The sequence below is a fragment of the Parapedobacter soli genome (genome assembly GCF_025460835.1).
Taxonomy (GTDB): domain Bacteria; phylum Bacteroidota; class Bacteroidia; order Sphingobacteriales; family Sphingobacteriaceae; genus Parapedobacter; species Parapedobacter soli.
Window position 1 is genome coordinate 1 of the sequence record NZ_JAMXAY010000041.1, and the last position, 43,614, is coordinate 43,614.

The 43,614-nt window shown below is 48.4% G+C and carries 30 protein-coding genes and 1 tRNA gene; 11 read left to right on the top strand and 20 right to left on the bottom strand.

The features are described 5' to 3' along the window. Nucleotides 1–129 precede the first annotated feature (129 nt). The 3 genes from rpsA to NGM62_RS15875 all read left to right on the top strand — a co-directional run bounded on the left by rpsA (nucleotide 130) and on the right by NGM62_RS15875 (nucleotide 3,202). Entirely contained in the window at nucleotides 130–2,073 is a 1,944-nt protein-coding gene (gene rpsA / locus NGM62_RS15865) for a 30S ribosomal protein S1 (RefSeq protein WP_262249241.1), read from the top strand. 119 nt (nucleotides 2,074–2,192) lie between these two features. Further along, the gene (locus tag NGM62_RS15870; protein WP_262249242.1) at nucleotides 2,193–2,606 is read left to right on the top strand and encodes an SRPBCC family protein; all 414 of its coding nucleotides are present in this window, start codon (nucleotides 2,193–2,195) and stop codon (nucleotides 2,604–2,606) included. A gap of 134 nt (nucleotides 2,607–2,740) precedes the next feature. Then, nucleotides 2,741–3,202 carry a YciI family protein gene (locus NGM62_RS15875; protein ID WP_262249243.1) on the top strand — a complete coding sequence of 154 codons (462 nt, stop codon included), beginning with the start codon at nucleotides 2,741–2,743 and terminating at the stop codon, nucleotides 3,200–3,202. Nucleotides 3,203–3,217: 15 nt separating this feature from the next. On the opposite strand, the gene NGM62_RS15880 is transcribed toward NGM62_RS15875, so the two are convergent. From NGM62_RS15880 to NGM62_RS15910, 7 genes are all read right to left on the bottom strand, one after another. After that, nucleotides 3,218–5,437 (bottom strand): NADP-dependent isocitrate dehydrogenase, encoded by a 2,220-nt coding sequence (locus tag NGM62_RS15880; protein WP_262249244.1) that lies wholly within the window; start codon nucleotides 5,435–5,437, stop codon nucleotides 3,218–3,220. A gap of 363 nt (nucleotides 5,438–5,800) precedes the next feature. Beyond that, nucleotides 5,801–7,687, bottom strand: a complete 1,887-nt coding sequence (locus NGM62_RS15885) for a RecQ family ATP-dependent DNA helicase (RefSeq protein WP_262249245.1) — start codon at nucleotides 7,685–7,687, stop codon at nucleotides 5,801–5,803. Beyond that, a complete protein-coding gene (locus NGM62_RS15890; protein ID WP_262249246.1) occupies nucleotides 7,684–9,792 on the bottom strand; it encodes a ComEC/Rec2 family competence protein in 2,109 nt (702 codons plus the stop codon). Before NGM62_RS15890 ends, NGM62_RS15885 begins: the two co-directional genes overlap by 4 nt. Further along, on the bottom strand, nucleotides 9,780–11,816 hold the full coding sequence (locus tag NGM62_RS15895; RefSeq protein ID WP_262249247.1) for a helix-hairpin-helix domain-containing protein: 2,037 nt from the start codon (nucleotides 11,814–11,816) through the stop codon (nucleotides 9,780–9,782). Before NGM62_RS15895 ends, NGM62_RS15890 begins: the two co-directional genes overlap by 13 nt. Nucleotide 11,817: 1 nt before the next feature. Continuing rightward, nucleotides 11,818–12,615, bottom strand: coding sequence for a hypothetical protein (locus NGM62_RS15900; protein ID WP_262249248.1), 798 nt, complete (start codon nucleotides 12,613–12,615; stop codon nucleotides 11,818–11,820). Nucleotides 12,616–12,698: 83 nt separating this feature from the next. Continuing rightward, complete coding sequence (locus NGM62_RS15905; RefSeq protein WP_262249249.1) at nucleotides 12,699–14,123, bottom strand: Gfo/Idh/MocA family oxidoreductase; 1,425 nt, start codon at nucleotides 14,121–14,123, stop codon at nucleotides 12,699–12,701. 45 nt (nucleotides 14,124–14,168) lie between these two features. Next, on the bottom strand, nucleotides 14,169–15,014 hold the full coding sequence (locus NGM62_RS15910; protein WP_262249250.1) for a sugar phosphate isomerase/epimerase family protein: 846 nt from the start codon (nucleotides 15,012–15,014) through the stop codon (nucleotides 14,169–14,171). Between the two features lie 85 nt (nucleotides 15,015–15,099). On the opposite strand from NGM62_RS15910, the gene NGM62_RS15915 reads away from it, so the two are divergent. Next, nucleotides 15,100–16,125, top strand: coding sequence for a LacI family DNA-binding transcriptional regulator (locus tag NGM62_RS15915; RefSeq protein WP_262249251.1), 1,026 nt, complete (start codon nucleotides 15,100–15,102; stop codon nucleotides 16,123–16,125). A gap of 126 nt (nucleotides 16,126–16,251) precedes the next feature. Here the strand turns inward: NGM62_RS15915 and NGM62_RS15920 are convergent, their stop codons facing one another. From NGM62_RS15920 to NGM62_RS15935, 4 genes are all read right to left on the bottom strand, one after another. After that, a complete protein-coding gene (locus NGM62_RS15920; RefSeq protein WP_262249252.1) occupies nucleotides 16,252–18,402 on the bottom strand; it encodes a c-type cytochrome domain-containing protein in 2,151 nt (716 codons plus the stop codon). Between the two features lie 9 nt (nucleotides 18,403–18,411). Further along, nucleotides 18,412–19,884 carry a DUF1501 domain-containing protein gene (locus NGM62_RS15925; RefSeq protein WP_262249253.1) on the bottom strand — a complete coding sequence of 491 codons (1,473 nt, stop codon included), beginning with the start codon at nucleotides 19,882–19,884 and terminating at the stop codon, nucleotides 18,412–18,414. A 36-nt stretch (nucleotides 19,885–19,920) separates the two neighbouring features. Further along, nucleotides 19,921–22,284 carry a PSD1 and planctomycete cytochrome C domain-containing protein gene (locus NGM62_RS15930; RefSeq protein WP_262249254.1) on the bottom strand — a complete coding sequence of 788 codons (2,364 nt, stop codon included), beginning with the start codon at nucleotides 22,282–22,284 and terminating at the stop codon, nucleotides 19,921–19,923. A 74-nt stretch (nucleotides 22,285–22,358) separates the two neighbouring features. Continuing rightward, on the bottom strand, nucleotides 22,359–24,623 hold the full coding sequence (locus tag NGM62_RS15935) for a DUF7133 domain-containing protein (protein ID WP_449301318.1): 2,265 nt from the start codon (nucleotides 24,621–24,623) through the stop codon (nucleotides 22,359–22,361). Between the two features lie 188 nt (nucleotides 24,624–24,811). On the opposite strand from NGM62_RS15935, the gene NGM62_RS15940 reads away from it, so the two are divergent. Continuing rightward, nucleotides 24,812–25,852 (top strand): LLM class flavin-dependent oxidoreductase, encoded by a 1,041-nt coding sequence (locus tag NGM62_RS15940; RefSeq protein ID WP_262249256.1) that lies wholly within the window; start codon nucleotides 24,812–24,814, stop codon nucleotides 25,850–25,852. Nucleotides 25,853–25,935: 83 nt separating this feature from the next. Here the strand turns inward: NGM62_RS15940 and NGM62_RS15945 are convergent, their stop codons facing one another. Next, the gene (locus tag NGM62_RS15945; RefSeq protein ID WP_262249257.1) at nucleotides 25,936–26,922 is read right to left on the bottom strand and encodes an ABC transporter substrate-binding protein; all 987 of its coding nucleotides are present in this window, start codon (nucleotides 26,920–26,922) and stop codon (nucleotides 25,936–25,938) included. A 170-nt stretch (nucleotides 26,923–27,092) separates the two neighbouring features. On the opposite strand from NGM62_RS15945, the gene NGM62_RS15950 reads away from it, so the two are divergent. The 6 genes from NGM62_RS15950 (at nucleotide 27,093) to NGM62_RS15975 (ending at nucleotide 33,412) form a co-directional block, all read left to right on the top strand. Then, nucleotides 27,093–27,875, top strand: a complete 783-nt coding sequence (locus NGM62_RS15950) for a patatin-like phospholipase family protein (protein ID WP_262249258.1) — start codon at nucleotides 27,093–27,095, stop codon at nucleotides 27,873–27,875. A 292-nt stretch (nucleotides 27,876–28,167) separates the two neighbouring features. Beyond that, nucleotides 28,168–28,992 (top strand): prephenate dehydratase, encoded by an 825-nt coding sequence (locus tag NGM62_RS15955; protein ID WP_262249259.1) that lies wholly within the window; start codon nucleotides 28,168–28,170, stop codon nucleotides 28,990–28,992. An 82-nt stretch (nucleotides 28,993–29,074) separates the two neighbouring features. After that, nucleotides 29,075–30,181 (top strand): chorismate mutase, encoded by a 1,107-nt coding sequence (locus NGM62_RS15960; RefSeq protein ID WP_262249260.1) that lies wholly within the window; start codon nucleotides 29,075–29,077, stop codon nucleotides 30,179–30,181. Further along, entirely contained in the window at nucleotides 30,181–31,437 is a 1,257-nt protein-coding gene (gene aroA / locus NGM62_RS15965) for a 3-phosphoshikimate 1-carboxyvinyltransferase (RefSeq protein WP_262249261.1), read from the top strand. Before NGM62_RS15960 ends, aroA begins: the two co-directional genes overlap by 1 nt. A gap of 24 nt (nucleotides 31,438–31,461) precedes the next feature. Then, nucleotides 31,462–32,562: a chorismate synthase gene (gene aroC, locus NGM62_RS15970; protein WP_262249262.1), complete on the top strand. Its 1,101-nt coding sequence runs from the start codon at nucleotides 31,462–31,464 to the stop codon at nucleotides 32,560–32,562. After that, on the top strand, nucleotides 32,549–33,412 hold the full coding sequence (locus tag NGM62_RS15975) for an ROK family protein (protein ID WP_262249263.1): 864 nt from the start codon (nucleotides 32,549–32,551) through the stop codon (nucleotides 33,410–33,412). The genes aroC and NGM62_RS15975 overlap by 14 nt, the downstream gene beginning before the upstream one ends. A gap of 22 nt (nucleotides 33,413–33,434) precedes the next feature. On the opposite strand, the gene NGM62_RS15980 is transcribed toward NGM62_RS15975, so the two are convergent. The 8 genes from NGM62_RS15980 to NGM62_RS16015 form a co-directional block, all read right to left on the bottom strand. Continuing rightward, a complete protein-coding gene (locus NGM62_RS15980; protein WP_262249264.1) occupies nucleotides 33,435–35,855 on the bottom strand; it encodes an alpha-ketoacid dehydrogenase subunit alpha/beta in 2,421 nt (806 codons plus the stop codon). Nucleotides 35,856–36,060: 205 nt separating this feature from the next. Beyond that, nucleotides 36,061–36,255, bottom strand: a complete 195-nt coding sequence (locus NGM62_RS15985) for a YwbE family protein (protein WP_262249265.1) — start codon at nucleotides 36,253–36,255, stop codon at nucleotides 36,061–36,063. Nucleotides 36,256–36,279: 24 nt separating this feature from the next. Then, complete coding sequence (locus tag NGM62_RS15990; protein ID WP_262249266.1) at nucleotides 36,280–36,750, bottom strand: Dabb family protein; 471 nt, start codon at nucleotides 36,748–36,750, stop codon at nucleotides 36,280–36,282. Nucleotides 36,751–36,819: 69 nt separating this feature from the next. Beyond that, nucleotides 36,820–38,148 (bottom strand): RIP metalloprotease RseP, encoded by a 1,329-nt coding sequence (rseP, locus tag NGM62_RS15995; RefSeq protein ID WP_262249267.1) that lies wholly within the window; start codon nucleotides 38,146–38,148, stop codon nucleotides 36,820–36,822. 5 nt (nucleotides 38,149–38,153) lie between these two features. Next, entirely contained in the window at nucleotides 38,154–39,338 is a 1,185-nt protein-coding gene (locus tag NGM62_RS16000; RefSeq protein WP_262249268.1) for a 1-deoxy-D-xylulose-5-phosphate reductoisomerase, read from the bottom strand. A 73-nt stretch (nucleotides 39,339–39,411) separates the two neighbouring features. Beyond that, a complete protein-coding gene (locus tag NGM62_RS16005) occupies nucleotides 39,412–40,197 on the bottom strand; it encodes a beta-carotene 15,15'-monooxygenase (RefSeq protein WP_262249269.1) in 786 nt (261 codons plus the stop codon). 63 nt (nucleotides 40,198–40,260) lie between these two features. Next, nucleotides 40,261–40,334 (bottom strand) — tRNA-Ala (locus NGM62_RS16010). An 80-nt stretch (nucleotides 40,335–40,414) separates the two neighbouring features. Further along, nucleotides 40,415–42,535 carry a S9 family peptidase gene (locus tag NGM62_RS16015; protein WP_262249270.1) on the bottom strand — a complete coding sequence of 707 codons (2,121 nt, stop codon included), beginning with the start codon at nucleotides 42,533–42,535 and terminating at the stop codon, nucleotides 40,415–40,417. Nucleotides 42,536–43,614 lie beyond the last annotated feature (1,079 nt).

Below are 43,614 nucleotides of genomic sequence, written 5' to 3' on the forward strand. Positions count from 1 at the left end.
AAGGAAATTAGATCGAGAACCGCCTATTTTTCGGGGTAAGTCCAGTAAAACAATAACTCCCTATAAATAAAAGTTTTTCATACCTTTGCAGTCCCGATAAAAATCGGGGAAAAGGAGAAAAATGAATTAATGGCAAAAAAACAAGAAGCAGAAAAGGAATTAGCAGCTAAAACAGCTGAACTCCAAGACACTGAGGAAACCTTGGTGAGAGAAAAAGAAGACATCGAGTCGGAAGCCGATTCGAAGTTCGTTGACGAAATCAAATCGATTGCTTGGGAAACACCCGACGACGATTTTGATTGGGACAAGGACGAAAAAGGTTTTGGCAACTACAGCGACGAAGAACGTGCGAAGTTGGAAGAACAATATGCAGGAACCTTCAATTCGATCAACCGGGGTGAAATCGTACCGGGCACCGTTGTATCCATTAACAACAAGGATGTAGTGCTCAATATCGGTTTCAAGTCCGACGGCTTGGTATCCCTTTCTGAATTCCGTGACACCCCTGAATTGAAAGTTGGTGACACGGTCGACGTTTTCGTTGAATCACAGGAAGACGCCAATGGCCAGTTGGTGCTTTCACGGAAACGTGCAAAAACACAGAAATCGTGGGAAGAAATCAACGAGGCGCTCGAAAACGACACCATTATCAATGGTTTTGTGAAAAGCCGCACCAAAGGTGGCCTCATCGTAGACATCAAAGGTGTTGAAGCATTCTTACCCGGTTCGCAAATCGATATCAAGCCTATACGCGACTACGACATCTATGTGGGCAAGACCATGGAATTCAAGGTAGTAAAAATCAACCACGAATTCAAGAATGTGGTCGTATCTCACAAGGTGCTTATCGAAGACGACTTGGAAAACCAAAAGACCGAGATTGTCTCCAAGCTCGAAAAAGGACAGGTATTGGAAGGTACGGTCAAAAACATCACGGATTTCGGTGTGTTCATCGACCTCGGTGGAGTCGATGGTTTGCTACACATTACCGACATCTCATGGGGCCGCATCGAGCACCCTCGGGAAGTATTGCAGCTTGACGAAACCGTCAACGTGGTAGTACTTGATTTTGACGACGAGAAAAAACGTATCGCACTCGGCTTGAAACAACTTACCGAGCATCCTTGGGAGTCGTTGGATACTTCACTGGAAGTAGGCTCGAAGGTGAAAGGCAAAATCGTAACCGTGGCAGACTACGGTGCGTTCCTCGAAATCACCCCTGGTGTGGAAGGACTGATCCACGTGTCGGAAATGTCGTGGTCGCAAAACTTGCGCAGCCCACAAGAATTCCTCAAAGTGGGCGACGAGGTAGAGGCACAGATTCTTACACTCGACCGCGAAGACCGAAAAATGAGTCTCGGCATCAAGCAATTGACTCCAGACCCCTGGAAAAATATTGCAGAGCGCTACCCCATCGGTTCGAAGCAAAAAGCAGTTGTGAAAAACATGACCAACTTCGGCGTGTTTGTGGAACTCGAAGAAGGTATCGATGGCTTGATCCACATCTCTGACCTCTCTTGGTCGAAAAAAATCAACCACCCCAACGAATTCACCAAGGTAGGTGAAGAATTGGAAGTTGTAGTACTCGAACTGGATGAAGAGAACCGCAAGCTGAGCCTTGGCCACAAGCAATTGGAAGAAAACCCCTGGGATACGTTTGAAACCATTTTCACCCTCGACTCCATCCACCAAGGAACGGTAATCAAAGTTGGTGAAAAAGGTAACATCGTTGCCTTGCCTTATGGTGTAGAAGGGTTCTCTCCAGCTAAGCACAGCATCAAAGAAGATGGCAACCCATTGAAGCTTGACGAAGTTGCTGATTTCAAAATCATTGAATTCAACAAAGACAACAAGCGTGTGGTTATTTCACATTCTCGCATCTGGGAAGACCAACGTGCAGAAGCTCGGATGGAAGACTTCAACAACCGTAAGAAGGAAGCTAAGGCTGCTTCAACCGCGGTTAAGAAAGTGAAGGAATCCGTAGAGAAATCCACATTGGGCGATCTCGATGTACTTGCACAGCTGAAACAACAGTTGGAAGGCGAAGAGAGTGCCAACCGCTCGAAAAAATAAGGGCATAAGCCATTGTGTTTAACACAATAGATGAACGCTTACCGAATATTCGGTAAGCGTTTTTTTATTGTATATAAAAAGTGTTTTCTTTAAGTTTGTGTTAGTAACTAACCACAAGTATGATGAAAACCTTAAAAAAAATCCTACTCATCTTAGTGATTATTATCGCTATCCCGCTCGTCGTAGCCCTTTTCGTAAAACGAGAATTCACCAGCGAACGACAAATCAGCATCGATAGGTCCAAGCAGGAAGTATTCGACTATATCAAGTACCTCGGTAATCAGAAAAACTATGACGTTTGGCATAAGATGGATCCTGACGCTAAAACAACGACCCGTGGCACCGATGGTACCGTAGGATTTGTTTATGCTTGGGATGGTGAGAAAATAGGCAAAGGAGAACAGGAAATAATCGGCATAGTAGATGGTGAACGAATGGATACTAAATTACGCTTCAAGGAACCATTTGAATCCGAAGCATCTTGTTACATGCTTACCGAGGCACAAGGAGAGCACCAGACCATCGTCAAATGAGGGATTTCGGGTAAGTCGCCATATCCCCTCAACCTGATGTCGCTCTTTCTCGATATGGGCGATGATTTCGACAAGGGGTTGTTGGAATTGAAAAGTATACTCGAAACCGATAACAGCGAGGAAACCCCAAAACTATGAAAGCAAGACTACTTTTCAGTACGATAGGAATATTTTGGTGTATGGGTACCATCGCCCAAACGGCCAACCCCAACTACGACAAGGCCCTCGCCGATTCCTTGGGGGCCGACGAGTACGGGATGAAATCCTACGTTTTTGTCATCCTGAAAACAGGACCGTCAAAGCTAGACGATAAACAGCAAATCAGCGCATTGTTCCGAGGGCACCTTGAAAACATCAATCGCTTGGTGGAGCAGAAAAAGCTAATCGTCGCCGGACCGCTTGGAAAAAACGAGCACAACTACCGTGGGCTATTCATCTTCGATTCTAAAAACAAAGCAGAAGTGAAAACCTTATTACAAACAGATCCTGCCATAAAAGAAAAGCTCCTTGAAGCGGAGCTCTTTGATTGGTATGGTTCAGCGGCACTCCGCACCTATTTGGAAACGAGTGACCGGGTTACGAAAACGAAACCCTAAGTCACTCACCACGGTCTACAGCGATGCAATAATCGCATTAAAGGTTTCGCTAGGCCGCATGGCTTGCTCAGCTTTCGATTTATCCGGCCAGTAGTAGCCACCGATATCCTGTGCCTTGCCCTGTGCACCGATTAACTCTGCATTGATTTTATCTTCATTGGCACGCAGCTTTCCTGCAATTGGCCTAAACAACGCCTTCAGCTCGCTGTCTTTGCTTTGGCCGGCCAACGCTTCAGCCCAATACAATGCCAAGTAAAAATGTGACCCCCTGTTATCGATTTGGCCGACCTTACGTGCCGGCGATTTGTTGGTTTCCAAAAACTTCTCGGTAGCGGTGTCCAACGTTTCTGCCAACACCGAGGCTTTGCCATTTCCCTCGGTTTGGGCCACATGCTCCAACGAAACTGCCAATGCCAGGAACTCACCTAGCGAATCCCAACGCAAGTATCCTTCGTTCAGGAATTGCTCAACGTGCTTCGGTGCGGATCCCCCTGCTCCCGTTTCGAAGAGGCCTCCACCATTCATCAAGGGTACAATGGAAAGCATTTTTGCCGATGTGCCCAATTCTAGAATAGGGAACAAATCGGTAAGGTAATCCCGGAGTACATTCCCAGTCACCGAAATCGTGTCCTCACCCTTGCGGATACGCTCCAGCGAGAATTCCGTCGCCGCCATGGGACTTAAAATCCTGATATCGAGCCCCGAAGTATTGTGTTCGGTCAAATAGGTATTTACCTTTTCGATCAGTTGCCTATCATGTGCCCGATGTTCATCCAACCAAAAAACCGCCGGTGTACCGGACAAACGTGCCCGGTTGACGGCCAATTTCACCCAATCGCGGATGGGGGCATCTTTGGTTTGACACATCCTAAAGATGTCGCCCGCTTCTACTTCCTGCGTCATCAACACATTTCCATCACCGTCCACCACTTCGAAAGTGCCTTTCGAATGTGCTTGGAATGTTTTGTCGTGCGAGCCATACTCTTCGGCCTTCTGTGCCATAAGTCCAACATTGGACACCGAACCCATTGTTGACGGATCAAAGGCACCATGTTTCTTGCAATCCGCAATCGTTGCCGCATAAATACCAGCGTATGAACGATCGGGTATCAACGCTAAGGTATCCCTCACATCACCCCTCTTGTCCCACATCTTGCCGGAATTGCGTATCATCGCCGGCATGGAAGCATCTACAATGACATCCGAAGGAACATGGAGATTGGTAATCCCTTTGTCTGAATTGACCATAGCCAAATCCGGTCCGGCCTCCATTGCTACTGCTAAATCAGCCTTGACCGCATCCTCTTGTGGGTGGCCTTTGATCTTGGCATACACTTCGCCAAGTCCGTTGCGTATATCTACGCCGAGTTCTTGAAACAAGGCAGCATATTTTTCAAATACATCTTGGAAATAAACCTCTACAATGGCACCGAAGATAATCGGATCGGAAACTTTCATCATGGTTGCCTTCAGGTGAGCAGAGAGTAGGACTCCCGATTCTTTGGCTACCTTGATTTGTGCTGCCACAAACCTTTTCAGCTCAGCGAGCCCCATGTGCGTTGAATCGATAACCTCACCCTCTTGTAATAGCGCTGGGGCTTTTAGCTCGGTTCTCGCACCGCTCTCATCCACAAATTCAATGGAAAATGTTGTTGCTCGCGACAATGTCAAGGATTTTTCATTCCCATAAAAATCGTCGGCCGACATAGAAGCCACCTCGGTCTTCGAATCCGGCACCCATGCTCCCATAGAATGAGGATGTTGCTTGGCATAATTCTTCACTGCCCGCGGCGCACGGCGATCGGAGTTACCTTCCCGCAACACCGGGTTCACTGCTGAGCCCAACACCTTGGCATAGCGAGACTTAATAGCTTTTTCCTCATCGCTCTTAGGCTCCTCAGGGTAATCAGGCACTGCATAGCCCTTGGCTTGCAATTCAGCGATAGCCGCTTTAAGTTGCGGAACGGAAGCCGATATATTGGGGAGCTTGATGATATTGGCCTCCGGGGTGGTAGCAAGATCGCCCAATTCAGCCAATGCATCACTAATCTTCTGATTGTCTGTAAGGCGGTCCGGGAAATTTGCGATGATACGCCCGGCCAGGGAGATGTCTTTCTCCTCTACCGATATATCGGCAGAACTCGTAAATGCTTTAACAATAGGTAAAAAAGAGAACGTGGCCAACGCTGGCGCTTCGTCCGTTCTGGTATAAGAAATTGTGGTACTTTTCGACATAATCTGAGTGAATTTTCAGTCGCGAAAGTAACGAAAAATACCCGATTTTGAAAGGTTGATCAGAATGAAAATGGCTTTTTGACACCTCTCAAACATATAGCTCTCGCCGCACTGTTCCGCCAATCACTACTTGCGCTCACCTAACACAACCGCCTATCAAACAGAAACCTATCCAACGATTTCACTGTTGTGCGAAAAAGTTTAGGCGCTTTTGGGATTTGTAGAAAAATCCATTAACCAGCAGCATCAAATTCCCAGAAAATATCCCCGATTTTCTGTTCTAATCGTTTATCGCATACCATCACAACCACTCCTTCTGTAAATTACACCCACTACTACAGGATAATTTTCCGGTTTATGGAGTCACCCCAAATAGTACTTATCACCGTTGATTTTCAACCTTCCCTCGTCCAACCGCTTACGTATAAACACCAGGCGAGTTGCCTCGTCGCCCGACTGCAGCCCTAGTACCAGCTGGTCAATAGTCAGTGGTCCATCCGCAAGCAATTCCACCAATTCTGCCATTAAGTGCTCCTCCACATTCCCAGCCTTATTCCGTACCAAGCAACGGTCGCATATACCGCATGGCTTTGACTTACCCTCATCAAAATAGGCTAATAATTGCTTACTTCGGCAATCGGTGCCATCCAAGTAAGCAAATACAGCGTCCAACTGCCCCTGTCTGACTGCTTTCCGCTCGCGGATGTAGCTACTATCGATATGCAGCCGCTTACTATCGATACGAGCCCGCAAAAACTGTAACTTCGGGCTGTCCGTTTGCGGCAGGTAAGATAGTACCTCCATTTTTTGGAGGTGCTCTAGCATGTCAACAACCGTTCGGTAAGGTTTCCCACTCCGTTTTGCAAGCTCATATTCCCGGACAGGTATGAAATCATCAAACGCACCACCATGGCTACGGAGGATGGTTTTAATCAGCCCGTCATAAGCTGCGTTCTCCACTTGGAATTTATACAAATCTTGCTGGTCCGTCTCGAATTTCACTCGCGACGGGATAAACACCGACTCGGTCATACCAATCCACCCATCCTGCTCCAGAAACTTCAGTGCACTGAGCGTCATCACGACGTCCAGCTTGTAACGACTACAAAAATCGGCCACATCAAAATCGAGTACCAATCCCTCGCCAGCGCCATACGCTAATTGGTAATAGTTAGCCAACTGCTGGTAAACCTGCTTGATATAATCGACCGATGGAAAACTCAATGCATGGTTTTTCGACAATTGGTTACGGTCGCTCTGATGGTAAAGTAATATGGCATACGCTTTCTTACCGTCGCGGCCGGCTCGCCCCGCTTCCTGATAGTAAGCCTCCAGGGAGTCGGGGATGTCGAGGTGGATAACGAATCGTACGTCTGGCTTATCGATACCCATACCGAATGCGTTGGTCGCGACAATTACCCTTATGTTGCCTTCCATCCAAGCATCCTGGCGACGTGTACGCTCAGGTGTGTCCAAACCGGCATGATAGAAGTCGGCCGATATACCCGCGTTAAGCAACACGCGCGTAGTTTCCTGCGTTTCACGCCGGTTGCGTACGTAGATAATGCCACTTCCCCCCAACCTACGGATAACGCGCAACATCCGACCTTGTTTATCTTCCTCATCAAGCGCCATATAAGCAAGATTCTCACGAAAAAAACTCTTCCGTAGTACATTTTTCTCGGAAAAGGCAAGTTGCGTTTGGATATCGGCTACAACGCGTGCAGTAGCCGTAGCCGTAAGCGCAAGGAAAGGCACATGGGGATGCAATTGCCGCAATATACTAATATAGCGGTATGACGGGCGGAAGTCGTATCCCCACTGGGAAATACAATGGGCCTCGTCAACCGTAAAGAGATTCACTTTCATATGCCGTATACGCTCCTGCACCAAATCGCTATTCAGACGCTCGGGTGAGAGGTAAAGAAATTTGACAGGGCCGTAAATACAGTTGTCCAAGGCAATATCCACCTCCCGTTTAGTCATGCCCGAAAAAATGGCGATGGCTCGGATACCCTTAGCCTGTAGGCTTCCAACCTGGTCCTTCATTAGCGCGATGAGTGGCGTAACAACGATGCATATACCATCCATCATCAAGGCCGGGATCTGGAAGCATACCGACTTCCCGCCCCCTGTGGGCATCAGGGCCAAGGTATCCCGTCCCGCCAATACCGACTGGATCACTTCTTCCTGCAACGGCCGGAAAGACTCGTGCTTCCAATATTTACGGAGTACTTCTACACTGTTCATGACATGGGTGATTCCAATGACCAAACATACGCAAAATTGTCTTTCAAGACATATACGGGGGTCCCCGTTGCCTCAGCTTCCGCCTTCAAGCGGGCAATCGTCGAATTGGAGTTGGAACCGTCCAAAATCAGTTTTCCACAATCGACAGCCTCCATAAGCGTCGGCAACGATTCCCTCGGGTTGTTGCGTAATATAAGGATATCAACGTCAATGTGTCCAGCATACATTTCCGTACCGTCATATACCATTAAACGAACATCCCCAAACTGCAATATACCACTTCTAGTATAAACCCTAGGGTCGCGATAAGTGCTATCATGCGCTAAGAAATGGATGGCTTTGAGCGGCACCTGGGCTTCCAACGCCGGCAATACCGAGTAACTGATCGTACGATCATCGATCGCCGGCAAATCGGTGTACAACCACGCACTTCCAGCATCCATCAAACCAATGGCCAAATTCCGCCGTACATTGAAGATTATTACCTTGCGCTCAGATTTTCTCAACACCGCAGAAAACGATGTACATACAAGCAGTGCTGTACACGCCAATACACTATAAACCCATTGTTTGCGGCGCACCAATACGGCCATTGCCACCGCTACGATAAATATATACATCAATACGGTCTCCCACCATGTTATCCAGATACCTCGAACACTAGCCATCGGCCACTGCTCAATATACCCAAGCAAGCCATTGGTTATTAAGATGAGTTTTTCCAACATCTTTCCCGCCCATGATGCTAGCATCCCCGGCGGCACGAGTAGCAAAACGAATCCAATATACATGATGACACTTGCGGGCAATACGATAAGCAAATTCGCCGGCAGGAAATACAGTGGGAACTGATGGAAGTAATAAGCCGCTAAGGGGCCCGCTCCGGCTTGGGCACCAATAGACATTCCAATATAATCCGTTACTGGTCTCAACAGCCGATTGTTATTTGAAATAAAGCGGCGCATAAGCGGATGTAAGAAAACGATACCTAAAACAGCTAGATATGAAAGCTGGAATCCAACATCCACAATAAACTTGGGTTGATATAACAAAAGGAAAAACGCAGAAGCGGCTATACTGTTATAAATTCTATTCTGTTGCCCGAAAATGGTAGCTGCCATCACGAAGCTCACCATAATAGACGCACGTAACGCAGGTGGCGAAAAGCCGGTCAGCAGCGCGTACCCCCACACGGCCAGCAGCAACAGGATAAACTTAACAACACGAAAAGTCTTGCCGTTATCCATCCACCACAACAAAAGCGACAGCAACCAGAAGACGATAACCACGTGCATTCCAGACACACTCAAAACGTGAATGGTTCCCGTATTGGCAAAGGTCTGAATAAGTGAATCGTCTATTTCTGCACGATACCCTAGGATCAATGCCGAAGCCACCGAGTAGGCATCCGGATCCGGAATATAAGACGAAAACTTAGCAACCATTCGCCGGCGCAGTGACAATGCATAGGCTATAATAAGGCTGCCGTCTCCCTCATCCAACTTCTCCAATTCCTCCACACCTAGATAATCTTGATGCCAGATATCCTTCCCCGCGAGGAAGCGACCGTAGTCCAACTCACCGGGATTATACGGTGGAGGCACCGCCTGATATCCTGTAGGAATAACCAGCCGATCACCATAGTTCAACGACATTGATGTGGCGCTGTCGTCCAACCGTACCGTAAGCATAAGTTTGCCCGTTGCCTCAAATAGCCCATCGTCTCCATACGCTTGGGTCACTACAAAGGGAAACCTGATATGGTCGCTGCGCTCGACGGGTTCGTCGGCAACCCATCCAACCAATGCTTTCGACTCGAAATGGCTGAAATGCGATCGGTCTATCGCGGGATCGGTTTTCCAAACCAACAGGAAGCCCACTAAGCCCCAAGCGAGAAGAATGTGTGCCCCCAACACTCCGTAATAACGATATTGGCGCAACCGCGTGATACATCGGATAGTGATAAAAGAAACAAGCACAAAGACAAACAGCCCACAAGCTGCAATATAGAGCGACCACGCTGGCGTCACAGCGTACCCCATACCAATACCCGCCACTAAGGCCACAAGGAAACGAACAAAGGGCGATACCGCTAAAACTGCCATCTCAATTGCAATTTTACATCCGACCGCCGATTACCAGCGATAACATCCAACCCGCTCCCCACCTCGTCAACACCTCGATAAATAAATGTGGCATAGCGTAACCAAATATCTACTTGCCTGCCGATGCGATAACGGGCATTAGCATAGGTTCGGATACCGTTATTGTGGTACATCGGGAAAGAGTATCCGTATAGAACATCGTTTTCATATGCATATATGCGTGAATTGTAACTCGGCGTGGCGAATACAGCCAATCGTATATTACCGCTTATCTTACCACTGAGGGGTTTGTAAATGACATCATGGTATCCCATTAGTCCCAATTCAGAACCTTCGCTCTCCTTTTGGTAATGTAAAAGTTCCACCCGGTTACGCATTGTCCAGCGGTCATCAAGTTTATACTGCCCGCTAATGCGCACTTGCTGGCGATACTTATCAGCAACGAAACGATGCGGTTGCGCCGTTTCCAAATTCTCCTGCTGCTTCCGGTAACGGTATCGTACGGAAATATGTGCCTTTTTATACCATGTATAAGTAAATTGGGTAAGGATATCTGTCCCTTGTGAAGGTACGTCCACGCGGTAACGCAACCATGGGAACTGAAAAAAATCAGTATAAACGATCCACTCTACCTGGCGGCTCGGGTGGTACACTAAACCACTATAAAACCCACGTTCGTTGGCAACCCCACTTCCGGCAGCAACTGCTTGGCTGAAAAAAGAATGATAGTTGCGTTGATAATTACGGTAATGCAATGCTACAGACAAATGGTTGTGCAAGGTGGCAATCAGTCCTTGGGTAAAGGCAACGCCACTCCCATGACTATGTGCTACCTCTCCGAAAAGGTAAACACCTCGCCAGGAATGGTTGTAATAGACACTACTGTTCCAAAGCGCATTCCCACGAAATACATATCGGTTTCGGAGTACATCTTGTGGTTCAATTGCCGTATCAAAATGGGTATAGTAGCTCAATACACCTACTTGCAGCCGCGCGTGCTGGTAGAGCAAATTCGCCCCCGATACCCATTGTTGTACCGCATGACGGTTGGCAACTTCAGTGGGCGTACGGTGCAGGCCCGTTTGGCCAATTGACCCTGTGACAAATTGGCCCTCGTCTTTCCGTGAAACGGACCCGTCGAGGTGACGCCACGAAAAAAATGGGGTAACAGCAAGTCTACCTAACGATAATGTGGCTGCGCCTCCACGTAAAAACGACACCTCGTTTGAAGAAGTATACGGCCGCAATCCCGTTGCCTGTTTCGCGACCCCCTGTACCAGGGCACCTTTACCGAACCCCAACCCACCCCACATCGACACCCCCTGGCCGAACTGCAATGCATAGTCGCCCACCACAATATTCTGGAACTTCCCCTGGTTACGTATATAAATACTGCCCGAGTAAAAATCAAAGCCATATCGTTGCGCACCACCGAAAAACGATTCGCCAGCATCTTTCTCCATGTTCAATGCGATTTGGAGATCTTGGCCGTAACGATACCGATACCGGATTAACACTTGGTCGGGGGTGCCGAGGTAACGCGAGCGGCTAGTGTCTGTAACAGTATATCCTTGTCGCTGCTGCAACGTCCGGCCGTATCTAACCATTACATCGTGCGTACCTACCTGTAGCAACTCGCCTACACCGACCTCCGAAAGCGATGATGAGCTGGAAACTGTAATATAAGGCAGCAATAGGCGAAGCAACTCGATATCCAACCCGTCGATAGCCTGCAATTCGTGGACATCGATAAACTGTCCAGAACGACGGCGGTGTTCCAGTAGATTATTAATAAACAGTTCGGGCACAAACTGGAGCTCCCTCAATTCGCTGCCGTCGGTCTGGTTTAGGTCGATTGGAAACTGCAAATAGAAGTACAAGCGCTCGGAAAGCGCTGAAAAATCAAAATCCTCACCTAGTTCCTCGGCAACGAACTCGGTCATACGCTCCACAACCGCGTCCACTTCTGTTTGCGCCTGAATATGGTGGCTAATAAACACAAATCCAACAACTAGCAAAAGCATGCTATTGAAACGCATAACCCAAGCCAATTTGTGGCGACATACCCAATCGCGGATGGAAAGTCGCCGCAGTGTCAAACAAAAAGCGATACCAACGGATACCAAAGCCAGCATGTTGTTGCATAGGGTTCACAGACAATCCCCCGCGTAGGCACAGGATATCACCAATCCAATAAGCAAGGCCCATGTGCCCACCCACCCTGTTCTCCCGTCGATAGGCCACGTCTACAGTAAATGTAGCGGTCGATAAGGGGTAACTGAAGCCCACTCTCACAAACGAGGGAATGGTGCTGTAGACCGTCGATCCGTAATCGGCACGGCTCACGTTAGTATATTGTAATCCAATTGTACCTCCCTGCCCTAAATGGCATTGGACTCCGACATCTACCGACAGTGAATAGGCACTTAGATAAGCTGGCACGTAAAGCTGGTGGTAACTCGCAGACATACCTATGGATAGCCGGGGGCCAAACTGCTTGGCGAAAGCAAAATTGGCTTTCGTGTCGTGGTATGCACCATCGATTCCGTAGCGACGTAACATCACCCCCCAGACACCCAAGCCGGTGGGACCACCCAACAAAGCCGCTTGTGTGGAAATATCCGCCGATAAAAAATGTTGTTGATATCCTAGGTTTACAGCAATATGGTCCAAACTCGCCAAACCTGCCGGATTAGCGGTTAAGCTGTAAATCCCCTGAAGGGCAGTGCCCGCTTGCCCCATAGCTTGATAGCTTGGGCCAACGTAGGTTTGGGCGATGCATTCATAGGAGATCAGGAGGAGTATTAAGCACCTTCCAATCATGGAGGTGAATATACTACGAAAAAATGATAATTGAAAGCCGATTACCAATAAGCAACCGGCTTCCAACTATCAACTGACAGCTATCAAATTTGATAATACTGTTCCCAGCCTTTGCGTGGCGGTGGCCCGATCAATAACTCGTTGGCCACATTATTATTCGTAATCCGCTTTTTCTTGCGGTCAAATTCCAATTTGGTGTTTAGTTTTTGGGCTAGCACCCCTAAGCAGAATACCTGGCTCAGGGGAGCGGAAACCTCAAATGGTGAACGTGTTTTTTCTTCACCTTTGCAAGCCTTCAGGAAATTTGCAAAGTGATTCGAAGGGCTCACAGGGACTTCCGGCAGCCGTGACGCCATATCTTTGGCTTTCTCTTCGGGTATGATTGACAGCGTACTACCATGCGACCCACCTTTGAACGTAAGCTCCTTGCTGTAAATGATCTTACCGGGATTTAACTTCACCGGTTCAATATCGCCCGTGCTGGGGGGCGGGATATTGGGATCCAAACCCGACACACCATATCCTTCAGGGATAGGTGGAAGGTTATCAAGGCCATCATACCAAGTAATATCCAGTGCAGGCATACGCTTCCGTTTTGGAAACCGGAACACAATGGTGGATGACATCGGGAAGAAAAAGTCATTATGGCCGGTAGCTCTCGTGCATTCTACCTCGTAGGGCAATCCGAGTTTCAAAAACTCGTGGGCCGTATCAATGATATGCGCACCCCAATCGCCTAGCGCACCCATTCCAAAGTCGTACCAGCAGCGCCATTGTCCATTGATGTAGTCGTGGTTATAATCGTGTTGCTTAGCAATCGCAGAATGCCAGAGGTCCCAATCGAGCGAGCCGGGAATTGGCTCTGCGGGCGGGAACGATTTGATATTCGGATCCCATCCGTGCCAACGACGCGGAGAGTTCATGTGAGCGGTAATGGCGGTTACATCTTTGATGATTCCAGCATCCACCCAGGCCTTGAATTGGAAATAGTTAGCTTCCGAATGCCCTTGGTTCCCCATTTGGGTAACAACATTTTTGTACTTGCGTGCCGCCCGCATCAACAGCTCACACTCCTGGAATGTACGGCCAAGAGGCTTTTCCACATACACGTGCTTACCTAGTCCCATAGCATGCATGGTAATGGGAAAGTGCGAGTGGTCCGGGACCCCGATGGAAACCGCATCGATTTGGTTTCCCATCTTATCAAACATTTGCCGAAAATCCTGGAAGCGGGGTACATCGGGAAATTGTTTCAATATTTTGGCCGTATGGGGGGCACCCATATCCACATCACAAAGTGCCACGATATTAGCCAAGCCGGTCGCATACAAATCGCCGATGATTTGTGCTCCCCGGTTACCGATACCGATACACGCCAAATTGACCCGTTCATTGGGCGCCGCTAATTTAGGTTTTGCCGATAGCAAGCTGGGAGCGACAGCCGCCGCAGCCGAGGCCAACATAGCCTGCTTGAGGAATATCCTCCTCGAGTACTCATACTTATTCATTTATTCTTGATTTATTGATCGAACTTTAGTTTCAACGATATATCACTATACAGACGCGTCCGATACGCCCCTGAAATAACCTACACTCTCTGCTAATCCCGCCAGAGGGTCTTTCATATCTTTCTCAAATTCCAAACTGCATTTCCCATCATAGCCCACTTTGCGTAACGTCTTGACAAATGCTGGAATATCAATCACCCCCCTACCTAGCTCACATGTCTTGCCGTCCTTGTTCGCCGCCGTCACATTCTTGAAATGGATGTCGAATATCCGCTTATGGTAACGCTTTACATCCCCGGCTGGATCTTGGCCGTCGCGCATGTTATGCCCCATATCAAAACACAGTCCCATACGTGGGTCTAAGTCTTTCACCAACTCAAAAATACTGGTAGCATTGGGGTATAACTTATCTTCAGGGCCATGGTTATGTATGGCATACCGAATATCATATTCCGCCGTTTTGTCGGAAATATATGGTAAATCTTCCTTGTTTGGGATTCCAACAATCAATTTCACACCGACACGTTTAGCGTACTCAAAGGCATTGTCGATTTCCGCCTTGGATTTCGTCATGTAAATCGGTCCCACAGCATACCCCGTTACGCCCGATGCGGCCAGTTTCTGATGAAAAGCCGCAATTTCAGCCGCGGTGCTATTCAATGGAAGGTGAAAATCCTTGATACATAGGAAATGTACATCCATGCGCTTCATCATGGCTAACGATGCATCGATATCGAAATGAACAAAACTGTAGCCGGCAATACCCAATGCAAACCGGTCGGTCGCTGTACGGGAATCACCGGAAAATGCCCGTACTGTAGATGTACCCATTACCGTAGCCGCCGATACACCTAAAAGACTCTTTTGAATAAATCTTCTTCTCGTTTCCATCAATTTTTAATTATAAAAGATCATACGTTATTTTCTTATTATGCCGACCTCCTCCTTAATCCGGCTTTTTGTCTATATTAGCCCAATGGACCACAAGCGCCCTACCATTAAAGATATTGCAGCTGCTCTGAGTCTCTCGCCTTCCACTGTTTCAAAGGCACTCCGGGATCACCCCAATATCGGGGCAACAACAAAAGAGCGTGTCAAAAAACTCGCCAAGCAGCTGCACTTCGTTCCTAACCAAACCGCTATCCGTTTCAAGCAGCAAAAATCATTCACCTTGGGTATTCTTATACCGAGCATGCTCGACCATTTCTATGTCGCTGCAGTCGAGGGATTTGAAAAATTCGCGTATGATCACGGTTACAACGTACTCATCGGTCAAAGCCACGAAAGCATCCAACGTGAAAAGGAACTGTTGGTTACGATGCAGAGCAATCGCGTAGACGGCCTCATAATTGCAATATCTCGCGAAACACTGGATACCACGCATATTAACGATGTTGTCAATTCGGGGATACCAATCGTCTATTTTATGCGAAAGCCGATCAACGAAGAACACCATTGCGTTTGCAGCGACGTATACACGGGGGCAATAGATGCGATCGCCTATTTCGTATCACGGGGGCACCGACGCATCGGTTTTATCAATGCGTCTTCTTTCTGGACCACCAGCCGCGATCGCTTTTTGGGGTACCGCGACGGATTGATTCAACACCGTATCCCTTACGATAAATCACTCGTGCAAGAAAGCGATTTTACACAGGCAAGCAACAGACAGGCGACACGCCGGCTGATGCGGCTCGACAAACCTCCCACTGCCATCCTCGCTTTCAAAGACCAGGTAATGCTCGACGCATTGAACTGTCTACGTCAAGACTTCCCTGCCAAGGCCGACTCAGTAGAATTGATTGGCTATGGTGCTAATCCCGTCATCGAATACCTCGAACGCCCCCCACTAGGCTCACTCAAAGAACAACCCCATGAAATCGGACAAAAAGCCGCTTCACTCCTACTGGATTTAATCAATAACCCACAAGCGGAGTATCAACCAAAACTTGTCAAAACGTCTTGTGAATTACAGGTCTTCTCCAGTCATAAACAAAGATAACTAAAGCCGTCCCCAAAACACCGATGATTGCGTAAAACTTTACGGGCACCATTAAAAACCCGTCAAAAAGCCCTATCAAAACACATTTCAAACGGTGTACTTGGTTTTAGAGATAACCAGCTAATTTTAGCGGACAATGATTTCATCGACGAAAATCCATGCCGGATTACCCGCTGCCGGGTACCCAACTGGAATGGGAACATAGGGCTTCGCCTCAATACGTAGGTAACGGATGTCCCTCCCCGATACGGGAACCTCAATCACTCTACTTTGCAATGCCGAGGTAAACAGTTCGGGCTGCAATTGGCCCAACAATTCGGCTTGCTCCGCATTCGCCCCACCCCACACCTCAACTTGTTGCGGAGGATAAATATGGATCGGATAATCCTGTTTGACGCTTACGCCCACCATCCCGATACCTATAGCTTTATCGAAAAACAGCGCAGCAACCATCGATTCGCCGTAAAACCCAAGCCATTTCCCGTCGGCATGATTACTCCCTCCACTCTCAAGGTCATGCAGTGTGTAGCTCCCCCTACCTTTGTAGTTGGTACTCGGTACCGTTTCCAATACGACCGAACTGAACGGGTGACCCGAAGGGTGGAAAGTACGGACGGCTTCGCTACTCGATATCCACCCCGGCTTATACCCTTTTACCCGCACGGAAGTTGACTCAGACACCAGAAAAGGTTCTCGATAGACCGACGAATGTATGCTATCAGGCTCACTCCCATCGGTGGTATACCGCAGCTCCACGCCCGGCACAGGGTGACGCAGCACAACCCACAGACTATCGCGGAAAAACTTACTTACCGGTGTGATGATAGGATCATTCAATGGAAGCACCGTCTGTCCATCGTCAATATATCCTAGCTCGATACGAGTATGTGGGTACTGCCGCTGTAGCTTCTCAACAGCGATAGCATCGATAGCTGTATTCCACACATACACAGACCGCAAAGACGGCACCGACAACACGGCCATGAGGCCTGCTTCCGTTATTGAGGTACTACTTAAACTTAGTGTGTGCAATTTCGGAATATCCGACAATATATCGCACCATGTATCGTCCACCGGTGTACCATTCAATTTCAGTTCCCGCAAATTGGTAAAAGTTCGCAATACATCACGGTCGGCTTCGGTTAATGGCATACCACTCAGTGTAATCGACACCACTTGCCGGTTAACGGGCTTCAGGGCCTCAAGTGATTCCGCAGTATAAAATGCTTTACCAAAAAAACTCACTGACAACGCAGGCGACGACTCAGCGACTGGCCTGACTACACGGTAAGGGGTATTCAACGACCTGACAATTTCGGCATCAGCGGCCGGGAAATCATACTCATCTTCGGCTATTGGGTATAGGGCTAGTGCCAAACGTCGAATGGTATCATCCGACGGCAGCGACGCCAAGGGAATGTTGAAGTCAGCACCGGAAGCCACCCACGCACTGATTAACGCTAATTCCTCGGCCTTCAATTGGGGCCTACCTTTAGGAGGCATCCGGTGCTCATGGTCCAAATCCAGCAACAGGCGCTCAATGATGAGACTTTCCCCTGCCGCGCCCCTTACTAACACGGGGCCACTCTCACCTCCCCGCATCAAAGCACCCGTATCGGCAAGCACCAAACCACCCTTCGCTTTAGTACTACTGTGGCAGCTCAAACACTTAGCCTCGAGTATTGGGTACACCAAATCGGGGAATACAGCCGCAGTAGCCATATCTAATGTTTTCTGCTTACCGTTGCGCAATGGTTCAATCAAGAAATCGCCTCCATGGGTCAACGAAGCTCCAAAGTGCCCGGCCACCACGAGAATGACCAATAAGATGCTCAGGCCTGCTCGGAATAAAAGGCGATAACCACCTGTTGGGCCCATTGCCCGACGGTGGTATGCCAACAACAATAGTGACAAAAACAGCAACGCCACACCAAGCCATTTATGCCACAAAAAATACGCCCCCTCATACCCACCTTCCTGCGCGAGCAGCAATCCGGCCACAACGGTAAAGGCTGCACTCACCACACTGGCAAACAGCAACGCATACACCATCCGTACAGCAAAACCCGCCGGTAACACCAATCGGTTCTGGAAGCAAGCTAGCCCCCATGCTAAAACCAACAGTACTATGGGAAAATGCAGCAAAAGCGGGTGGCTACGCCCCAGTACCTGCAATACGGGCGGGATAACAACAGCATATTCGAAAATCAGCAAAAACAGGGTAAATACAACCAAGCCAATGAGAATATTCAGAAAAAGGGACTGGATAATTTTCATTGACTCCCCTTATACCAGTATATCTTTTACGATGGTTCCTGCCACATCCGTTAACCGGTAACGTCTGCCTAAGTGGCGATAGGTTAGCTTCTCATGGTCCAATCCCAATTGGTGCAGAATAGTGGCATGGAAATCGTGTACATGTACCGGATCTTTGATAATATTGTAGCCAAATTCATCAGTTTCACCATATACAACACCCGGTTTAATCCCGCCGCCCGCCATCCACACGCTGAAGCAGCGCGGATGATGGTCCCTACCATAGTTGTTATAAGCCAGATTTCCCTGACAGTAATTGGTACGTCCAAACTCGCCACCCCAAATGACCAGCGTCTCATCAAGCAAACCGCGTTGTTTCAAATCGGTTACTAGCGCGGCTGATGCCTGATCGACATCTTTGGCCTGCAAAGCCATCTGACCTGGCAGGCTATCGTGCTGGTCCCACCCTTGATGGTAGAGCTGCACAAAACGAACGCCGTTTTCAGAAAGCTTACGAGCCAACAAGCAGTTTGCAGCATATGTGCCCGGCACTAAGCAGTCCGGGCCATATAGTTTGATAATATGGTCGGGTTCTTTGGCGAGGTCCGTCACTTCAGGCACGGAGGTTTGCATACGGTAAGCCATTTCATATTGCTGCACTTTTGCAGTAATCTCCGGATCACCAAAAGCATCGAACTGGAGTCCATTCAATTCCGCCAGCTTATCAAATAATGCTCTGCGACTTATACGGTCTGTCCCGGAAGGGTCACTCAGATACAGTACCGGATCAGGACCGCCCATGAACTGTACTCCCTGGTGCACGGAGTCAAGAAAACCATTGGTCCATAATTTCGCATACACGCCCTGCCCATTGCCCCGCCCTTTCGACACCAATACACAGAAAGCAGGCAAGTTTTGGTTTTCGCTACCCAGTCCGTAGCTCAGCCACGCACCCATACTGGGCCGGTTGCCTTGCTGCGCCCCCGTTTGAAAAAAGGTAATTGCTGGATCGTGGTTGATTGCATCCGTATGTAGCGACCGGATGATACACAAGTCATCCACCACATTAGCCATATAGGGAAATACACTGCTTACCCATGCCCCACTTTTGCCATATTGTGCGAAATCATAATACGAGCCTACCAGCGGAAATGTCGCTTGGCTAGCGGTCATACCGGTAAGCCGCTGCCCGCCACGTACCGATTCGGGGAGGTCCTCCCCCATCATTTCCCGCAGCTTCGGTTTCGGGTCGAACGACTCCAATTGGGAAACACCGCCACTTTGGAACAAATAAATCACACGCTTCGCTTTGGGCGCAAAATGCGGAAGCATCGAGACCCCACGATCGCCTCCCGTACCCTTACCCGAAAAGAGATCTGGGATTAGTAGCGAACCCAACGCCGCACTCCCGATACCAATGCTCAACTTCGAGAGGAATTGTCGCCTGTTCTGGTACAGACGGGCTTGTTCCACTTCTTTTTCGATCACCTTATCTTTATTCATATCCTTCATTACAGTTAATGAAATACCCTCAGATCATCATGTCCGCGTAATCGCTTCTTCCAGATTATATAAAGCGTGGACAGCCGCCATTAGTGCGGCATGCTCGGCAAGGGGCACACCCGGTTTCTCCGGGGCTTCACCCACAGCCAGGAATGCACGTGCTGCATCAGGCTCTCCTTCATAGCGGTCCAACTCACCCTTATAATAAGCTTCCATAAGTGTTAATTCCCTGGCACTCGGATCCCGGCTTAATATCCGGCGAAAAGCCCGTATGAGATAAGTCTCTAATGGAGCCTCCGGCTCCTCCATCAACAACCTCCCCGAAAGTACCCGCGACGCTTCGAGGATGACCGGATCATTCAGCATTACGAGCGCCTGAAGCGGGGTATTGGTACGCTGACGCGTCACTTCGCACATATCGCGGTTACTGGCATCAAAAATGAGCATGTTGGGTGGCGGTACGGTCAGTTTAACGAACACGTACATTCCCCGGCGGTACAAGGCGTCGCCATGGTCTTGAACATAATTGGCTAGCGAACCCCGTCCCGAACTTGTGACTTCCCATATACCGTCAGGCTGATAGGGTTTTATGCTCGGACCACCGATTTCGGTATTCAGCAGGCCACTACTGGCCAACGCAAGGTCACGGATAGACTCTGCTGGCAAACGAAGCCGCTTCGAACGCGCCAGATAGATATTCTCCGGATCATCCCTTAAATGCCTTTCGGTAACCCTTGATGACTGACGGTAAGTCGCCGTCATCACCAGCTGTTTCACTAACCGCTTCACATCCCACCCATTATCGCGGAAATCGGCTGCCAGCCAGTCCAATAGCTCGGGATGGCTGGGCAATTCACCCTGGTTTCCGAAATCCGCTGCGGTAGCTACTAACCCCCGCCCGAAAAACATGGCCCATATTTGGTTTACAAATACCCGGGCAGTGAGTGGGTTTTCCTTACTAAAGGTCCATTCGGCTAGTCCAAGTCTATTCGGTGCATATTGTGCACTATCAAAAGATAGGATTGCCTCAGGTGTACCAGGGTATACACGCTCTGTGGGCGAATCGTATAGTCCACGATCGAGGATATAGGTAGGTCTCACCTCATCGCGTTCGCCCATCACAGATACCGATACTGCCGATGTATCACCTCCTTTATTTATGAATTTCAATATATCTTCCACATCCTGCTGGGTAATGGTGAGCCGCGGCGTTTTGGATGGGCCAGAGTCAACCAACCCCTCGAGTCCCTTCTCTAGCGAATTGTTGAAAAATGCGTATAGTTGGAAATAATTTTTCTGTGAAAAAGGATCGTACTTATGGTCATGGCATTGGGCACATTCCATGGTGATACCCAGAATACCCTTGGTGAAGGTGTTAGTCTTATCAATGGCATATGCCACCCGATACTCTTCTTCGATTACACCACCTTCTTCAGTGATTTTATGATTCCTATTGAATGCCGAAGCAAGTACCTGTTCTTTCGTGGCGTTTGGCAGCATATCTCCAGCCAATTGCCATGTTACAAAACGATCATAAGGCATATTTCCATTGAACGCGTGGATTACCCAATCCCGCCAAGGCCATTGTGTCCGAATATCGTCATCCTGATAACCGTATGAGTCGGCATATCTTGCTACATCCAGCCAGTGCATCGCCATACGCTCTCCATAGGCAGGCGACGCTATAAGCTCGTCAACCATCTTTTCGTAGCTATCCACAGACCGATTTGCCATGAATCGGTGGAGTTGATCTTCATTGGGCGGCAATCCGGTCAGGTCAAAGCTTATCCTTCGCAACAAGTGTTGTTTTTCAGCCTCCGGGTTGGGCTCAAATCCTTTTTCCCCCATACGGGCTAACACAAAATGGTCTATCTCATTGACGGGCCAGTGCTCATCATCAACCTTGGGTACAGCAACCTTCTCTGGTGCGGTGAATGCCCAATGTGGTTTATATACCGCCCCCTGCTCAATCCAGCGTTCAATCAGCTTCACTTCGTAAGTCGTGAGCACCAAGTTGGATGACATGGGGGGCATTCTCATAGTTTCATCTTCGCTGGTAATACGCAGGAAGGCCTCACTCTTATCGGGATGGCCCGGTACAATAGCATGCATACCAGCGGTCTCCACCAATGCTTTATAAGCCCCTTCTTCCGTGTCGAGCCGCAAGTCTGCCTCCCGGGCATTCTTATCCGGACCATGGCAGGCGAAACATTTATCTGAAAGGATAGGTCTGATATGGAAATTATAATCGACAACCGATGGCAACACGGCCGCCCCCCCTACTGAACGACCACTTTTATTTACAGACAAAAAATAACCCGAAAGCACTACCGCAACTAAAATGATAGCAACTCCAATAAGCCATTTTGCCGAAAAAAAGCATCGCATCTGTCGATTCATATTGGTATTCCATTCAAAAGTAACGAAACTTTTGGAATAGCCGAATGCTAAATCGATAAAAGTAAGTATCCTAGCTAGTCCCGTCCAAAAACGCGATATAACTCGTCTTGGGTAAATGGCTCGGTGCGCTTGCCAAATGTTGAGCGCGCTACGCCCAAATCTTCAGGCAGTACTTCGTCCCCTGTCGCATTTCCCCAAGCATTGCGGATGTAGCTCAACAATTGGGCGAGCTCGGCATCGTCGATGGAAGGGTTGTGTGCAATTCCTGGCATTTCACCGCTAACGTCGGCTTTTTCATAGATACGTCCCGAAACATCCACTGCTCCAGTAAGCCCATACAAAACGAGGGATGCCAGGCGTTGCTTATTGCCCATTACCCATTGCGATCCCGCCAGCGGCGGCGCAATTGATGAAACGCCACGGCCGTCTTCGCCATGGCAAGGCTGGCAGGTCGCTTGAAACAGCGCGACACCCTGCGGATACCGCTTAGCCAATTCCAGCTGGCTGTTTGCAGCCGCTTTGCCATCTATATCGTCTACCACCGCCGCCAAACGATGGTATAACACCGAAGATGTATCGAGCAATTTTCTGGATATTATTCGCGTAAGCAACGCTTTTTCCTGGCCTTCAATCCCACTAATCAGCGCGTCGGCCACATATTTGTTGTCTGCATGCGCAATGGCCCACTGCTCAGTGATTGACCGATCTACGTCAGCAAATGCAGCAATGGCAAACGCAGCATGAGGCATCAATAGCGTATCGCTCTCCGAGACATGGGCGGCAATCAAATTTACCAGTTTTTCAGTAGGGGTTTTCTCGGCCAACGACACGGCTGCCGAAATAGCCTGCGCACGAAGCTGCCATTGTTGGCGCTCCAGCAACACACGGATATCAGCTAGGTCCAACTGTCCCAGCCCCTCAAGAGTCCACAATGCATGGGCGACCTGCTTATCGTTATCGCTTGCCTGTAAAATTTCGCGTAGTTTCCCAACAACATCTGTCGCATGACGGTCTATCAATACCTGTTGTGCTTTATCGCGGACCCATCCGTTGATATGTCCTAGGAGCATTACTAACGAGTCGGCATCGCGAGGCACTGCAGTCCGAGTAGTTTTGACACCCTTCGGGACCACCTTGTAAATCCTCCCCATGCTAAGTGGAAGGGCTAATCCACGTACGTCAATTTCATTTTTCAGATAAGGCGTTAGGTAAGTGCTGTGCTGGATGATACCACGGTACATGTCTACTACATAGAGCGCACCGTCGGGGCCATCGCAAAGGTTTACCGGGCGGAACCGCTCATCACTACTCGCCAAAAACTCTCGCCCACGATATGCCTGTTCACCCGTAGTACGGTAGCCATCTTCAACAAGCGTGTTCCTTTTGATAAGGTTAGCAGCAGGCTCTGCAACAAACGCATTGATCCCAGGCAACAAACCTCCGCGGTAAACCAATGGACCACAGGCTGCGGTAAAATTCACTAAGCGTCCGGAACTATCAAGAATACCATCCATGTACCCACGGTTTACACCTGTAGTGGGGTGCAACGGATAAACACGGGTATCGGCAACGATTGTTTCACCGTACCCCGCAACTTCTCGTTGATTGGGGTTACCCGAACCGAGACCGGGTAAAAAATAATCACCAAAAAGGTTACTCGAATTATCGTTGTAATAAAGCCGGCCCCAATCGTCTTGGCTAATACCCCATTGTCCACGGAAGTGGGTTTTTTCCTTCCGCCAATCGCCATTAGCGAGCCGCCGGTAGCGCCAATCGTACTTCGCGCTGTAAATCCAGTTGTCCAAACCGCGCAAAAGGCCGTTGGGCTGATGCTCCACATTGCCTCCTTCGGCATACACACTATCCACAAGCGTACGGCCGGCAGGCTTATCGGCATCTATTTCGTAAAACCAAAGATTGGGCGGTTCGGCTACAAGCACCCCGCTATCCACAAGGCATATCGCGCGCGGCATAACCAACGAATCGAGAAAAACCGTACGCTCATCCATCTTACCATCACCGTCATGATCCGTCAGGATTGCCACTCGGCCCACAGGTGCATTTTCACCAATGCCTAAGGTATCGGGCATATACCCATCCATCTCTACTACCCAAATCCTACCTTTTTCATCAAAAGCCATAGCAACGGGAGCAATCACCAACGGTTCTGCAGCTACAAGATCCACCTCAAAACCATCCTCGACCTCCAATGCTTTTAGGGACGCCTGCGGACTCAACACTCGTTGATCAGCCGTATGGCAGGATGTAAAGACAGTGATTACAATTGTAAAAACTAAAAAAAAAGTAACAGGACTAGTGTTCACACTACAAATCTGCATCAATTTCTTAAAATATCAAGCTAATTGCTGAACTAGCTATAAAAATATTACGGATGATGTTTCCAGATCCAATAATCGCCAGGCAAAGCTAACATTTTTTATAAACCTTGTTCATCACATATTTCTTAACCTATGACAACATTCTCCACAAACTTCTTGTTTACCTTTGTCTCCAAACGGAGATAATTATGGAATTAGGTATCAGCATGTTTGGAGATCTGGCCGTAGATCCGGCAACAGGTAAATTTCAACCAACACAACAAAGGCTTCAGGAAATCATCGAAGAAATCAAGTTGATGGACGAAGTGGGATTGGATTATTTCGGTATTGGCGAGCACCATCGCCCAGATTATGCCGTGCCCAGTCCGGAAATCATATTAGCCGCCGCAGCTCCGGTAACCAAACGCATCAAGCTAGGAAGTGCCGTATCAGTGGTCAGCTCGGCCGACCCTGTGAAGTTATATCAGAATTTTGCTATGGTAGACCTATTGTCTGGTGGCCGTGCCGAATTGATGGCTGGCCGGGGCAGCTTCATCGAGTCTTTCCCTCTTTTTGGGTACGACCTGCAGGATTATGAAGCATTGTTTACCGAAAAGCTCGATTTGCTCCTCGCTATCAACAAAAACGAACGAGTCACGTGGAAAGGAAACTTCAGGGCACCACTTAACAACCAGGAAGTACTGCCCCGGGCGCTAAACAACAACCTCCCGATATGGATAGCCGTGGGTGGCACCCCACAATCTGTAGTCCGTGCGGGCAGGTTAGGGTTGCCACTGATGGTAGCTATCATCGGCGGGTCGCCTGCCCAATTCAAGCCTCTCTTTGAACTCTATAAAAAAACGTACACAGAGCATGGACACGATCTTTCCAAACTTCAAGTAGGCATCCACGCGCACGGGCTATTTGGCGATGACGACCACGAGCTCAGCCGCAATTATTACCCGCTGTACGCCGCACAGATGGACCGGATAGGCCGGTCACGGGGCTGGCCGCCATACCAGCAGACCCAATTTGATTTTGGGAAATCGAATCATGGTGCATTATTCATCGGTGAGCCCGATGCCATGGTAGAAAAAATCTTATATGTGCAGGAGTTATTCGGACTGACGCGATTTGCAACGCATATGGACGTGGGCGCACCTTCCCATAAAGACCTGATGAAATCCATCGAGGTTTACGGCACAAAGATTGTCCCGAAGGTGAAGGCCGCCCTACGTGACAAATCGTAGGCTGCATATATATTGTAATCATATTCAATACGGGAAGTAGTCCAACTAGGCACGCCTTCCATTGGGGTACTTAATAAATTTTACTAGTTCCCGGCTCCTAGTTGCGCAAAGGTATCCGGGAATTCGAAACCAAAACGTTGCGCCGCTTCGGTATTATATACACGCCTCCTCACATGGAGCATCTCTACCTGCAAACCGTCTGTGGATCCTACCGTGAGATACCGTGCGGCTTGTGCACCGCTTTGATACCCCCACTGGTAAATGTCTGCTCCGAAAGCCGCAACAGCACCCCTGGCTACCAGTCCGGATTCACTGGTGAAAACCGGCACGCCTTTATCATTGCAGTTCTTCAAAATGGTTTCAAACGCTGCAAATACCGTATTGTCCGGGTTGGCAAAAAAGGCATCGATATCTTTATTCAATAACGTCCGCACCACCAGTTGCGCCTCGGCCGACGAATTGAGCGGCAGTGCTACCAATTGCACGCCTATACTGTCTGCTAACAGGGCTATCCGTTCATACGCCTCCAGCGATTGGGGTTCGGATTGGTTATAGATCATGCCGACAGTAAGCTGTTTACCCTTTGGCTTCACCATCTCAGCGATAAGGGTGAACGATGTGTCTATATAATCCAGGTTTTCGCCCGTACCAAACAAATTATCCGGAGCATCGCCATCCGCTGCCAACAGCCCTAAAACAGTGGGCATGGCTGTCACCGTCTGAAATATCGGAATGTCCTTACCTCTTTGTACGGCAGCAATGGTAGCCAAGGTAGTGCTGGTACCAATAAGGTCCACCTCCTCGCTGTTGAAATAGCTGATAATCTGGTTGAGCGTGGCCGCGTCGCCCTGTGCATTGCGATGGATGATTGTAACGGTACCATCAGCTTCACTATACCCACTATCGGCGAGGGCATCCATGAAGCCTAGCCGCGCTTGGGCAATGGTGGCATCTTCAAAGGCCTCGACAAAGCCAACAACAGGAACCCCCTCCTGTTTCCGGGGCGATTGGCAAGCGATAATAAGACCACTCAGGAATATCGTTAGCAGGATACAGCATTTTCTAAGCATAGAAGCAAACTTAGCGAAAATGTATCGTATTTATCAGCTCTCGTCCGCCACCGCGTATTATTTTATAGAGAAATAGACTTTATGGGCAATTATTCAAACGAACGCCCAACACCTGATACAATACGTCAGCCAATACCTGTATAATCGGCTAAAATTCGTAATGTTGCCAAATGGTTTTCAATTTCAAGAAACGATGGAAGCGGCCGCATAAGGTGGGCCTTGTACTCTCGGGCGGTGGCCTCAGGGGTATCGGGCACCTGGGGGCTATCAAAGCGCTCGAAGAACATGGTTACCGGCCCTCGGTCATTTCGGGGTGCAGTATGGGCGCTATAATTGGCGCCTTTTATGCCGCCGGCTATACAGCAGATGCGATGTTGAGTATCATCGAAAAAAACAACCTATTCCCTACAACAAGCTTCCGGCTACGGACGTCCGGCTTCCTAGACAGCCACTTCGTCTCGCGAATGATACAGAAGCACATCCCTGCAAACACCTTCGAATCATTGAAAACACCGTTATATGTAGCCGCAACGAATTTTACATCGGGCCAGATCGAATACTTCCACTCGGGCACCTTGGATGAAGCGCTTCTAGCCTCATCCAGCGTACCATTGATGTTTCCCGCAGTAAAACACAAAGGCTCCATATATTATGATGGTGGTATACTCGACAACCTACCTGTAAAGCCGTTGCTTGGACAATGCAAGTTCTTAATCGGAGTACATGTAAATGCACCCAACCGGATTATGGCAGACAAACTCAGCCCTGCCAAGGTATTCGACCGGATTACACATCTCGCAATCGGACATTCCGTAGCAGAGAGTGCGAAGAAATGCAACCTGTTTCTAGAACCACCCGAAATGCTACAATTCGGGATGTTCGAAAAAAAGGAAGTGATGGCTATTTATGAATATGTTTATACGTATGTCTCACAGCGTCTCACGAATGTCTGAAAAACACAGAGAACCGCCTTACCCCGGAACTGCGTTTTTCTCATACAAAACCAAGATATTATTAAAATTTTACAATTTTTACGTTTTCTCCTTGATAATAAAGAAAAATAGCGTAAATTTGGCTCGTCAAATAAGGAAAATGTTAATAGAGAACAACGCATATCGGTTTTTCGGTTTCTTTTACTTTACCAGTGAATGCCGGGATTGATATGCATTGATAACGAAATAAGGTATAAATGTAGAAAAGTCCCGGCACGAAAGCCGGGATTTTTTTTGTCCATACAAAAAGAACATGAGTATAAAAGTCGCCATACAAGGTATCAAAGGATGCTTCCATGAAGAAGCAGCTTACAAGTATTTTGGCAATGATATTGAAACTGTAGAATGCGAGTCATTTAAAAAAACCTGCGAATTGCTTAAGCATGGCCAGGTCGACCACGTCGTAATGGCTATCGAAAACTCCATCGCCGGCGGATTATTGCCAAATCATGCCCTGCTGCGCGATTACCGCTTCACCATCATCGGTGAAGTATATCTGCACATCAAACTCCACCTGTTGGCTGTTCCCGGCACCACTATCCAAGACATCAAGTTCGTCGAATCACATCCCATTGCCTTACAGCAATGCAGCGACTTCCTTGAAGAAAATCCACAGTTCAAAGTCACCGAGGGAGAAGACACTGCCGGAAGTGCAAAAAAGGTAAGCGAGTTGCAGCTAACAGATACCGCCGCAATTGCCAATCAACTATCAGCGAAGTTATATGGGTTGGATATCCTGGAAAGACGTATTGAAACCAACAAAAAAAACTATACCCGGTTCCTTATCCTAGCTAGGGAAGCAGTAGAAAAAGAAAATACCAACAAAGCCATGCTTTCATTCCAGACTGGCAATGGGGTAGGGTCACTCTCCAATGTGCTGAAATGTTTCGCTGAGCAAAATATCAACCTCAGCCGTATACAATCTATGCCGGTGTTGGGCAAACGCAATGAATATGAGTTCTATGTAGATTTGGAATGGCAAAACCAGGCTGACTATGAGGCTGCAATACGCCGGGTATTAAAGCATACAAATAATTTCAACATCATGGGCGAATATGTAAAAAATGATAAGGTTTGATTGAACCGAAATGATGTGTGTACATCACCCGAAAAAACAACGTGTAAAAAAACAAAAAAGAAGAAAATAAAAAGAAGAGAAAATGAAACAGACATTAGACATTGTACCCTTGAAATCATGGATTGATACCGGCGACTTGCCATTGGTCATAGCCGGACCATGCAGTGCCGAAACGGAAGAACAAGTATTGGCCACTGCTCACCTACTTGCCAATACTGGCAAAGTAAACGTACTCCGCGCAGGTATCTGGAAACCTCGTACACGCCCCGGTGAGTTTGAAGGTATCGGCAGCATTGGCCTGCAATGGCTGCGTAAGGCCAAAGACGAAACGGGTTTGCCTATCACAACGGAGGTCGCCACGGCCAAACACGTTGAAGAGGCCCTCGCTGCCGGCGTGGATATCCTGTGGATAGGAGCCCGTTCTACCGCCAATCCCTTCACCGTACAAGAAATAGCCGATGCGTTGAAAGGTGTAGATGTACCGGTATTAGTCAAAAACCCGGTTAACCCAGACCTCTCCCTTTGGTTAGGTGCCCTCGAACGCGTAAACCGTGCCGGTATCAGAAAACTGGGTGCTATACACCGAGGTTTCTCCTCCTACGAAAAAACGGCATTCCGCAATGAGCCGATGTGGGATCTGGCGATCCAGCTCAAAACGATGGTACCCGAACTTCCCGTGATTAACGATCCCAGCCATATCTGTGGCAACCGCGAGTTGATACCTTACATTGCACAAAAAGCACTGGACATGGACATGCAGGGGCTTATCATCGAATCGCATATCGACCCCTCCGTGGCATGGACCGATGCAAAACAACAAGTGACTCCGCAAGCACTTGCCGAAATCATTACGAACCTCGTTGCCAGACACGCAGAGTCAAACGATCCTGTATTCGAAGACAAGCTAGCCGAATTCAGAAAAGACATCGATAAGCTGGACGACCAAATTATCAAAATCATAAGCGACCGGATGAAAATCGTTGAAAAGATCGGCGAATACAAGCGCGACAATAATGTGACCATCCTGCAAGTAAGCCGCTGGGACGAGATTATCCAAAAGCGCAGCAATGTGGCACAGGCTCTTAAGCTCGATAAGGAATTCACCGTGAAGCTGCTTGAGCTCATCCACAACGAATCTATCCGCAAGCAAAATGAAATTATGAACACCACACCAGCAGCGGAGGCATAATGGCGAATCGGGTAATCGGGCTATTCCACCCAACAAAGTCGCTCGGCGGCACCGTAAAGCTCACTGGGTCGAAAAGCGAGAGTAACCGGGCATTGATTATCGAAGCCCTCGGACACGGCAGCGTAACGATTGAAAACCTTTCCGAAGCTGCCGATACCGTAGTGTTGAGGGAAGCACTCACCAAAGTAACGGCGGCCGACAGGGATTCTGAAATACCGATCGATATCGGCCCTGCTGGTACGGCCATGCGGTTCTTAACCGCCTATTTAAGCATAACAAGCGGCCGTTACCAACTCACAGGTAGCGAACGGATGCAGCAGCGGCCCATTGGCATATTGGTAGAGGCACTGAAAACGTTGGGGGCCAACATCCAGTATACCGGACAACCGGGCTATCCCCCACTCGCCATCCAGGGTGGCTTAGATCAGCAGACCACCGCTATACGAATAAAAGGCGATGTAAGCAGCCAATACTTATCGGCGTTATTACTCGTCGCTAGCGCCCTGCCTCACGGATTGCAACTACAAATCGAGGGCGAACTTACCTCTCGCCCCTACCTCACCATGACGCTGGACATGCTAGCAGAGGCCGGTGTATCACATCATTGGGTGGCCAACACCATCACCGTCGCTCCCCAGACGGTAAAACCCTGCCAATTGGTCATCGAACCCGATTGGAGCGCAGCATCTTATTGGTATGCAATGGTGGCTTTGGCCGATAAAGCCAATCTCTTCCTACCGAACCTGAAAGAGAATACCCTCCAGGGAGATGCCGCAATAGCAACCATCATGGCTGACTTCGGAGTAATCTCCTCGTTTGAAAACGGCGGCTTGCGCATCCAGAAAACGATATCCGGCGGTACCGGCGAGAAAAAAACACTCGACTTTACCGAATGCCCCGATCTTGCCCAAACAGTCATTGTTTGTGCAGCAGCTCAGCGACGGAATCTCTCATTCACAGGCCTGCATACGCTCCGGATCAAGGAAACAGACCGGGTAGCGGCATTGCAACACGAACTGGCTAAAATAGGGGTGCAGCTGATAGAAGATGGTACCGTATACCATCTCCATACCGAAGGTTTGTTCCGCCCGGTAAGTCTGACCATCGACACATACGAAGATCACCGGATGGCCATGGCATTTGCACCACTGGCATTGGTATTCCATGGCGTACGGATCAATGAACCCAATGTGGTAGAAAAATCATATCCCGACTTTTGGAAACATTTGAAACAACAGGGATTTATTATATCTTAGCCACCATCGTAAGCTACAATCAATATGGCGGGAAATTCATTTGGAGATATATTTCGTATTACCACGTTCGGTGAGTCGCATGGTGCGGCCATTGGGGTCATTATAGACGGATGCCCGGCGAACATCGCAATAGACGAGTCGTTCATCCAATCCGAATTGGATAAACGTCGGCCAGGTCAATCCAAGATCACCACGCAACGTAAAGAAAGCGATACAGCCCAAATACTATCCGGCGTGTTTGAAGGCAAGACCACAGGTACACCATTAGCCATGGTCATTCCCAATGAGGACCAACGGTCGAAGGATTATTCGCACATCAAGGATAAGTATCGGCCGTCACACGCGGATTACACGTACCAAGTCAAATATGGCATCCGTGATTACCGTGGTGGTGGGCGCTCGTCAGCCCGCGAGACAGCTGCGCGAGTCGCTGCTGGTGCGGTCGCAAAAAGCCTCCTCGCACAATCGGGTATCCGCATTTTCGCCCATGTATCCGGTGTCGGAAAAATCGAAGCTCCAAACCTGGAGCCACTGCCAATCGACGAGCTTATCCAAATCCGTGAAAGCAATATCGTACGTTGCGCCGACCCCGCCACGGCCAATGAGATGGTCGATTTCATTGATAGCATCCGTAAAGCCGGCGACACCGTGGGCGGCCGCATTAGCGTGGTCATCCAACAAGTACCCGTAGGATTGGGCGAACCAGTTTTCGATAAATTACATGCCGATTTGGCTAAAGCTATGTTGAGCATCAATGCGGTTCACGGTTTCGAATACGGGTCTGGATTTGCCGGATCGGAAATGCAAGGGTCCGAGCATAATGATATTTTCGTTAACCCCGAAGCAGATGCGCAACACCTCAAAACGTTGACGAACTTCTCAGGAGGTATTCAAGGGGGGATATCAAACGGCATGGATATAACATTCAGGGTGGCGTTCAAACCCGTAGCCACCATCATGCGTCCGCAACAAACAATTGACCAAACCGGCAAAAGCACCGAAATCACCGGCAAAGGCAGGCACGATCCGTGTGTGGTACCACGGGCAGTAATCATTGTAGAAGCAATGGCAGCGCTGGTAATGGCCGACCATTTACTCAAAAACCGGATTTATGAAACAAAATAACCAGTTCGTAATCGCTTCAGATATCGGAGGGACTCATATTACTGCTGCCCTCGTAGACACTACCGATTGGAAGGTAGTCACCGAATCTATCGTCAGGCATTGTGTAAATTCACACGCTGATGCTAAATCGATTTTATCGGCTTGGGCAGCTCCGTTTCAGGAAATTATTAGAAGTAACCCAGCATTATCAGCCACACCGTCCATAGGAATCGCAATGCCTGGGCCGTTCGATTATGAATGCGGAATTTCGCATATGCGCGACCAAGATAAGTACGATAGCTTGTATGGAATGGATATCCGAAAGGAATTGGCAGAGCGGCTCGGTATAAGTGGTGGAAACATTCGGTTTATGAACGATGCAGCCGCATTCTTACAGGGAGAAGTCTTTGCTGGAAAACATCATGACCACACTAAGATCCTAGGTATTACGTTGGGTACCGGACTTGGTACCGCAGTCTGGGAAAAAGGTAGCAACGCGGTAGATGCTGACTTATGGAAAACTCCGTATCGCGACAGCAATGCGGAAGAACATCTCGTGACCCGATGGTTCGTGCGGGAAGCCGCCAAATACGACATAACGGTAACGGGCCTCAGGGAGTTACTACAGGTCCGGGATAATAGTACCGCCGTCGACGATATTCTAGCCGAATACAGCAACCACCTGCTCGCTTTCATCCATTTTTTCAGTAGCAAAGAGGCTACCAATAAGTTCATTATAGGAGGCAATATCTCCAAAGCGTGGAACGTGTTCCGGGCATTTAATCCCGATGCCTTCGAAAATTTCGATATACATATCAGCCAATTAGGCGAAGATGCTGCATTGATTGGTGCAGCTGCACAGTTTGCCTAATAGAAAACGCTTAGATCAAACATCAAACAAATAATGCCGGATATTGCTTGGGATTTGAATCGTGCATAATGGCGTACACTGCTTCGATAACATCGTCTGCCGAGGGTTTAGAAAAATAATCGCCATCAGATCCGTAGGGAGGACGATGAGCCTTGGCCGTCAATGTGCGGGGCTGGCCATCAAGGTGGTAATACCCGTTTTGTACTTCCAGTACCTGCTGCAGGATAAATGCCGATGCACCACCCGGTACGTCTTCATCCACCACCAATAATTTGTTGGTTTTACTAAGTGACTGCGCACACACGTGCTCCTCGTCAAATGGCTGCAGGGTTTGGGGATCGACAATTTCAATAGAAATACCCAGTTTAACCAACTCTGCCGATGCTTCCTGTACCACGCGCAAGGTCGATCCATAGGACACGACAGTCACATCCTCGCCGGGCCTAACAATTTCCGCTTTACCTAATGGCACGGTGAATTCACCAACGTTCATTGGCATACGCTCTTTAATCCGATAGCCATTGAGGCATTCGATGACCAGCGCTGGTTCATCTGACCGCAACAACGTATTATACATGCCCGCCGCCTGTGTCATATTCCGTGGCACACACACATGGATCCCCCGAAGGGACCCCAATATCATGCTCATCGGCGAACCCGAATGCCATATACCCTCCAATCGATGGCCCCGCGTACGAATAATCAACGGCGCTTTCTGTCCGCCTTTCGTGCGGTAGCTCAAGCTCGCCACATCATCCGTAAGAACCGTAAGGCCATATACCAGATAATCCAGGTATTGAATCTCAGCAATAGGTCTCAATCCACGCATCGCCAATCCCATACCTTGCCCAATAATAGCGGCCTCGCGGATACCGGTGTCGAAAATCCGATGTTCACCGAACTTAGCTTGCAACCCAGCAAACCCCTGGTTCACATCACCAATTTTACCTACATCTTCACCAAACGCCACAATACGGACATCGCGTGCAAAATTAGCGTCGAAACAAGCGTTCAGCACTTCACGGCCATCTACAGGCTTGCTATCTCCATCATATATTGCTGCAACACTAGGCAGGTGCTGCGGCGCTTCGTGGGTTTCTGAGAATAGATAGGAATTATAGCGATTGTGATTAACTTGCTGCTTCTCGCGGTACCAAGCCAACAATGCGGCCTTTTCGTCACTTTGCGTTCCCCGCAATAGGCGGATGGCCCGCCTAACCGTGCCGTATACCTCTTTAAGGGATGGCTCAGTCAGCGACTTCAACTCATTGAGCAGCATCTGCGTCGTTTCATGAGGGATTGCTGCCAACAGCTCAATGGCCTCATCAACTTCCTTTTTCAGGGTTTTGTTGTAATCTGCCCAGGCACGCCGCTGTTCAGCACGTACTCCATCTTTCGATGCGCGCTCAATAGCACTCAATTCCTCATCATCAGCGATCCCCGATTCAATCATCCATGCTCGCATTTTGGAGATACAATCGTATTCTTCTTCCCATGCTAGTCGCTCGGCAGACTTATAACGCTCGTGCGAGCCCGACGATGAATGGCCCTGCGGCTGGGTCATCTCGGTTACATGTATCAAAACAGGGATATGTTGTTCCCGGCTTATTTTAGCCGCTTGTTCGTAGGTTTCGCAAAGGCCTGGGTAATCCCATCCCCTCACTTTGAAAATTTCCAGCCCGTCACCTTTCTCATCACGTTGGAATCCCTTCAGCACTTCAGATATATCGGCTTTGGTCGTCTGTATGTCGTTCGATACCGAGATGCCATAACCATCGTCCCATATCGAAATCACGACCGGAATCTGCCGTACCCCCGCCGCATTTACAGCCTCAAAAAACACCCCTTCCGATGTCGATGCATTACCCACTGTACCAAACGCAACCTCATTACCATTATTCGAAAAAATACCCATATCTGCCAAGTCGGGATTATTCCGATACATTTTAGATGCCATTCCGAATCCCAGCAAACGGGGCATCTGCCCCCCCGTCGTCGAGATGTCGGCAGCAGTGTTTTTCATCAATGTTTGGTCAACCCATTGCCCATCAGGGGTAAGCATGCGTGTGGCAAAATGACTATTCATCTGCCGGCCAGCTGATGACGGGTCGGCATTAACATCAGGGTGTGCGTACAATTGCGAAAAAAACTGATAGACCGAGACAATACCCGCCGCAAACATAAAAGTCTGGTCCCGGTAATACCCAGACCGCCAATCACCAAGTTGAAACACTTTCGCCATCGCTATCTGTGCCAACTCCTTCCCATCACCGAAAACCCCAAATTTGGCCTTTCCAGTCAAAACTTCCTTCCGCCCCAACAAACTAACGGCCCTGCTCTCTACGGCAATCCGGTAATCATCGATAACGATGGATTTGAAATCATCGTAACTAAGTTTGGCGCGGGTAGGGTATTCGCTTTGTTTAATATGGGTCTCAGACATAATTAAATTGCGTTTGCTCCAAAAATAGAGAAAAAAAATTTGTTCAAAAGCTACATTTGCTTTTAAATCCAGGCGCAGTTATCGGTTTTGGCAAAATTGGCCATTCATTGGGCGCGACATTCACCGGTCACCTCCAGTATCACCAAATCCGCCCGTATCATTCAAACAATAATATAACGTCTCCCGAGGGAAAACATTGCCTCCGCTAGCCCAGTAATTTCGTTACGCGGCCAATCTGCCCATCTTCTAATCTCACCTTGATACCCCTCGAATGGAATGAGGAAGACGTAAGAATATCCTTCACTACGCCCTCAGTAAGGCGCCCTGTGCGTTGGTCCTTCTTTAGGATTACCGCAACCTCCAAGCCCGGGTAAATGTCCTTACGGTATTTTCCTTCCATACAGTCTGCCGTCGGGATATGGGTTTAATTCAACCAAGAATCATGCACCACCACCTTATTCCAAAATTTGGAATATTTCTCGATGGCCGCAAGGTGAATGGGATGGGTCTCGTACGTATTGATATCCTCCATGGTATCAAAATACACCAACAGGTTGTATGTAAAACTATTATCCACCACATCGCGGTCGTGTGTGCTGGCCGCTCTCCCGTAATGGAGCGATTTGATCGTAGGAATAGCTTTCAGTTCCTCAAAAAAACCAGCGAAATCCTTAATCTCTTGTTCAGATAGCCCATCGTTGAGCCAAAAAAGCACGTAGTGTGCAATCACTTCTTTGTTTTCCATTGTCTCGTTATTTTCGTCGTTTGTGTTTGTTTGATCGTTCTCCTGATTTGATGTAGGGGGTGCACACGCAGCCACCAAACTGCTACCTATCCCTGCCAGAGCAACTGCTGTCCCCGCTCGTTTAATAAAATGCCGTCTTTCCATATCCATTTATTTGTTGTTAATTTGTTTGACCTATAGCTCGGCTTTACCGCTTCATCCCATTAACGCCAGTGCTCCCTATTTACTCACAATCTTTAAGATGTCATTACCAAAAACAAAAACCATAAGCGCCAAGAGTATAAAAAAGCCTGCGATCTGTGCCTTCTCAAGGAATTTATCGCTCAGTGGTTTGCCTTGGATGATTTCCACCAGTAAGAAAACGACATGTCCCCCATCCAACGCCGGTATTGGCAGGAAATTCATCAGTGCTAACGCCATCGACAAGATGCCTACCAACGTCCAGAATTTGATCCAATTCACCTCAGACCCAAACATGGTGGCAATACGCACCGGACCTGATATGGCCTTATCTGCACGCAATTCGCCAGTGGCTATTTTACCTAACCCCTTAGCGTTATCTATCAGTGTACCCCACGCTTTGGACGCCCCTATCGGCAACGACTCAAAGAAGCCATAATGGACAGTGACATGGGGAAAATCGGTATCTTGGTAGGCCAAAAAACCGAGGGTACCATCCTCCGGCACGGTTGCCTCCACCGTAACCGTGTCAACACCGCGGAGCATCGTCAGCAAGACCTGCTTGCCGGAGCTGCCCCCAATGATATCTCTTACCTGATCCCAGTAGGGTGTAGCCGACCCGTTGATGCTCAAAATACTATCGCCGGGCTGAATCCCCGCCATCTCGGCTACACTACCCGCAATAACCGAATCGACGGCCATCGTCCTTGATCGGACCGCCACAAACTCATTCCTGTCATAGTCGGCAACATCATTCAAGATATCTCCCGGTACGGGTATCGATAAGGTCTCTCCATCGCGTACCACCGATAATGTGGTGTTTCCCATCAGCACTTTTGAACCGAGTAGGTCGCTGAACCGGAGAATAGGCTGACCATCCACCGCCGTGATATGGTCACCTGCCTGCAAACCGATCTGTTTACCGATTACGCCTGGCACCACCCCATTTACCAATTTGGTATTATCAATATAGGTTTCTCCATATTTGAATGTAAGCATCCAAAATATGAATATACCCAATATGATGTTCACGATAATGCCCCCCATCATCACAATAAGGCGCTGCCACGCCGGTTTAGAACGGAATTCCCAGGGTTGTGGTTCGCCTTGGAGTTGTTCCGTATCCATCGACTCATCAATCATCCCTGCGATTTTAACATAGCCCCCTAATGGCAACCATCCGATGCCGTACTCGCAACCCTTATAGGTAAATTTGAACAGTTTGATACCCCACGCATCGAAAAACAGATAGAATTTCTCAACCTTAATCCCAAATGCACGTGCTGCCAGGAAGTGACCTAACTCGTGCAATACAATCAAAATGGACAGCCCTAACAATACCTGTCCTATCATCACCAATACACCCATTTATTTTACTTTGCTATATGATATGCGTTATTATATTTCATTACTAAATCGGAAGTGACTTCACGGCTATACCGATCAGTTTCCATATAATCGTCCATTGAAGGAACCTCTATATGCGTCACCCGCTGCATCACCTCCTCGATAATATCACTCATCTGTAAAAAGCCCACCTCTCCATCCAAAAATGCAGCCACAACCACTTCATTCGACGCATTGAGGATGCAGGGCATATTACCCCCGATCTCCAACGCCCGATAGGCCAGTACTAGGTTACGGAATGTATCCGTGTCTGGTTTTTCGAAATTCAATGCCGGGAAATCCGTAAAACTAAAGCGCTTCAATCGGTTCTGCACCCTTTGAGGATGTGTTAGTGCATATTGGATAGGCAATTTCATATCTGGCAGTCCCAATTGGGCCTTGATACTTCCATCCTCAAACTGCACGAGTGAATGAACCACGGATTGCGGATGGACGATCACGTCAATCTGTTCAGTTTGCAGACCGAACAGCCATTTTGCTTCAATAACCTCCAGGCCCTTATTCATTAATGTGGCCGAGTCAATCGTAATCTTCGCTCCCATCACCCAATTGGGATGCCGTAGTGCTTCTTCACAACCTACAGTAGCTAAGTATGCCGCACTCTGCCCCCGGAAAGGTCCACCAGACGCTGTCAGATAAATCTTTTCAATCGGGTTATGCTGTTCACCTGCGATGCACTGAAAGATCGCCGAATGTTCAGAATCTACTGGCAAAAGGCGGATGCCATGCCGCTCCACAAGTTCCATCACCAGCTGCCCAGCCACTACCAATGTCTCTTTGTTGGCTAATGCAATATCCTTACCGGCAGTAATGGCCGCTACTGTTGGGCGCAGACCAACGTATCCCACCAGTGCGCTGACAACCAAATCTATATAATCGTACTGCACAACATCTTCAAGCGCCGGGACACCCGCAAGCACCTCAATAGTGGTGTGTGATAATGCTGCTTTTACTTCACCATACCTACTCTCGTCTCCAATCACGACTGCTTTAGGTTTGAACTCCAACGCCTGCTCAATCAACAAACGCGCGTTCTTAGCAGCTGTAAGTACCACAACCTCAAACCGGCCGGGATACGAGCGGATCACTTCAAGTACTTGTGTGCCGATACTACCGGTAGCACCTAAAATCGCTATTTGTTTTTTTTTCAATATTTTATAGTTTTCGTAGGCCACTAATCATCCAATCACTGCGAAACATCCATCATAGTCCACCCATCAAAGACTAGATTATATGCTTCATTACTTCCGGATCATCCCCACCACGATAATCGGCCATCATGCTCCTAAAAGCCATCGCAATAACCACACTCGACAACGGCCCTACCAAAAAAGAATTAACCAAACTCAATATCGTAGACACCATTGGATAACCCGCGTAATTAAAATACATATATAGAAGGTGCAAAATGGCAAAAAAAGCCAATATCAACAACAATCTGGTAACATTTCCTCTGGTAAGCGCAAAACTGAGGCGGAGTGCGCGGAAAGGTTCTGCCTGCTGTTGGATAATGAAAAACGGATAAAAAGCCACCCGCAGCAAAAATGCAAAAACAACGATAGCTGATATGATTCGCGCGATATTCACCATCAACGAAACTTCCACCCCCGCATATATCAATGGGAATGCTAATACCGAAATAATGAGATAAAACACCAACGCAAGCAACGCTATGCTAAACATCGCTGTAAAAAAATAGCGTAACTCCCTCGTACTGGGCACCGTTTCCATTAAGCTGATCTTTTCTCTTTTATCGGCTAACGCCAAGATATATTTAAAAAGGGTAAGCTGCGTACCGAAATACAAGATAACGAACAGCAAAGCCATAAACACACTTAAGAAAGTGTTCACTTCGCTGAAATAAAAGGCCAATATACCAGACGTATTAGAGGTTAAAAACAACAGGAAACAGAGGCCGGCGATAGAAAAATAATGGTTTTTAAGCAACTCCCAAGAGCGGGAAATCACCTCATTTACGGCAAACGTACTGGCTTTCAAAAATTGAATCATTGACATCCGGTAAACTCGGTTATTGACCCTAAAAAAAATCCCGACAACGTCGGGACAATTCCGTGGAGGATACCGGATTCGAACCGGTGACCTCTTGCCTGCCAGGCAAGCGCTCTAGCCAGCTGAGCTAAACCCCCTTTTTGCGGACTGCAAACATAGATAAAATAGCTTTCACTTGCAAGTGGCAAAATAAAAATAAGAGGTAATTTATTCGCTGCTATCTCAATGCTTTGGGCACCGGCTCTTCCAGCAAATACTGATAGTAAAACCGATACCGCTCCTTCCGGTCGTAAGCCGATTTTTCGCGTGAAAAACCATGCCGGCTACCGGGGTATATCATTAGCTCGAAATGCTTATCGCTATCCGTCAATGCATCGACCAATTGGATGGTATTCTGCATGTGCACATTATCATCCATGTCGCCGTGCAGAATGCGTAGCACTCCTTTGTACTGGTCGGCATACGTCAGCACCGAACCGTTCCTATACCCTTCGGGGTTATCTTGCGGCGTATCCATATACCGCTCGGTATAGTGCGTATCATAAAGTTCCCAGCTAGTTACCGGTGCTCCGGCAATGCCGTAATCGAAATAATCCGCCCCTTTCGTCAATGCGAGGCACGTCATGTAGCCGCCGTAGCTATGTCCCGTGATGAGCAATTTATCTTTTGCTACCCAAGGCTTACTTTTCAACCACTTGGCCGCTGTGATGTAATCTATCATCTCCCAGTGACCAAGGTTCCGATGCATCAGCGCCACGCCCTCTTTTCCAAAATGGCCGGATGCCCGATGGTCGACACTGATCTGGATGATGCCCTCATTGGCCCAATGTTGGTTGGCCGTGCCCTTCCACGTATTCCGTACCGTACCCGCATCCGGACCGCCATAAATACTAAAAATGACCGGGTGCGGTGTCGTCTCGTCAAAATCCGTAGGCCAGGTGATCGTTGCCGGCAGGGCGTAGCCATCTGGCGTAGGAATGGTGATCAACTCCGTTTTGGCATAAATATAATCGTCGAAATCATCCGCTTTGCTGTCTGCCAATTCTTTTACCAGCCGCCCTTTGTTATCCAACAATGCGACCCTAGGCGGCGTACTGACATTGGAATACGTCGTGATGAAATGTTTCCCATCGGGCGCTACGGCCACCTGGTGGGTATAGTCGCCAAATGTGAGCCGCTTCAAGTTCTTTCCATTGTAATCTACGCGGTAAAGGTCTTGCGTGGCCGAGTGCTCCTTACGGGCGGTAAAATAGATGACCCTATTCTTTTCATCAACCAATTCAAGCGAAGATACCTGCCATTTCCCTTCGGTAATCGGGTTTACAAGGGTTCCATCAAGCTTATACAAGTAATAGTGTGCCCATCCGGTCTTATCACTCTTCAAGATATAGTGCTTGTTGTCTTGCAGGTAAGTGATGCGCTCCTCGTGGCTAAGGTCGATCCAGGCATCTTGCCGTTCATCATAGATTTCCTTTTTTGCCCCCGTCCGCGGGTCTACTTGGTAAAATTTCAGATTGGTCTGATCCCGGTTCATCCACTGCACCATCAAGTTACTGCTATCGAAGCTCCAATAGGGCTGGCCGAAGTATTGGTCGTCTTCCGCATTGAAATCGGCCCAAACCACATCGCCACCTTCCACAGGCACGAAGCCCACTTGCACTTCGGGGTTTGGATCGCCCGCTTTCGGATAACGTGTTTGCTCCACATAGCCGTGTTGGCCGGCGGACCCGTATATAGGGAACATGGGTACGCGCGTATCGTCGAACCGCATAAAGGCCAGTGTTTCGCTATCCGGCGCCCACCAAAAGGCACGGTAGCGTGAAGCCCGACCTAAAATCTCTTCAAAATACACCCACGAGGCCCAGCCGTTGTAAATGACGTCGGTGGCATCCGTAGTGTACCGTATTTCACGACCGTCGGAAACGTTCACCGCATACAGATCGTTGTTCCGGGTGAAGGCGACATATTGGTTATTAGGTGATAGTGTGGGGTTCTTCTCTTCATCCGCGGGCGATTGCGTCAATTGCCGCGGCGCTTCGGTGCCCTGGCGAATGAAAACATCGTTGTTCTCCATATAAACCACCACATTGCTGGCCGGTGGCGGCGTATACACACTTCGTTCGCCCGTTTTAACGTGTACTTGGTAGCGCTGCTTGCTTTGCACATCGTATTCAATATAATGCTGGGCATCCGCCCAGCCACTAAAAACGTTGATCGGCTTGGTCAGCGACGGCTTCTGCCCTAGCGACTGTTGCAGGTCTAGCCGCTTGGTCTGGGCTTCCGTTTGGGATACAAACAACAGGAACGCACCTATTGCCATGCATAAACTACGATTCATATGTGTATTATTTTGGTTATTCACGTAAGTTAATAGCGACTAAGGTAGGGAATTTTGTGCATCCGAACCACACAAATGGTTGCTTACGGATGAAATCAACGTGTCTTCGTAAAAAACATCGTGTCATGGCTACTAAACTGACCTTATCGGTTGAAGACTTCATCCATAAACTGAAGCCAGAGCGTTGCTCTACGTCCCAAGTATTTCTCCAATAGCTACGGGGAGCACTTCCTCGAAAGCCCACGGATTCAGGCTGCGGTACGGGGCCGGTGAAGAATGAGCACGGGTTGGACGCCGTAACGCTTTGTATTCTGAATCCGAATCCATGTAAACAGGCAAGGAAAACATGGAAAGCAAGGACAATGACATGTATTCCGCGCCTCCATCAATGTAGTCTGTACCTAAAGACAGGTAGTTCGGGCATAAATACATGTAGTGCAAGGTAAACAACATTGCTTTTCCTGACAACTACAATGACACCGCGTCTAAAGACGTGTAATCTGACGCTTTATACATGTCTTTGTAAATAGATTACATGTAAATGGAGGCAAACTACATGTAGTTAGCGGAAAACTACATGTAGTTTGATGCTCTTTAGCGATGGATTAGACACATAAACAACTAATATTAAGCGATTTAATTAAATGATTAGGGTCGGTTTATTTTACTGTAGCGATAGTGAGGTGTAATTCTAGGCCAGAATTCCGATTCGTCCGTCGGAAATATGGCCTAATTCTCCACCATCGAACCCTCAAGATAGTCAGACCTTTGTAAATGTTAATGGCTTGCCAAATTTAAACGAATAAAAAGACTGTGCGAGTAAACGTACTCGCAAATCGGATGCGTGGCAGAGTGGATTTGATCTGACGCGGGGAAAGCCTGCCGCGGAGTAAATCCGATCGGATGCACGGTAGAGTTGATTTGATCTGACCTAGGGAAGGCCTTCCGGACAACAAATCCGGTCTGATCTGAGTCAAATCAAATTGGATTTCAGACCGAACAGACATTATCTTGCTTGTATCCAATCCTTTATCTATCGATTATTAACAAAAAAACGTAGTGAGGTGTCAAATCGTGGG

What these genes read in the sequence shown, in the direction of transcription:
- NGM62_RS15895 (WP_262249247.1), bottom strand. Translation starts at nt 11,816, where the DNA reads ATGCTTTTGCTAGTTGTTGGATTTGTGTTTATTAGCCACCATATTCAG.
- aroA (WP_262249261.1), top strand. Translation starts at nt 30,181, where the DNA reads ATGGCGAATCGGGTAATCGGGCTATTCCACCCAACAAAGTCGCTCGGC.
- NGM62_RS16005 (WP_262249269.1), bottom strand. Translation starts at nt 40,197, where the DNA reads ATGATTCAATTTTTGAAAGCCAGTACGTTTGCCGTAAATGAGGTGATT.
- NGM62_RS15875 (WP_262249243.1), top strand. Translation starts at nt 2,741, where the DNA reads ATGAAAGCAAGACTACTTTTCAGTACGATAGGAATATTTTGGTGTATG.
- NGM62_RS15920 (WP_262249252.1), bottom strand. Translation starts at nt 18,402, where the DNA reads ATGAAAATTATCCAGTCCCTTTTTCTGAATATTCTCATTGGCTTGGTT.
- rseP (WP_262249267.1), bottom strand. Translation starts at nt 38,148, where the DNA reads ATGGGTGTATTGGTGATGATAGGACAGGTATTGTTAGGGCTGTCCATT.
- NGM62_RS15940 (WP_262249256.1), top strand. Translation starts at nt 24,812, where the DNA reads ATGGAATTAGGTATCAGCATGTTTGGAGATCTGGCCGTAGATCCGGCA.
- NGM62_RS15975 (WP_262249263.1), top strand. Translation starts at nt 32,549, where the DNA reads ATGAAACAAAATAACCAGTTCGTAATCGCTTCAGATATCGGAGGGACT.
- NGM62_RS16015 (WP_262249270.1), bottom strand. Translation starts at nt 42,535, where the DNA reads ATGAATCGTAGTTTATGCATGGCAATAGGTGCGTTCCTGTTGTTTGTA.
- NGM62_RS15870 (WP_262249242.1), top strand. Translation starts at nt 2,193, where the DNA reads ATGATGAAAACCTTAAAAAAAATCCTACTCATCTTAGTGATTATTATC.
- NGM62_RS15890 (WP_262249246.1), bottom strand. Translation starts at nt 9,792, where the DNA reads ATGGCAGTTTTAGCGGTATCGCCCTTTGTTCGTTTCCTTGTGGCCTTA.
- NGM62_RS15880 (WP_262249244.1), bottom strand. Translation starts at nt 5,437, where the DNA reads ATGTCGAAAAGTACCACAATTTCTTATACCAGAACGGACGAAGCGCCA.
- aroC (WP_262249262.1), top strand. Translation starts at nt 31,462, where the DNA reads ATGGCGGGAAATTCATTTGGAGATATATTTCGTATTACCACGTTCGGT.
- NGM62_RS15935 (WP_449301318.1), bottom strand. Translation starts at nt 24,623, where the DNA reads ATGCAGATTTGTAGTGTGAACACTAGTCCTGTTACTTTTTTTTTAGTT.
- NGM62_RS15905 (WP_262249249.1), bottom strand. Translation starts at nt 14,123, where the DNA reads ATGAATAAGTATGAGTACTCGAGGAGGATATTCCTCAAGCAGGCTATG.
- NGM62_RS15955 (WP_262249259.1), top strand. Translation starts at nt 28,168, where the DNA reads ATGAGTATAAAAGTCGCCATACAAGGTATCAAAGGATGCTTCCATGAA.
- NGM62_RS15985 (WP_262249265.1), bottom strand. Translation starts at nt 36,255, where the DNA reads ATGGAAGGAAAATACCGTAAGGACATTTACCCGGGCTTGGAGGTTGCG.
- rpsA (WP_262249241.1), top strand. Translation starts at nt 130, where the DNA reads ATGGCAAAAAAACAAGAAGCAGAAAAGGAATTAGCAGCTAAAACAGCT.
- NGM62_RS15915 (WP_262249251.1), top strand. Translation starts at nt 15,100, where the DNA reads ATGGACCACAAGCGCCCTACCATTAAAGATATTGCAGCTGCTCTGAGT.
- NGM62_RS15925 (WP_262249253.1), bottom strand. Translation starts at nt 19,884, where the DNA reads ATGAATAAAGATAAGGTGATCGAAAAAGAAGTGGAACAAGCCCGTCTG.
- NGM62_RS15950 (WP_262249258.1), top strand. Translation starts at nt 27,093, where the DNA reads ATGGTTTTCAATTTCAAGAAACGATGGAAGCGGCCGCATAAGGTGGGC.
- NGM62_RS15930 (WP_262249254.1), bottom strand. Translation starts at nt 22,284, where the DNA reads ATGAATCGACAGATGCGATGCTTTTTTTCGGCAAAATGGCTTATTGGA.
- NGM62_RS15945 (WP_262249257.1), bottom strand. Translation starts at nt 26,922, where the DNA reads ATGCTTAGAAAATGCTGTATCCTGCTAACGATATTCCTGAGTGGTCTT.
- NGM62_RS15960 (WP_262249260.1), top strand. Translation starts at nt 29,075, where the DNA reads ATGAAACAGACATTAGACATTGTACCCTTGAAATCATGGATTGATACC.
- NGM62_RS15900 (WP_262249248.1), bottom strand. Translation starts at nt 12,615, where the DNA reads ATGATTGGAAGGTGCTTAATACTCCTCCTGATCTCCTATGAATGCATC.
- NGM62_RS15885 (WP_262249245.1), bottom strand. Translation starts at nt 7,687, where the DNA reads ATGAACAGTGTAGAAGTACTCCGTAAATATTGGAAGCACGAGTCTTTC.
- NGM62_RS15980 (WP_262249264.1), bottom strand. Translation starts at nt 35,855, where the DNA reads ATGTCTGAGACCCATATTAAACAAAGCGAATACCCTACCCGCGCCAAA.
- NGM62_RS15910 (WP_262249250.1), bottom strand. Translation starts at nt 15,014, where the DNA reads ATGGAAACGAGAAGAAGATTTATTCAAAAGAGTCTTTTAGGTGTATCG.
- NGM62_RS15990 (WP_262249266.1), bottom strand. Translation starts at nt 36,750, where the DNA reads ATGGATATGGAAAGACGGCATTTTATTAAACGAGCGGGGACAGCAGTT.